At 71.1% G+C, this 55,733-nt stretch carries 44 protein-coding genes, 3 tRNA genes and 3 pseudogenes; 24 read left to right on the forward strand and 26 right to left on the reverse strand.

From position 1 onward, the window contains the following. A partial coding sequence (locus AC1DY2_RS00005; protein ID WP_476760533.1) for an arsenate reductase/protein-tyrosine-phosphatase family protein occupies positions 1–259 on the reverse strand: 259 nt, incomplete at its 3' end. Positions 260–460: 201 nt separating this feature from the next. Between AC1DY2_RS00005 and AC1DY2_RS00010 the strand changes: the two genes are divergently transcribed. The 7 genes from AC1DY2_RS00010 (at position 461) to AC1DY2_RS00040 (ending at position 11,539) form a co-directional block, all read left to right on the forward strand. Next, the gene (locus AC1DY2_RS00010; RefSeq protein WP_476760534.1) at positions 461–2,581 is read left to right on the forward strand and encodes a right-handed parallel beta-helix repeat-containing protein; all 2,121 of its coding nucleotides are present in this window, start codon (positions 461–463) and stop codon (positions 2,579–2,581) included. 421 nt (positions 2,582–3,002) lie between these two features. Further along, the gene (locus tag AC1DY2_RS00015) at positions 3,003–3,353 is read left to right on the forward strand and encodes a hypothetical protein (RefSeq protein ID WP_476760535.1); all 351 of its coding nucleotides are present in this window, start codon (positions 3,003–3,005) and stop codon (positions 3,351–3,353) included. Positions 3,354–3,491: 138 nt separating this feature from the next. Further along, entirely contained in the window at positions 3,492–6,983 is a 3,492-nt protein-coding gene (locus AC1DY2_RS00020; protein WP_476760536.1) for a PKD domain-containing protein, read from the forward strand. A gap of 28 nt (positions 6,984–7,011) precedes the next feature. Next, complete coding sequence (locus tag AC1DY2_RS00025; RefSeq protein ID WP_476760537.1) at positions 7,012–7,944, forward strand: glycosyltransferase family 2 protein; 933 nt, start codon at positions 7,012–7,014, stop codon at positions 7,942–7,944. 14 nt (positions 7,945–7,958) lie between these two features. Further along, positions 7,959–9,074 carry a glycosyltransferase gene (locus AC1DY2_RS00030; RefSeq protein WP_476760538.1) on the forward strand — a complete coding sequence of 372 codons (1,116 nt, stop codon included), beginning with the start codon at positions 7,959–7,961 and terminating at the stop codon, positions 9,072–9,074. Then, positions 9,058–10,524 (forward strand): lipopolysaccharide biosynthesis protein, encoded by a 1,467-nt coding sequence (locus tag AC1DY2_RS00035; protein WP_476760539.1) that lies wholly within the window; start codon positions 9,058–9,060, stop codon positions 10,522–10,524. Before AC1DY2_RS00030 ends, AC1DY2_RS00035 begins: the two co-directional genes overlap by 17 nt. Next, the gene (locus tag AC1DY2_RS00040) at positions 10,511–11,539 is read left to right on the forward strand and encodes a glycosyltransferase family 4 protein (RefSeq protein ID WP_476760540.1); all 1,029 of its coding nucleotides are present in this window, start codon (positions 10,511–10,513) and stop codon (positions 11,537–11,539) included. The genes AC1DY2_RS00035 and AC1DY2_RS00040 overlap by 14 nt, the downstream gene beginning before the upstream one ends. A gap of 15 nt (positions 11,540–11,554) precedes the next feature. Here the strand turns inward: AC1DY2_RS00040 and AC1DY2_RS00045 are convergent, their stop codons facing one another. The 7 genes from AC1DY2_RS00045 to AC1DY2_RS00075 all read right to left on the reverse strand — a co-directional run bounded on the left by AC1DY2_RS00045 (position 11,555) and on the right by AC1DY2_RS00075 (position 21,105). Then, positions 11,555–12,559 (reverse strand): glycosyltransferase, encoded by a 1,005-nt coding sequence (locus AC1DY2_RS00045; protein ID WP_476760541.1) that lies wholly within the window; start codon positions 12,557–12,559, stop codon positions 11,555–11,557. Continuing rightward, on the reverse strand, positions 12,559–14,052 hold the full coding sequence (locus AC1DY2_RS00050) for a tyrosine-protein kinase domain-containing protein (protein ID WP_476760542.1): 1,494 nt from the start codon (positions 14,050–14,052) through the stop codon (positions 12,559–12,561). Before AC1DY2_RS00050 ends, AC1DY2_RS00045 begins: the two co-directional genes overlap by 1 nt. Before the next feature lie 46 nt (positions 14,053–14,098). Next, positions 14,099–16,333, reverse strand: coding sequence for a glycosyltransferase (locus AC1DY2_RS00055; RefSeq protein WP_476760543.1), 2,235 nt, complete (start codon positions 16,331–16,333; stop codon positions 14,099–14,101). After that, positions 16,330–17,568, reverse strand: a complete 1,239-nt coding sequence (locus AC1DY2_RS00060) for a DUF1972 domain-containing protein (RefSeq protein WP_476760544.1) — start codon at positions 17,566–17,568, stop codon at positions 16,330–16,332. Before AC1DY2_RS00060 ends, AC1DY2_RS00055 begins: the two co-directional genes overlap by 4 nt. Further along, a complete protein-coding gene (locus AC1DY2_RS00065) occupies positions 17,568–19,025 on the reverse strand; it encodes a sugar transferase (protein ID WP_476760545.1) in 1,458 nt (485 codons plus the stop codon). The genes AC1DY2_RS00060 and AC1DY2_RS00065 overlap by 1 nt, the downstream gene beginning before the upstream one ends. Positions 19,026–19,450: 425 nt before the next feature. Beyond that, positions 19,451–20,155: an alpha/beta fold hydrolase gene (locus AC1DY2_RS00070; protein ID WP_476760546.1), complete on the reverse strand. Its 705-nt coding sequence runs from the start codon at positions 20,153–20,155 to the stop codon at positions 19,451–19,453. Then, on the reverse strand, positions 20,098–21,105 hold the full coding sequence (locus AC1DY2_RS00075) for an EamA family transporter (protein ID WP_476760547.1): 1,008 nt from the start codon (positions 21,103–21,105) through the stop codon (positions 20,098–20,100). Before AC1DY2_RS00075 ends, AC1DY2_RS00070 begins: the two co-directional genes overlap by 58 nt. 204 nt (positions 21,106–21,309) lie before the next feature. On the opposite strand from AC1DY2_RS00075, the gene AC1DY2_RS00080 reads away from it, so the two are divergent. Together AC1DY2_RS00080 and AC1DY2_RS00085 are read left to right on the forward strand one after the other, a co-directional pair. Beyond that, positions 21,310–22,353 (forward strand): zinc-dependent alcohol dehydrogenase family protein, encoded by a 1,044-nt coding sequence (locus tag AC1DY2_RS00080; protein WP_476760548.1) that lies wholly within the window; start codon positions 21,310–21,312, stop codon positions 22,351–22,353. Positions 22,354–22,512: 159 nt separating this feature from the next. Further along, entirely contained in the window at positions 22,513–24,405 is a 1,893-nt protein-coding gene (locus tag AC1DY2_RS00085; RefSeq protein WP_476760549.1) for an adenylyl cyclase, read from the forward strand. A 115-nt stretch (positions 24,406–24,520) separates the two neighbouring features. Here the strand turns inward: AC1DY2_RS00085 and AC1DY2_RS00090 are convergent, their stop codons facing one another. Beyond that, positions 24,521–25,495: a LacI family DNA-binding transcriptional regulator gene (locus tag AC1DY2_RS00090; RefSeq protein WP_476760550.1), complete on the reverse strand. Its 975-nt coding sequence runs from the start codon at positions 25,493–25,495 to the stop codon at positions 24,521–24,523. Between the two features lie 122 nt (positions 25,496–25,617). On the opposite strand from AC1DY2_RS00090, the gene AC1DY2_RS00095 reads away from it, so the two are divergent. Next, on the forward strand, positions 25,618–26,640 hold the full coding sequence (locus tag AC1DY2_RS00095; protein WP_476760551.1) for a PHP domain-containing protein: 1,023 nt from the start codon (positions 25,618–25,620) through the stop codon (positions 26,638–26,640). A 9-nt stretch (positions 26,641–26,649) separates the two neighbouring features. On the opposite strand, the gene AC1DY2_RS00100 is transcribed toward AC1DY2_RS00095, so the two are convergent. Further along, the gene (locus AC1DY2_RS00100) at positions 26,650–26,862 is read right to left on the reverse strand and encodes a hypothetical protein (RefSeq protein WP_476760552.1); all 213 of its coding nucleotides are present in this window, start codon (positions 26,860–26,862) and stop codon (positions 26,650–26,652) included. A gap of 51 nt (positions 26,863–26,913) precedes the next feature. Further along, positions 26,914–27,378, reverse strand: a complete 465-nt coding sequence (locus AC1DY2_RS00105) for a DUF7882 family protein (protein ID WP_476760574.1) — start codon at positions 27,376–27,378, stop codon at positions 26,914–26,916. A gap of 269 nt (positions 27,379–27,647) precedes the next feature. Between AC1DY2_RS00105 and AC1DY2_RS00110 the strand changes: the two genes are divergently transcribed. Then, positions 27,648–28,583 carry a helix-turn-helix transcriptional regulator gene (locus AC1DY2_RS00110; protein ID WP_476760553.1) on the forward strand — a complete coding sequence of 312 codons (936 nt, stop codon included), beginning with the start codon at positions 27,648–27,650 and terminating at the stop codon, positions 28,581–28,583. A 95-nt stretch (positions 28,584–28,678) separates the two neighbouring features. Next, positions 28,679–29,467, forward strand: coding sequence for a hypothetical protein (locus AC1DY2_RS00115; protein ID WP_476760554.1), 789 nt, complete (start codon positions 28,679–28,681; stop codon positions 29,465–29,467). Positions 29,468–29,481: 14 nt separating this feature from the next. On the opposite strand, the gene AC1DY2_RS00120 is transcribed toward AC1DY2_RS00115, so the two are convergent. Further along, a complete protein-coding gene (locus AC1DY2_RS00120; protein WP_476760555.1) occupies positions 29,482–29,997 on the reverse strand; it encodes a GNAT family N-acetyltransferase in 516 nt (171 codons plus the stop codon). 203 nt (positions 29,998–30,200) lie between these two features. Between AC1DY2_RS00120 and AC1DY2_RS00125 the strand changes: the two genes are divergently transcribed. Then, complete coding sequence (locus AC1DY2_RS00125; protein WP_476760556.1) at positions 30,201–32,153, forward strand: FAD-binding monooxygenase; 1,953 nt, start codon at positions 30,201–30,203, stop codon at positions 32,151–32,153. 13 nt (positions 32,154–32,166) lie between these two features. On the opposite strand, the gene AC1DY2_RS00130 is transcribed toward AC1DY2_RS00125, so the two are convergent. The 3 genes from AC1DY2_RS00130 to AC1DY2_RS00140 all read right to left on the reverse strand — a co-directional run bounded on the left by AC1DY2_RS00130 (position 32,167) and on the right by AC1DY2_RS00140 (position 35,365). After that, positions 32,167–32,880 carry an IclR family transcriptional regulator gene (locus tag AC1DY2_RS00130; RefSeq protein WP_476760557.1) on the reverse strand — a complete coding sequence of 238 codons (714 nt, stop codon included), beginning with the start codon at positions 32,878–32,880 and terminating at the stop codon, positions 32,167–32,169. Positions 32,881–33,029: 149 nt separating this feature from the next. After that, positions 33,030–33,698, reverse strand: coding sequence for a response regulator (locus AC1DY2_RS00135; protein ID WP_476760558.1), 669 nt, complete (start codon positions 33,696–33,698; stop codon positions 33,030–33,032). Continuing rightward, entirely contained in the window at positions 33,695–35,365 is a 1,671-nt protein-coding gene (locus tag AC1DY2_RS00140) for a sensor histidine kinase (protein WP_476760559.1), read from the reverse strand. Before AC1DY2_RS00140 ends, AC1DY2_RS00135 begins: the two co-directional genes overlap by 4 nt. A 209-nt stretch (positions 35,366–35,574) precedes the next feature. Here AC1DY2_RS00140 and AC1DY2_RS00145 point away from each other — a divergent pair, with 209 nt between their 5' ends. Further along, positions 35,575–37,080: a CitMHS family transporter gene (locus AC1DY2_RS00145; protein WP_476760560.1), complete on the forward strand. Its 1,506-nt coding sequence runs from the start codon at positions 35,575–35,577 to the stop codon at positions 37,078–37,080. Positions 37,081–37,086: 6 nt separating this feature from the next. Here the strand turns inward: AC1DY2_RS00145 and AC1DY2_RS00150 are convergent, their stop codons facing one another. Then, positions 37,087–38,532, reverse strand: coding sequence for a DUF1254 domain-containing protein (locus tag AC1DY2_RS00150; RefSeq protein WP_476760561.1), 1,446 nt, complete (start codon positions 38,530–38,532; stop codon positions 37,087–37,089). Between the two features lie 125 nt (positions 38,533–38,657). Then, positions 38,658–39,257 (reverse strand): dihydrofolate reductase family protein, encoded by a 600-nt coding sequence (locus tag AC1DY2_RS00155; protein ID WP_476760562.1) that lies wholly within the window; start codon positions 39,255–39,257, stop codon positions 38,658–38,660. A gap of 91 nt (positions 39,258–39,348) precedes the next feature. Between AC1DY2_RS00155 and AC1DY2_RS00160 the strand changes: the two genes are divergently transcribed. Together AC1DY2_RS00160 and AC1DY2_RS00165 are read left to right on the forward strand one after the other, a co-directional pair. Further along, the gene (locus AC1DY2_RS00160; RefSeq protein WP_476760563.1) at positions 39,349–39,891 is read left to right on the forward strand and encodes a winged helix-turn-helix transcriptional regulator; all 543 of its coding nucleotides are present in this window, start codon (positions 39,349–39,351) and stop codon (positions 39,889–39,891) included. Beyond that, on the forward strand, positions 39,872–40,447 hold the full coding sequence (locus AC1DY2_RS00165) for a mismatch-specific DNA-glycosylase (protein ID WP_476760564.1): 576 nt from the start codon (positions 39,872–39,874) through the stop codon (positions 40,445–40,447). The genes AC1DY2_RS00160 and AC1DY2_RS00165 overlap by 20 nt, the downstream gene beginning before the upstream one ends. Positions 40,448–40,467: 20 nt before the next feature. On the opposite strand, the gene AC1DY2_RS00170 is transcribed toward AC1DY2_RS00165, so the two are convergent. From AC1DY2_RS00170 to AC1DY2_RS00195, 6 genes and pseudogenes are all read right to left on the reverse strand, one after another. Beyond that, positions 40,468–40,812 carry a hypothetical protein gene (locus tag AC1DY2_RS00170; RefSeq protein ID WP_476760565.1) on the reverse strand — a complete coding sequence of 115 codons (345 nt, stop codon included), beginning with the start codon at positions 40,810–40,812 and terminating at the stop codon, positions 40,468–40,470. Between the two features lie 215 nt (positions 40,813–41,027). Then, a complete protein-coding gene (locus AC1DY2_RS00175; RefSeq protein WP_476760575.1) occupies positions 41,028–42,020 on the reverse strand; it encodes an ATP-binding cassette domain-containing protein in 993 nt (330 codons plus the stop codon). Positions 42,021–42,179: 159 nt separating this feature from the next. Further along, positions 42,180–42,635, reverse strand: a pseudogene (locus tag AC1DY2_RS00180) (ATP-binding cassette domain-containing protein); the annotation flags it as partial. A 179-nt stretch (positions 42,636–42,814) separates the two neighbouring features. Then, positions 42,815–44,023, reverse strand: a complete 1,209-nt coding sequence (locus tag AC1DY2_RS00185) for a low temperature requirement protein A (RefSeq protein WP_476760566.1) — start codon at positions 44,021–44,023, stop codon at positions 42,815–42,817. A 56-nt stretch (positions 44,024–44,079) separates the two neighbouring features. Next, the gene (locus tag AC1DY2_RS00190) at positions 44,080–44,937 is read right to left on the reverse strand and encodes an SDR family NAD(P)-dependent oxidoreductase (protein ID WP_476760567.1); all 858 of its coding nucleotides are present in this window, start codon (positions 44,935–44,937) and stop codon (positions 44,080–44,082) included. Beyond that, on the reverse strand, positions 44,934–45,845 hold the full coding sequence (locus tag AC1DY2_RS00195; protein ID WP_476760568.1) for an SDR family NAD(P)-dependent oxidoreductase: 912 nt from the start codon (positions 45,843–45,845) through the stop codon (positions 44,934–44,936). Before AC1DY2_RS00195 ends, AC1DY2_RS00190 begins: the two co-directional genes overlap by 4 nt. A gap of 354 nt (positions 45,846–46,199) precedes the next feature. On the opposite strand from AC1DY2_RS00195, the gene AC1DY2_RS00200 reads away from it, so the two are divergent. The 6 genes and pseudogenes from AC1DY2_RS00200 (at position 46,200) to AC1DY2_RS00225 (ending at position 52,705) form a co-directional block, all read left to right on the forward strand. Beyond that, entirely contained in the window at positions 46,200–46,592 is a 393-nt protein-coding gene (locus tag AC1DY2_RS00200; RefSeq protein WP_476760569.1) for a hypothetical protein, read from the forward strand. 233 nt (positions 46,593–46,825) lie between these two features. Then, a complete protein-coding gene (locus tag AC1DY2_RS00205; protein WP_476760570.1) occupies positions 46,826–47,500 on the forward strand; it encodes a VOC family protein in 675 nt (224 codons plus the stop codon). After that, positions 47,497–47,931 carry a nuclear transport factor 2 family protein gene (locus AC1DY2_RS00210; RefSeq protein WP_476760571.1) on the forward strand — a complete coding sequence of 145 codons (435 nt, stop codon included), beginning with the start codon at positions 47,497–47,499 and terminating at the stop codon, positions 47,929–47,931. Before AC1DY2_RS00205 ends, AC1DY2_RS00210 begins: the two co-directional genes overlap by 4 nt. A 46-nt stretch (positions 47,932–47,977) precedes the next feature. Further along, a pseudogene (locus tag AC1DY2_RS00215) lies at positions 47,978–48,394 on the forward strand (AAA family ATPase); the annotation flags it as partial. 285 nt (positions 48,395–48,679) lie between these two features. Next, positions 48,680–50,818, forward strand: a complete 2,139-nt coding sequence (locus tag AC1DY2_RS00220) for a LuxR C-terminal-related transcriptional regulator (RefSeq protein WP_476760576.1) — start codon at positions 48,680–48,682, stop codon at positions 50,816–50,818. A 9-nt stretch (positions 50,819–50,827) separates the two neighbouring features. Then, a complete protein-coding gene (locus AC1DY2_RS00225; protein WP_476760572.1) occupies positions 50,828–52,705 on the forward strand; it encodes a carboxylesterase/lipase family protein in 1,878 nt (625 codons plus the stop codon). Between the two features lie 304 nt (positions 52,706–53,009). On the opposite strand, the gene AC1DY2_RS00230 is transcribed toward AC1DY2_RS00225, so the two are convergent. The 3 genes from AC1DY2_RS00230 to AC1DY2_RS00240 form a co-directional block, all read right to left on the reverse strand. Next, positions 53,010–53,085 (reverse strand) — tRNA-Phe (locus tag AC1DY2_RS00230). 90 nt (positions 53,086–53,175) lie between these two features. After that, a tRNA-Asp gene (locus AC1DY2_RS00235) sits at positions 53,176–53,249 on the reverse strand. A 53-nt stretch (positions 53,250–53,302) separates the two neighbouring features. After that, positions 53,303–53,375 (reverse strand) — tRNA-Glu (locus tag AC1DY2_RS00240). A gap of 245 nt (positions 53,376–53,620) precedes the next feature. Between AC1DY2_RS00240 and AC1DY2_RS00245 the strand changes: the two genes are divergently transcribed. Continuing rightward, positions 53,621–54,955, forward strand: coding sequence for a peptidoglycan DD-metalloendopeptidase family protein (locus AC1DY2_RS00245; protein WP_476760573.1), 1,335 nt, complete (start codon positions 53,621–53,623; stop codon positions 54,953–54,955). After that, positions 54,948–55,733: pseudogene (locus AC1DY2_RS00250) on the forward strand (C40 family peptidase); the annotation flags it as partial. The gene AC1DY2_RS00245 and the pseudogene AC1DY2_RS00250, both read left to right, overlap by 8 nt.

A 55,733-nucleotide genomic window follows, 5' to 3' on the forward strand; every position in this document is an offset into this window, starting at 1 on the left:
CCGCGACCAGGATGAGATCCGCCGTCGCCACATCGCCGACCGTGAGGGCGCGGGCTCGGTGCGCCGAAGTCGCCTCGAGGTCGGGCAGTCGTTCAGCTGCCGCCCTGCACATCGGCAGCCCTGCGGTGACGTCGGTGCCCGCGCTCGCCAGCGCCACCCGCTGTGCGCCGGCCTCCCGCAGCACCGACTGCAGGACCGCCGCCGCGTACGGCGAGCGGCACTGGTTGGCGGTGCACACGAGCAGGATGTGGTCGGCCATCGTGGGCGAGCCTATGCCGTAACGTCTCGTCTGCAGCGCGAGGGAGCGGAGAGAATACTCCGAATGGGAGCGTTATCTCAGGAGATTTGACACTGCCCAAGGCCTTTGTAACACTTTCGTGACCTTGCCGGAGCCCCAGGGCACGTGGTCTCCATCCCTCGACTCGGAACACTGATACGTAACTCCATGACTTCATCACGCATGCCGATTTTCCGCTCCTCCACCCCCCGTCTCACACTCAACCGCCTCCTCTCCCTCTCCGTTGCGGCCATCGCCGCCGCCGCGTCGCTCGCCACCGTCGGGCTCGTCGCCTCACCCGCGCAGGCGGCGTCGACGGCCGTCGCGCCGACGTCGGCGGCATCCGTCGTGGAGGCCCAGGCCCCCGCGCTCTATCGCCCCACCGACCCGAAGCGACTGCTCGCCGGCGTCGAACTCGCCGCCGGTGAGTCGCGCGTCGTCGACGTCGCCGGCGGTCCCGCCGGCGCGACGGCCGTCTGGCTCAACGTCACCGGAACCCGCGCTCCGGCCGGCGCCACGCTCGCCGTGTGCGCGGCCGACGTGGGCGTCGCCGACTGCCTGGCGAAACCCACCCTGAAGAGCAAGGCGGGCGAGGCGGCATCCTCCCCGGCGCCGGTGGCCCTCGGCGCCGGCCGCCAGATCCTGGTCGTGGCGACCGCCGCGACGACCGTCTACGTCGACCAGAGCGGATTCCTCATCAAGGCCGACTCCGCGACGCCGACCGATTCGCGCTACCAGGCGGTGAGCCCGGCGAGTGCAGCGAACGACCTCCAGATCGCCGAACGGGAGAGCAAGACCGTGACCATCCCGGGCGTGCCCGCGGACGCCACGGCCGTCGCGGTGAACCTCACCTCCAACGGCTTCTCGAACTCCAGCTACGTCGCGGCCTGCCCCGCCGGTCAGAGCACCTCCGACTGCGCGAGCACCTCGGTGCTGAACCCCATCTCGGGCAGTGACCGCGCGAAGTTCGCGATCGTCAAGCTCGGCGGTGCCGACCGCAACCAGATCGCGCTCTACAACAACGTCGGCACGGGACGGCTGGATGTCGACGTGCTGGGCTTCTTCCGGCAGTCCGCCACGGCACAGGACGGCGGCATCATGCAGGGGACGACCGCGGCCGTGCCGACGGAGTCCGTCGTCGCGAAGTCAGGCGGGTCCGTCGCCCTCCCGCTGACCGGGGTGAAGGCCGGCACGCGGGCGGTGCTCGTGAAGTTCGACGTCGCGGGGCAGTGGCGTGACACGGCGATCGCCGCGGCCATCGGTTCGTCGGCGAAGACCGCCGTGATGAACGCCTCCCCCGACGTCACGTCCACCAATACGGTGCTGCTCCCCGTCTCCGCGGGAAGCGACGCCATCACGGTCTCGACGAGCGACGCCAGTGTTCGCGTGACGGCCCGGGTGCTCGGCGAGGTCGTCGATCCGACGGCGGCGGCCACCCCGGTGCCCACGCCCACGCCCACCCCGACGCCGACGCCCACCCCGACGCCCACGCCCACCCCGACGCCGACGCCGACGCCCACCCCGACGCCGGCCGTGCCGGATGCGGCGAGCACCGGAGTGCCCGCCGGCACGGCGCTCACGGTGCATGACGGCGACCTCGTGATCACCACGGCGGGCACGGTCATCGACGGCCTCGACATCCGCGGCACCGTCTCGGTGCGTGCAGACAACGTCACGATCAAGAACTCCATCGTGCGCGGCAAGCCGCTGACCTACACGACGGCGATGATCAGCAACAACAAGGGCAACACCGGCCTGAAGATCATCGACACCGAGATCTTCCCGAGCCAGGCATCGCCGTACGCGATGGGCATCATCGGCAAGAACTTCACCGCGACTCGACTGGACATCCACGGCGTGATCGACGGCATCCACCTCGTGGGCGGGAACGTGACGGTCGAGGGGTCGTGGCTCCACGACAACCTCCACTACGAGAGCGACCCCAACCACGGCGGGACGCCGAGCCACGACGACTCCGTGCAGATCCAGGCGGGCAGCAACATCCGGTTCGTGGGCAACAACATCAGCGGCGCCACCAACTCGGGCATCCAGATCACCCAGGACGCGGGCATCGTGTCGAACGTCACCTTCGAGCGCAACCTGCTCGACGGCGGCGGCTGCACGATCAACATCGCGGAGAAGGGCCAGGGCCCGATCGCGGGAGTGGTCATCAACGACAACACGTTCGGACGGACCACCAAGGTCGAGAACTGCGCGGTCATCTCACCCTCGACGACCGTCCCGTCCCTGGCGCGGAACTACTACACCCCGGACAACACCCTCGTCACCGTGCACCGCGGCTGACCGCGGGACTCCCCCTCGGGCGGGTCCTCGTGTTTAATGGCTGAACGATCGTCAGGCCTGACGATCCGTCCAGAGACACGAGGGCCCGCCCGATCGGTTTCCGCCCGGACGGGCAGTGGGGCGGTTTGCGATGGCTGCATCGACAGGTTCCGAACCCGACGGGACGAGACGCGGACGAGCCCGGTGGTGGTGGATCGCCGGCGCGACGGCGGTCATCGCTGCGGTGGTCGTCGCGGTCCTCGTCTGGCCGCGCGGCGGCACGACGGCCGAATCGGGGCCGACGGCGGGATCGGCGCGGCCAACCTCCTCGGACACCGCCTCACCGCAACCCACGACGACCGCGCCGGCCAGCGGTGATCCGACGCCTCCGGTGGAGGCTCCGCCGGTCGGGTTCGACGAAACGGCAGAGGTCGTTCCCGGGGTGACGTTCGCCATCTCGGGACTCGAGGCGGTCGAGGGTGAGGCAGCGGGTCGTGGTGAGGTCGCCGGACCGGCCATCCGCTTCCGCCTCGAGATCGTCAACGGAACCTCGGAGCCGGTGCCACTCGGAACGACCGTCGTCAACGTGTTCGCGGGTCCCGATCAGAACCCGGCACCCGAGCTGAGCGGTCCCGGAGCAGAGCCGTTCCCCGCGGAGGCCGGCGCCGGCGGCGAGGCATCCGGTGTCTTCGTCTTCAACGTGCCGCCCGACCAACGCGGAGACGTGACGATCTCGGTGGACTACGCCGTCGGGGTTCCCGTCGTCGTGTTCCACGGCGCTGCGCCGCGCTGAGCACAGATCCAGCGGCGACCCCGAACGGGGGCTGTCGATCCCCCGTTCGGGGGAGATGGAAATGAGGAATCGTCACTTAGACTTTGGCCAACGGCGCGTACCCGAATCGTGCCCTTGAAGCCAACCCGAGGCCTCCTGATGCGCACAGCCATTCGTACCCCCTTCCGTCTGGTGGCGCTGTCCACGGCTGCGGCCGTGGCGGCATCGCTGTTCCTGGCGGCCAGCCCCGCCACAGCCGACACCGCTCCGCCGGATCCCGGCACGCCGGTGACGATGGCGGCCGACGCCCTTCCGACGGTCCAGATCGACGGGGTCGTGTGGTCGCAGGCGATCGTCGGCAACACCGTCTACGTCGGCGGCGAGTTCACGACGGCGCAACCGGCGGGAGCTGCGGCGGGAGCGAACACCGTGCCGCGGGCGAACCTGCTCGCGTACAACCTGACGACCGGAGTCCTGGTCGACTCCTGGAACCCCGGGACCAACGGTGCCGTGCAAGCCGTCGTGGCATCGCCGGACGGCTCTCGCATCTACATCGGCGGCAACTTCACCACCGCGGGCGGGCAGAACCGGTACCGTGTCGCGGCATTCAACACCGCGACCGGCGCGCTCGTCTCCCCCTGGAACCCCGGCACGAACGCCCGGGTGACCTCGCTCGCCGCCACCAACTCCACCCTGTACGTGGGCGGCGCCTTCTCCAGCGCCAGCAACACCACGCGCACCAAGCTCGCCGCCTTCAACACCTCGACGGGTGCCCTGCTCCCGTGGACTGCGACCATCAACGACGGCGGCGTGGAGGCGCTCACCGTCAAGGCCGACGGCAGCCAGGTGGTCGTGGGCGGCTCATTCACCTCGGTCAACGGCTCCTCGAGCCCCGGGTACGGGCTCGCCTCGCTGAACGGCACGACCGGCGCTGTGCTGCCGTGGGCGATCAACTCCAAGGTGCGCAACGGGACGAGCCAGGGCGCGATCCTCAGCCTCAGCTCCGATGCGAACAGCGTCTACGGTACGGGCTACACGTTCGGCCGCGCGGGCGGAACACTCGAGGGAACCTTCAAGGCGAGCTGGAACGGCGGTGCCCTGGAATGGGTCGAGGACTGCCACGGCGACACCTACTCCGCGGTGCCCATCGGCGACGTCGTGTACACGACCGCGCACGCCCACTACTGCGGCAACGTCCCCGGCGGGTTCCCGCAGACGGATCCGTGGACCTTCTATCGCGGACTCGCCTTCACCAACTACCCCGACGGCGTCGCCGGCCGCGATCCCTACGGATACACGAACTGGCAGGGCACGCCGGCGCCCCGCATGCTGACGTGGTACCCCGAGATCAATTCGGGCAGCTTCACCGGGCAGAACCAAGGACCGTGGAACATCGCCACCAACGGCCAGTACCTCTCGTACGGCGGCGAGTTCACCATCGTGAACAACAAGCGCCAGCAGGGCCTCGTGCGGTTCGCCCTCAAGGAGATCGCGCCCAACAAGCAGCCACCGCGCATCACTGCTGCCGAGTTCGTGCCGCGGGGCCTGGGCATGGCGGCGGGCGCCGTCGGGGTCAGCTGGGTCTCCAACTTCGACCGCGACAACGAGGCCCTCGTGTACCGCGTGTACCGCGACGGCGACATGACGACGCCGGTGTACGAGACCACCTCGCGCTCGGTCGTGTGGAACCGGCAGCGCATCGGCTTCACCGACACGGGCTTGGCGCCCGGGAGCAGCCATACGTACCGACTGCGCGCCATCGACGCGTTCGGCAACATGAGCACCGGTGACTGGACCACGCTGGCCGCCGGCACGACGGGATCGCTGAGCTCGTACAACACGACGGTGCTCGCGGATGCCGCGAAGTACTGGCCGCTCGGTGAGGCGAGCGGGTCCACCGTCTCCGACTGGGAGTCGGGAGACCACGCCACCGCGAACACCGGGGTCACGCGTGGCGTGACCGGGGCGATCGCCGGGGATCCCGGCAAGGCGTCGCGCTTCAACGGCACCACGAGCGGGTACGTCTCGAGCAACACGCTGCAGGTGCCGCCGAACACGTTCACGATCGAAGCCTGGTTCAAGACGGCCTCGATCACCGGCGGGAAGATCATCGGCTTCGGCAGTTCGGTCTCGGGCAACTCGAGCAGGAACGACCGCCACATCTACATGGACAACGCGGGACGGATCAACTTCGGCGCGTTCCCCGGAACGGCGCAGATCGTCAGCTCTGGCGCGGGCCTCAACAACAACCAGTGGCACCACGTGGCCGGGACGCTCGGTCCGGCCGGCATGGCCCTCTACGTCGACGGGGTCCGCGTTGCACAGCGGACGGATGTCACCGTGGGTGACATGTACCTGGGGTACTGGCGCATCGGCGGCGACAACGTCAGCGGCTGGCCGAACCGCCCCACGAGCAACTACTTCGCCGGTGACATCGACGAGGCGGTCGTGTATTCCAAGGTGCTCTCCGCCAGTGCGATCGCGAACCACTACCAGCTCGGGAAGACCGGCGTCGGCAGCAACCAGCCGCCGGTTGCCGCCTTCACCTCGACGTCCGACGGGCTCACCGTCGCGGTCGATGGGCGCGGATCGACGGATTCGGATGGAACCGTCGCCTCGTACGCCTGGAACTTCGGCGACGGCTCGACCGGCAGTGGAGCGACGGCCACGCACCTGTACGGGACCGCCGGCACCTACACCGTCACCCTCACGGCGACCGACAACGGCGGAGCCGCTGGCTCGGTGAGCAAGCAGGTCACCGTGAAGGCGAACAACCAGGCGCCCGTCGCCGCGTTCACCGCCACGCCCAGCGGACTCTCGGTCGCGGTCGACGGTGGCGGGTCCTCCGATCCCGACGGCACGATCGCCTCGTACGCCTGGAACTTCGGCGACGGTGCGACCGATACCGGAGCGACGGCCTCGCATGCCTACGCGGCCGGCGGGACCTACACCGTGACGCTCACGGTGACCGACAACAGCGGAGCGACCGGCACCGACACCGAGTCGGTGACCGTCTCGGAGCCGGGGCAGCCGGTGCCGTTCGCTCGTGACGCCTTCGAGCGCGCGACGACGGGCAGCCTCGGCACCGCCGATCTCGGCGGCACGTGGAGCGGATCGAGCTCGAACCTCGCCGTGAACGGCGGGGCCGCCAGGATCACGGCGGGCGCGGGCGCGACGACGACGAGCCTGCTCAACGGCGCGACGTCGACTGACACTGACGTGACGGTCGAGCTGGCGCTGCAGCAGGCGGCTTCCGGCGGGGGCGCCTACGTGTCGGTGATCGGCCGTGCCGTCGGCGGCGACGACTACCGCGCGAGGGTGAAGGTCTCGTCGGCCAACGTGGTGCAACTGCAGCTCATGCGCGGCGGAACGACGCTGCAGGCGGTGAACATCGCGGGCATCACGTACGCGACGGGGCAGCAGCTGCAGGTGCGACTCCAGGTGACGGGCACGTCGCCCACGACGATCCGTGCGAAGGTCTGGACGGTCGGCTCGGCAGAGCCCGCGGCGTGGCAGCTCACGACCACGGATGCCACGGCAGCCCTCCAGGCACCGGGCGGGCTCGGTCTCTCGGTCTACGTGAGCGGCACGGCGACCGTCGTCCCGCTGACCGTGGCCCTCGACGATCTCGTGGCGCAGCCGGCCGGATGAGCACGGACCGAGGGCGAGGGAGGACCCGATGCCGGCTCTGGACCGCATCCGCGTCGTCATCGCCGTGCTCACATTCCGGCGGCCGCATGACCTCGCCGAGGTGATCCCGGAGCTCATCGAGCAGGCGGCCACGGTCGAGGCGGACGTCACGATCCTCGTGGTCGACAACGACCCCGAGGGCGGCGCGGCAGCACAGGTCCAGGCCTTCGCCGTCGGGCACCCCGTCCGCTATGTCCACGAGCCCGTGCCCGGCATCGCGTCGGCGCGCAACCGTGCCCTCGCGGAATCCGTCGCTGCCCGGCTCCTGGTCTTCATCGACGATGACGAGCGGCCGGCGCCCGGCTGGCTCGGACTGCTCCTCGAGACGTGGCGCGCCGAACGGTGCGCCGCGGTCGTCGGGCCCGTGATCTCCAGGTTCGACGAACCGCCGAACGACTGGATCGCCGCCGGGCGCTTCTTCGTGCGCCGGCGCATGCCCACCGGAACGCGGGTCGAGATCGCTGCCACGAACAACCTGCTCCTCGACCTCGAGGTCGTGCGACGCATCGGCGCCCGGTTCGATCCCCGATTCGGCATCAGCGGCGGATCGGACTCGGCATTCACGAGGCACGTCCGCACGCACGGCGGCGACATCGTCTGGTGCGACGAGGCCGTCGTCCACGACATCGTGCCGCCGGATCGAGTCAGCCGCGACTGGGTGCTGCGCCGCGCCTATCGGATCGGCAACGCCTGGAGCCGCATCCACCTGACCAGCGCGAGGACAGGTCGCCGCGCGATCGTACGCGGGGCACTGCTGGTCAGAGGGTCGGCCCGTGTGGTCATCGGAGCCCTCCGGTTCGCGTCGGGTCTCGTGACCCGGCGGGCGGTCGACAACGCTCGCGGCCTCCGTCTGGCTGCGCGAGGCGCCGGAATGCTCACCGGCGCCCTCGGCCTGGTGTACTCCGAGTACAAGCGGACCTGAGGCAGGGGGTCCAGGTGCGGCTGCGTCCCATTCGTACGGCGCGAGCCAGGGTCTACCAGACCCTGCGCACCGCCCACCTGGAACGCGCCCATGAGCTCGCCCCCGCTGCGATCCTGTTCACGTCGCGACGCTACGACTTCGACGAGCGGCTCCTCGCCGGACTCGACGTCGTGCAGGCAGGCCGCTGGCGTACGGCGGCGATGCTCGCCCGCTCACGCGTCCACGAGCTCGAGGTCAACGAACCGCTTATGCTCCCGGCCGTGCGTGGTGCCGCGCTCGCGGTCGCGGCGGTCCGGCTGAAGGCGGCGCTCACCGGCGAGACGGCGCGCGTCGTCTGCTACGCCATCGGGAACGAGGATCCGCGGGAGCCGGCTCGCCCGCGCTCATTGCGCCGCCGGCTGGGGCGGCGGCTGGACTTCGCGCTCGGGCGTGCCGTGTGGCGGCGCCTCGACCGCGTCGTCTACGGCTCGGCGGCGGCACGCGACGTCTACGACGCCCTCATGCCGCCGCGCCACGACCTGGAGGCGAGACTGATTCCGGCGCTGCCGAGCCCGTGCACGTGCGCGTCCGGCACCATGCGAACGCGCCGGCTCGTCTTCCTTGGCGCGTTCGCGGAACGCAAGGGCTTCCCGCTCGTCCTCGCGGCGTGGGTGTCGGTGCGGGCGGAGCTCCCCGACGCCGTCCTCGTTCTGCTCGGCAAGGGTGCTCTCGGTGACGAGGCTGAGGCGGCGGCATCCGGCGACCCCCGGATCGAACTGGTGGTCGACCCGAGCCGGGAACGGATCCATCGCGAGCTCAGAGGCGCCAGCGTGGTGGCGCTGCCCTCCCAGCCGGTCGCCGGGTGGCGCGAGCAGATCGGACTGCCGATCGTCGAGGGGCTCGCCCACGGCTGCACGGTCGTCACGACCACCGAGACCGGGCTGGCCGACTGGCTGGGCCGCACCGGACATCGGGTCGTCGGCGTGCCGACGAACGCGGGCGAGCTGGCGGAGGCACTCGTGGATGCGCTTCGACGTCCCATCCCGCCGGCCACCGTCCTCGCCGGCCTCCCCGACGTCGACGGGCGCCGCGCCGCTGACGCCTGGCTGTTCGACGGCGCTGAGGGGAGGCGCCATGCTGGGGTCGCGTAGCCGTGCTGCTCGCGCTGCCCGAGCGGGCGCCACGGCGGCCGGCTCCACCGGCTCGGACGGATCGACCGAGTCCGCCGGGTACACCGGTCGGCGGGAGCGCGGGCTCTGGGGAGTGGTGGGATCGACGGCGACCGCGAAGGTGCTCGTCATGGCACTGTCGGGGGTGCTGGGTCTCATCACCAGCCGGCTCATCATCGACCATTTCGGGACCGCCGCGTACGCGCAGTACGGGCTGCTCACCACCTTGCCGAACCTGGTCCCGTTCGCAGATCTGGGCATCGCCGCCGTCGTGATCAACGCCGTCGCGGGGTCATCAGATCCACGCCGCGATTCGTTCGTGCAGCGCACCATCGTCACCGCCGTCCGCATCCTCCTCGTCTCGGGCGCGGTCGTCGCCACCGGCGCAGTGCTCATCACCGCGCTCGGATGGTGGGAGCCCATACTCGGCGAGGGGCTCATCGCCGACGGCGGCAGCACCGCCGCCTTCCTCTGCACCGTGATCTTCGCCGTCGTCCTGCCGCTCACCGTGGGTCAGCGTATCCTCGTGGGTCTTCGTCGCACGAACCAGCAGGTCGCCACTCAGGGGATCGTGGCGCCGTTCATGCTGCTCTCCGTCGGCGCCATGGTGGTGCTGGCGGTGCCGGCGGGGAGCATGCTCGCGGTGTTCTCGTACATCGCGAGCGGCCTGGTCTCCATCGTGTGCCTCTGGCTCGCCGGACGGGCGCTGGGTTCCCAGGTCCGCACCGCGTTCCGAGCTGTGCCGAGGCTGCGCAGCGTGCCCTCCGTGCCCGTCATCGCGCTCGCGTGGCCGATGCTCGTGCAGATGGTCGCGCTGCCCCTGGCGATGCAGACGCAGCGCATCCTCATCAGCCACATGACGCGCGGCGATGAGCTCGCGCAGTTCAACCTCGCGTCGCAGCTCTTCGGGGTCATCCTGCAGACGATTGCCGCGGCCGGGCTTGCGCTCTGGCCGCTCTACGCCGCGGCACGGGCCCAGTCCCGCGTGGAGTCGCCGGTGGTGACCTCGCTGTGGTTCATGGCAGGGGGCCTGCTGCTCGCCGGCGCGCTCGCCGTCGTGTCCCCCTGGGTCGTCGCGTTCGTGACCGACGGCGCATTCCGGTTGGACGGATGGCTCGTCGCCGGGTTCGTCGTGTTCGTCGGGTTGCAGGCCGCCAAGTACCCGATCGGGATGTACATGACGGATGCACGTGGACTCAGGTTCCAGGTCGTCCCCGTCGTCATCATGGTGCCGCTGACGCTCGGCCTCAGCTGGTGGCTGATCGGCCTCCTCGGCGCGGCCGGCGCGGTGATCGCGTTGAGCGTCTCGGTCGCCCTCTGCCAGGTCATCCCCAACCTCTGGTACGTGCAGCGCGACCTGGCGCGCCGGCGCGCCGAGCCGCCGTCCGCCGACGCCGTGCAGCTCGGAGAGGGGCCGGATGCCGGTGCCTGAACGGGTGCACATCCTCTACCGGGCGGAGCGAGACCTTGCCGGGTGGGAGCAGCGCCACGCGGTCGGCGAGGTGCCGGGGCGCTGGCCCTACGGCCTCGACGCCTTGGGAGACTGCGGCCTCGACGTCGTCGCCGAGAGCATCGACCCCGTCGGGAGCGCACGATCCCGGCTCGCGCGGCTCACGCCGGCTCGAGTGCGGTCGCTGCTCATGAACGACGGAATCGGCGTGAGCTGGGACGAGTACGTCGCACAGCGGATGGTGGAGGGTCGGCCCTTCCGGCGCATGCTCACGGGCGTGATCTGGGCGACCGACGCGCTCAGTGACTCCAGCAGGCAACGACGACTGCAGGGCCTGCTCTCCGCGATGCACGGCGTCTGGGTCATCAGTCGCGCTCAGCTCGAACCCCTGCGTGCGCTCGTCGGTCCGGGCGGACCGCCGGTGGAGTTCTTCCCCTTCGGGGTCGACGCCGAGTTCTTCCCGCGATGCGCCTACCCGGAGCATCCGCTCGTGCTCAGCGTCGGCGGCGACCGCGACCGAGATCCCGAGACGCTGTTCGCCGCGCTCGCGCTGCTCAAGCGAGCCCGGCCGCAGACCGAGGTCGTCGTGCAGAGCGCATCGGATGCCACGCCGCCACCCGGCGTGACCAAGGTGCCGCGGCTCTCGCACGTGGAGCTCAGGGGCATGTACGCCCGTGCGAGCGTCGTCGTCATCGCCACCCGGCCGAACCTCCATGTCTCCGGCCTGACGGTCTCGCTCGAGGCGATGGCGACCGGACGTCCCGTCGTCATCACCGAGTCGCCGGGCATGGACGACTACCTGGACGAGGGCGACACAGCGCTCCTGGTGCCGCCGGGTCGTGCCGAGGCGCTGAGCGAACGGGTCATCCGGCTGCTCGATGATCCGCTGGCCGCCGAGCAGATGGGCGAACGCGGACGGGCCGCGGTCGAGCAGGGCCTGACCACCACCCACCTGGCGCGGAGCCTCGCCGACTTCGTGCGCACCAATGCCGGCTGACCGCGGCTCGAACGCTCAGGCGCGCACGAGCTGCACCGCCGTCGCGTAGGCCTCGCGATGCCGCTCGGCGATGACCGGCCACGTGCGTCGGGACAGGTCCGGCGACGGCGAGCGCGGGGTCTCTCGCACCGTTCGGACGGCGCGCGTCAGCACCTCGGCTGAGAGCGCCCCCGGGAAGGTGGCCACCCAGCCTGGCCCGACCTCCCGTGCGAGCCCGTCGGTGACCTCGTTCGCCGGCACCAGCACGGGCCGCTCGAGCGAGAGGGCGAGCAGTGCCGCGCCCGAGTTGTGCATCCTGCGGTACGGCAGCACGACCAGCTCGGCGCGTCCGATCTCCTCGGCCAGGTCGGCGTCCGCCAGGTAGGTCAGGGAATGGCTGATCCGGTCGTCGATGTCCGCCGACGCGCGGATGGCCACGGCGAGTTCCTGCGAGGTCGGCTCGCCGACGATGCGCAGGGTCAGCGATTCGTCGGGGAGCGCCGTGAACGCGTCGATGAGCGCCTCCACGCCCTTGTACGGACGGATCAGCCCTGCGAAGACGAGCCGCCCCCGAACGGAGGGCGGCCGGGGCATCCGTTCGAACCAGGCGCGGTACTCGCCATGGGGGATCACCACCAGGGGACTGCCCGGCCGTGCGGCCTGCGGCCTCGTCGTCGCGGGGTTGAGTGCGATCCACACGGCGGTGAGCGCATCGAGGCGGCGGAGGAGTGCGGCTTCGGCGCGGGTGACCTCCTCATGGGGCACCTCGTTGTGCAGCGTGCGCACCAGCGCGATCCGCCCGATGCGCAGGCGCACGATCAGCGCCCTGAGGAGCAGCCTCCGCGCGAGGCTGCGCGCCGGCGTCCTGCCTCGGCAGAGGCGTTCGGGCCAGTGCACGTGGACGACGTCGTACCGCGCGAACAGGGCATTGCGCCACGAGAAGCCGAGCACCTCGGTGCGCGGTCGAAGCGCCCGTACGAGTTGCACGAGGTACGGATTCGTCGTCGACCGTCCCTCGGCGAACGACTGGAGCACACGCATCAGCGTCGAGTCGACGGCTCCGCGGCTCCGCTGCCGGATGTCGGGGGCGCCGCAGCGGCTGTCGGTGCCTGGCCGTCGGGCGACCCGGATGGCCTCGATCGGTCGGCTCGGCGGGTGTCGGGTCGCTGCGAGGGCGCTTCGGCGAGCTCGCCGCGCGCACGATACTCGTACCCGCTCTCGGATCCGGAGGACGCCGGGACGCGATCGAGGATCACGCCGATGACCCGCGCGCGCACCGCGACGAGCGACTCGATCGCCCGGCCCAGCTGCCCCCTGCGCGTCCAGTTCCAACGGGCCACGACGATCGCCCCGTCGGTGAGGTGGGCGAGGCCGAGGGCGTCGCTCGCGGGCAGCAGCGGGGGCGAGTCGACGACGATGAAGTCGTACGAACGGCCGAGCGCGCCCATGAGCTCTGCCATCGCGACGGAACCGAGCAGCTGCCCGGGATTCGGCGGGGCGACCCCCGACGGGAGGATGTCGAGCATCCCGCCCCAGCGCTGCACCGCTTCTGCCACGTCGACCTCGCCGAGCAGCACGGTGGTGAGGCCGATCGAATCCTCGATGCCGCACTGGCGGCCGATCGCCGAGCGGCGCAGGTCGGCGTCGATGAGGAGCACGCGATCGGAGCTCTCGGCGAGCGCCAGCGCGAGGTTGATGGCCGTCGTCGACTTGCCCTCCCCGACGAGGGCGGACGTCACGACGAGGGCGCGAATCGGCTGGTCGACGTCGGCGAACTCGAGGTTCGCGCGGATGCGGCGGTAGGACTCGGCCTGCGGCCCGTGCGGCGCGGTGCGCATCACGAGGTTCGACGAGCGGCGTCCGGCGCGCCGGCTGACCGTGCCGAGGAGCGGGGCGTCGGTGACGCGGGCGAGGTCGGCGGCGTCCCGCAGGCGGGTGTCGAGCGCCTCGGACGCGATCGCGAACACCAGCGCGACGGCCAGTCCGCCGAGGACGCCCGTGAGGACGATGAACGAGGTGTTCGGGGAGTACGGGGCGGTGGGCACGTTCGCCGGCGCGACCGTGGTCATGGTGATCGCGGGCTGGCCGCCCGGGCCCTCTGGCGAGAGCCGGGCCACGGCGCTCGACAGCGACGCCGTCACGGCGTCGGCGATCTCGGCGGCCTCCTGCGGGTCGGCGCTCGAGGCGGTGATCTCGATGATCACCGTGTTGAGCGGCGTGTCCACGGTGATGGACTTGGCCAGCGACGCCGGCGTCCGGTCGAGCTGGAGCGTCTCGACGACGGGCTCGAGCACGATCGGCATGGTGACGAGGCGTGCATAGGACTCGACGTTCTCCTGCGTGAAGGTGGATCCCTGCACCAGCTCGCTGGTGGTCTCGCCTCGGGAGGTGGAGACGAAGACACTGCTCGTCGCCCGGTACAGCGTCGGCAGCGAGGATGCGTAGAGCAGCCCGACGAGACCGCCCAGCAGGCTGAGCGCCACGATCAGGATCCAACGGCGCCGGAGGGCGTCCAGGTAGTCGCGAGGTTCCATTGCACACCTCCTCGGTGTCTCGGGTTGACGGGTGCCAGGCGCGCGTTCACGGTGGGCCGTCGCTCTCCGACATGGCGGCGAGCAGCGGCCCGCGCGCGCCGCGCCAGGGCGACGACGCACGGGATGAGCGGCCGGCGGTCGTCCGCACCGTCGCGGCCGCCGTCGCGATGCTGGTGCGATAGCGTGCAGGATCGTGCCGGCCCGCCGCGACGATCCGATCGTCGGCGGCGAGCGCACGGAAGCCCGACCAGTCGTCGATGACGGCCCCGAGCGCGTCCCGCAGGGCTGCGGCATCCCCCGGCACGACGCGCTGCATCGAACGGAACCCGGCGGATGCCTCGCGCAGGCCCGACGTATCGCTCACCACGACGGGTCGGGCGGCGAGCGCTCCCTCCACGGCCGTGTTCCCGAAGCCCTCCTCCATCCGGGAGGGGACGACGAGCACATCGCAGTGGGCGAGCACCGGCCACACCGCATCGCGGTAGCCGAGGAAGCGGACCGCCCCCTGAAGCGCGGGATCGTCGGCGAGCTCGTGCAGCGCCCTGACCACCTCCTCGCCGCCGGGAGCAGGCGAGCCGGCGATCTCGAGCGTCGCGTCCACGCCTGCAGCGCGGAGGGCAGCCACCGCCGTGATGGCGGTGTCCACTCCCTTGCGTGCGGAGAGCCGTCCGACGTAGGCCACCCGGAAGGTTCCGTCCAGCCGCTCCCGCGAGGCTGCGGGCCGGTCGGGCCCCTGGATGCCGTTGGGGACCACCACGGTTCGATCGCGGAGCGCCGGATACACGCCGGACACGACCTCCACGCAGTAGGCGCTGTTGGCCAGGACCGCGTGCGCGAGCAGCAATGGCGTCGCCAGCGCCCGGCGAACCGCCGGGTGCGCAGATTGCTCGGCCTCATGCACGTGTGCGATGCTGGGCCGCCGCGTCAGGCGGGCGAGCACCAACCACAGCGGGAGCGTCACCGTGCTGACGTAGACGACATCGGGTCGTTCCTCGAGCATGAGCCGGAGCCCGGCGACGAGCCCTCTGAGGCTCTCGACGACGAGTGTGACCGATCCGAGCGGCCGCAGGAGGCTTCGGCGCAGCACCGGGGTCGGGCAGTACCGCACCCGAACCCCTCGGCGCTCGAGCTCGTCGACGAGCGGGCCGCCGCGTGGCAGGGTCACGATCACGTCGTTCCCCCCGGCGAGGAGCCCCTCGACGCTCTCGAGCACCATGCGATCCGACCCGAAGAGGTCTGCCGACGGGTGGGCGACGAGCACCTTCGGACTCGGTTCGGCCGGTCGCGATGGTTCGGCGTGGTCGGTGGACACCGCGTGGTCGGCAGCTCGGCGCTCTCCGGGACGGCGCGGTGCATGCCTGAGGGCGATGCCCGCGCCCGCGGCGGTACCCCGGAGTGCCGCCCAGATCAGGGGGAGCGGTCGTCGCAGCAGCGCCCGGCGGCCTCCACGTTGCACGACACGCCAGGCGTGGTTCGGTGCATGCGTGAGCCAGGCGAGCATGGTGCGTCGGGGAAGGTACGAGCCCGCGAAGATCATGCGATTGCGGCAGTTGTAGTAGACGTACGCCGAGGACTTGCCTGTTGCGTGCTGCGTCCCCCCGACGCTGTGGACGACCGAGACGTCGCTTCGGACGCCGAGCCGGCCGCCGACCTGGCGGCAACGCCACGAGAGCTCGATGTCCTCCCAATAGAGGAAGTAGGCCTCGTCGAACCCGCCCATCCGGTCCCACAGGTCGCGGTGCACGATGAGGCACGCACCCGTGAGCCAGCCGTTCGCCGCGGAACTGTCGGAGCCGGGTGCCGTGCTCGTGATGCCTCGGTCGACGCGCAGGACCGCGCCCTCGAACCAGGTCGTGCCGTCGTCTCGGACGATCCTCGGCGCGAGCATCCGCAGCGGATCGGCGACGCAATCGCGATGGAGCTCGGCGAGGACCTCGGGCTCGATGCGCGCATCGGGGTTCAGCAGCAGGAAGGAGGTGCACCCGAGCGCCTGCGCGCGGGCCACGCCCGCGTTCATCCCGGCACCGAAGCCCACGTTCTGGGGAAGCGCCACCAGGTGCCAGCCCATCCGGTGCGCGAGGTCGCGCACCGCCTCGGCCTCTGCCTCGGTGGTGTGGTTGTCGACCACGACGACGTGGTCGGCGACCGGGCGTGGGTCGTGCGCGGCGAGGTTGCGCCGCAGCAACTCGCTCGAGCCGTGGTTCACGACCACCACGGCCAGTGGGCCTTCTCGGGCAGCACTCCACGTGGCCCCCTCGTCGCCACGGATGCGCGCGCTCATGGGCTGGTCCTCCTGATGACCGCGGGAGTGGTCGCGGAGGTGGACGCCGGCAGCTGGAACGGGTGGCGCTGCGCTCGTCGCGCGACCGAGATGCGCGAGCTGGCACCGCCGTGCAGGTCCAGTGCCAGCGCCTCGTACGCAAGGGCGACGTCGTCCCACCGGTACCGCACCCGGACTGTCTCCCGCAGGGCCACGCCGTCGCGAACGGCGACGGCCGGCGCCTCCTCGGCGGCCTCGAGGAGGGCGCTGAGGGATGCTGCGTGGTCGAAGTACCGACCGTGATCGCCGGCGACCTCGCGATTGAACGTGACGTCCCACGCGATCACAGCCGAGCCGGCGCCCATGGCTCGGAGCAGCGAGGGGTTGGTCCCTCCGACGGAGTGGCCGTGCAGATAGCAGAGCGCTCCGGCATACAGCTGGTCGAGCAGGTCCTGGTCGTAGACGGCGCCGAGGAGGCGCACCCGGGGATCGTCGCGTACGTTCGCCCGCACTCGCGCCGTGTATGCGGCGGCATAGGGAGCGGAGCCCACCACGACCAGGGGGAGGGCGGCTCCCGAGCGCACGTAGCCGTCGACGATCACGTCGACGTGATTCTCGGGCTCGAATCGCGCGACCACCAGGTGGAATCCCTTCCAGGACAGCCCGAGTTCGCCGAGTCGGTCGCTGACGGGATCGGACTGCACGGGTGCGCCGTAGGAGATCAACCGGGTCGGAGCGCCGAACGCGTCGGCGAAGTGTTCCGCGATGCCGCGCGCATCGGCGATGAGGGCGTCGGCGTGCCGCACGGCCGACCGCTCGGCCCAGCGGTAGTACGCGCGCCCCGTCCGCCCCCACTTCCCGCGCTGCCATTCGAGCCCGTCGACGTGCACGGCGGTCGGCACTCCGCGCGCCCGGAGCAGGGGGACGAACGGCGCGTTCGCGGCATTGAACACGAACGCCACATCGGGGCGCCGGTGGGTGATGGCGTGCACGACCGACAGGGCGGTGTGGCTGAGCGTCTCCGCCGTCTTCAGCTTCAGCGCGGGCAGGTGCACGAGGCGCATCTCGGCGTACTCGTGGCGGGGCGCATCCGTCGACGCGCGGCAGTACACGGTGACCTCGTGGCCCCGTGCGGCGAGGCGTGAGCCGACCTCTTCCACCGCCGTCTCGAATCCGCCGTATGCCGCCGGAACGCCGCGCGTGCCGATCATCGCGATCCGAAGCGGCGAAGGAGGCGCGACCGGAAGCGTGGCCATCAGTACGCCCCCTCGCCCTTGGCGACGACCTTGGCGGTTCGCCACACGATCATGAGGTCGCCCGTGAGGGACCAGTTCTCGACGTAGTAGAGGTCGAGCCGCACGCTCTCCTCCCAGCTGAGGTCGGAGCGCCCGCTGATCTGCCACAGGCCCGTGAGGCCCGGCTTGATCATCAGCCGGCGCTTCACCTGCTCCTCGTAGCACTCCGCCTCGGCGACGAGGGGGGGCCTCGGCCCGACGACGCTCATGTCACCGACGAGGATGTTCCAGAACTGGGGCAGCTCGTCGAGTGAGTGCGCGCGGAGCTTCCGGCCGAGGCGGGTGACGCGCGGGTCGTTGCGGAGCTTGAAGAGCACGCCGGCGCCCTCGTTCTTGTCGAGCAATCCTTCCAGATCCCGTTCGGCGGTCGGCACCATGGACCGGAACTTGAGCATCTCGAACGTCTCGCCGTCGCGGCCGCACCGGGTCTGCCGGAACACCACCGGGCCGGGGCTGTCGAACCGCACCAGCAGAGCGATGACGAGCATGAGCGGGGCGAGCAGCACGAGCGCGGTGAAGGAGAAGGCGATGTCGAACGTTCGCTTCACCGCATGGCGCCACCCGGTGAACGTCGGGATCTCGACATGCAGCAGCGGCAGCCCCTCGACGGGTCGGAAGTGCACGCGGGGGCCGGCGACATCGGTGAGCCGCGATGACAGCACGAGCTCCGTGGCGGTTCCCTCGAGGTCCCAGCTCAGCTGGCGGATCGCGTCGCCACCGTTGCCGTACGGCCCCGTGACGATGACGGCGTCGGCATGTTGGGCCGCCGCTGCGGCTGCCGCGCCGGCGGTGCCCGAGACGACGGGGATGCTGGTGCCGGCCACGGTCAATTCCGACCGGTCGTCGTCGACGGCTGCACCGACCACGGCGAACCCGGCCCCCGCGTCGCGGGTGATCTGGCGGGCGACGTATTCGACGTCGTGGCGCGCGCCGACCACGATCGCCCGCGACAGGTACGCTCCGCGTCGGCGTTGGAGGAAGAGCCACCGACGCCACTTCCAGCGGCTGACGAGGAGTGCGATCGCCCCGATCGGCGCGGCGACGAGCAGGTGCCAGCGCGGGCCAGTGCTTGCGGGGAGCATGAGGAGCAGGATGGCGCCGAGCCCGAATGCGGTCGCCGTGGCGTTGAGCACGCGCTTGTACTCGGCTGCCCCGACCCCGATCACATGCGGATCGCGTGAGTGGAAGCCGCTGAGGGCCACCAGCCAGATGACCGCCGTGACGATCGGGATGCCCGCCGGTTGGAGGAGCTCCTCGGCTGCGACCCGTGGGTTCGGGTTCAGCACCATGAGCCGCACGGTGACGGCCGCGAGCGTGGCAGCGGCGATGACCGCGGCGTCGGTGAACCGCAGTCGATCCTGGTACCGGCGTGTCCAGCGCGGGCCGGAAGCCGGCACGTCGCCGGCTGCCGCGACCACCGGTCGGTCCCGGGCCGAGCGGCGGACCGTCGATGGGACGACGGGCGTGAGTCTCGACGGAAGGCCGCTCATGCTCGCGTCCGGATGCGACGTGAGGATGTTCGGGTATTCAGGGGCCGGCGAGGTCGCCGACGATATGCAGGCTTCATCGTGCTTCTTCGATTGGGGACTCGGGTTCGAAGAATGACCGGAGGGGACCGGTTGGAAGCGGCCTGCTGTCGTGCAGGTTACGGCAGCTGGTCGTGCGGAGTGCCATCTCAGGGGAGAGATATGTACATCTCACAGGGGAGAGATGTGTCACCCACGTTACGCCCGTACCTGCGCGGTTGCGTCACCCAGAAAGGGGGGCCGAGGGGGGGTTGACTGACCCTCGCCCATTAGTGAGTATTTATCGCCTTGCGTTGCGTCGCCGCGCGCAAGGCCATTCAGCCGGCCAGCGCCGCGACGATCGCCTGCCCGAGCTGCACGGGCTTGGTGAACTGGGGCCAGTGACCGGTGGGCAGGTCGACGTAGTCGACGTGCTTCACCTTGGCCAGCTCGGCCGTGAAGGGCGACCCTGCCGCGATCCACTCGACGAGGGCGGCGCTCGGGAACTCGCACGCGATGACGGTTATCGGCACGTCGTAGCGGCGCTCGTCGGCGAGCGTGATCGGGTCGTAGGCGGCGCCGACCGGCTCGGGGATCGCGCGCGCCCGGAACTCCTCGCGGAGCCCCTCGTCGAGGTCGACGAGGTCGGCGTCGTCGAACTCCGACCAGTCGGGCAGCGGGATCTCGCCGTCGACGATCGGGAGCCCGTCGTTCACGGCGCTGCCGCCGGCGAGCGGCCCCGCGTCGACGTAGACCACCCGGTGGATGCGGTCGGGTCGTGCGTCGGCGACGCCGTGCGCCACGGCCCCGCCTCCCGAGTGCCCCACGAGCACGAGCGGTGTGCCCTCGTCGAACGTGTCGACGAGCCGCACGACCGCGTCGATGTGCTCGAGCAGTCCGATGCCCGCGCGGTCGGCGGTGACGGACTCCAGGCCCGGCAGCGTGACCGGGTGCACCCGGTGCCCGGCCTCCTCGATCACCGGTGTCACGCGCTCCCACGAGGACGCGTCGAGCCAGAAGCCGGGAATGAGGATGAGGTCCATGGCTCGACGCTACTGGGGGCCGCCGACACCGGTGCCCTCCGCGCCCCGCCGGTGGCGAGCACCACGATGCCGGCGGCGAGCACCACGAGCCCGACCACGCCGCCCGCGGTCAGCGTCTCGCCGAGCACGGCGACCCCGAGGATTCCGGCGGTGAGCGGCTCGGCGAGCGTCAGCGTCGACACGGTGGCCGGGGCGAGCCCGCGCAGGCCCGCTCCGAACAGCACGTACGCGAGCGTCGTGGCGACGAGCCCGAGCCAGAGGGCCATGGCGAGTCCGGGCCCGGTGGCCAGCCATGCGGCATCCGTCATCGCGAGCATCGGGGCGCTCACCATCGCCGCCGTGCCGAAGAGGGCGCCCATGCTGCCCGTCGGCGTCCACCCGCGGTCGAGCAGCGCCTTGGCCGCGAGCGTGTAGACGGCGTACGAGGCGCCGGCGCCGAGCGACGCGAGCAGCCCGAGCGGGTCGGCCGCGGCGTGGCCCGCATCGGTCGCGGTGGCGAGGATCGCGACGCCCGCGGTGGCGATCGCGGTGGCGACGAGCCAGCGGTGTCCGGGATACCGCCGCCGCAGCATCCAGTCGACGGCCCCGGTGATGACCGGAGCCGAGCCGAGCGCGACGACGGTGCCGACCGCGACGCCGTTCGTCGCGGTGCCCGCGAAGAAGGCGGGCTGGTAGGCGAGCACGCCGGCGGCCCCGATGGCCACGATGACCCACGAGGGCAGCGGATGCCGCGTGCCGACGCCGGGCGTCGATGCGGTGGATGTCCCCGTCGCGCCGCGTCGGCGCCCGGCGAAGTGGAGGGCGAGGGCGAGGAGTCCGAGCGCACCGCCGCCGATGAGGATGCGCGCGGCGCCCACGGATGCCGCGCTCGCGTCGGGCCCGAGGGCCTGCGCGGTCCCCGTCGTGCCGAAGCACACCGAGGCGAGCAGCACGGCCACCACGAATCGCATCCCATATTGTTACACAATCCGTGACGAGGCGGGGGAAGTCGCTGACTGGCGCCGCTCCGCCCGTGCCTCGCACCCCGTCGCGGGCCGGTAGGCTCGCGGATGTCGCGGGCGACCGGCTGCGACGGGTGCCCGCCCCGCGGCATCCGCCGGGCCACCCGAACCCGAGCCGCCGCGACATCCGTCGACCCGAATCGGAGGAGCCCTGTGCGCGCCGTGCTCGTGAACGCCTTCGGTGAGCAGCCCACCCTCGCGGACGTTCCCGAACCCGCGTGCCCGCCGCGCGGTGCCGTGATCCGCGTGCGCGCCACCGGCGTCTGCCGCAGCGACTGGCACGCCTGGATGGGTCACGACGACACCGTCGTGCTGCCCCACGTGCCCGGCCACGAGTTCGCCGGCGAGATCGCCGAGCTCGGCTCCGAGGTCGACCCCGGGGCCGGCTGGAAGGTCGGCGACCGCGTCACCGCACCCTTCATCTGCGCCTGCGGCCGCTGCCCCGAATGCCTCGCCGGCAACGAGCAGGTGTGCGACGCGCAGTCCCAGCCGGGGTTCACGCACTGGGGCTCGTTCGCCGAGCTCGTGGCGGTCGACGAGGCCGCGCTCAACCTCATCCGGCTGCCCGACTCGCTCGGCTTCGTCGAGGCGGCGTCGCTCGGCTGCCGGTTCGCCACCGCCTACCGCGCCATCGTGTCGCGCAGCCGGCTCGCTCCGGGCGAGCAGATCGCGGTGCACGGATGCGGCGGCGTCGGCCTCTCGGCGATCATGATCGCCGTCGCGGCGGGCGTGAAGGTCTTCGGGGTGGATGTCTCCGACGCTGCCCTCGACGCCGCCGAGAAGCTGGGCGCGGTGCCGGTGCGCGGCGGCGACGGCGCGGCCGAACGCATCCTGGAGGCATCCGGCGGCGGGGTCGACGTGTCGGTCGACGCGTTCGGCAGCGGCGCGACGTCCTTCGCCTCGGTGCGCAGCCTGAAGAAGCGCGGCCGGCACGTGCAGATCGGCCTCATGTTCGGCGACAGCGCGCTCGCCGCGATGCCGATGGACGCGGTCATCGCCGGCGAGCTCGAGATCCTCGGCAGCCACGGCATGGCGGCCCACGAGTACCCGTCGATGCTCGGCGCGGTCGCGTCGGGCGACTTCCGCCCCATCGAGCTCGTCGGTCGCCGCATCACGCTCGACGAGGTGCCCGCGGCGCTCGACGCGATGGGCACGGCCGGCGCATCCGGGTCGGGCATGACCGTCGTCGAGCTGTAGCTCGCACCCCCTTGTGGGAACGCCCGGCGTTCCCTAGCCTGAGCGGTACGCCATCAGGTGACACGAGTCACTCACCGCGTCACGTGCCACGACGACGTCAGCGACGACGCCCGGCCGTGCGTGGTGCGCGCTCACCCTCGACGAGGAGGACACGACCGAATGAGCACCACATCACGACGCGCGCGCCGGTCGCGACGCATCGCCACGGCACTCGCCGTCACGGCGGTGATCACCGTCGCCGGCGCCGCGGGCGCCGCCAACGCCGCGCCCGGCCAGCAGATCGATCCCTTCGCACCCGACTTCGGGCCGAATGTGGCGATCGTCTCGCCCGGCACCCCGCAGGACGAGGTGCAGGCCATGCTCGACGACCTCGCCGACGCACAGGTCGACGCCGAGATGTCGACCGCCCGGCACAGCGTGCTCTTCCTGCCCGGCGCCTACGGCACCGCCGCCGACCCGCTGCAGGCTCGCGTCGGCTACTACACCGAGATCGCCGGGCTCGGCGCCTCGCCCGACGACGTCGACGTCACCGGCAAGATCGAGGTCTACAACCGCTGCCTCGCCGACGGCGGCACGTCGAACTGCCTCGCGCTCGTCAACTTCTGGCGCACGATCTCGAATCTGTCGCTCCAGGTGAACGGCACCGGACAGGACGGATGCCGCGGGTCGGCGAACTTCTGGGCCGTGTCGCAGGCGGTGTCGATGCGGCGCCTCGACATCTCGGGCGGGAACCTCTCGCTCATGGACTACTGCACCGCGGGCCCCCAGTACGCGAGCGGCGGCTTCATCGCCGACTCGCGCCTGCCGTTTGTGATCAGCGGCTCCCAGCAGCAGTGGCTCACCCGCGACAGCGCGGTGGCGGGCTGGTCGAACGCAGTCTGGAACCAGGTCTTCTCGGGCGTCGAGGGCGCACCGGATGACGCGGCCTTCCCGAACCCGCCGTACACGACGCTCGACGAGACGCCCGTGAGCCGCGAGAAGCCCTACCTCTTCGTCGACGAGAGCGGACGCTACGCCGTGCGCGTGCCCTCGGCGAGCACCGGAACCCGGGGCGTCACCTGGGCCGACGGCGAGACGCCCGGACGCACCATCCCGATCACCGACTTCCACATCGCCAAGCCGGGCGACTCGGTCGGCTCGATCAACTCCGCCCTCGCGAAGGGCAAGCACCTGCTGCTCACCCCCGGCGTGTACGACATCGCGAGCAGCATCAACGTGAAGCGCGCCGATACCGTCGTGCTCGGCATGGGCCACGCGACGCTCACGGCGGTCGACGGCGCCGTGCCGCTCAAGGTGCACGACGCGCCAGGCATCGTCGTCGCGGGCGTCACGATCGACGCCGGCACGGTCGAGTCGCCCGTGCTGCTGCAGGTCGGCCAGCCCGGCAAGGGCCACGCGAAGCAGCTCGACCCGGCCAACCCGATCACGCTCTCCGACGTGTACTTCCGCGTCGGCGGCCCGCACATCGGCAAGGCCGACACCGCGCTCGTCGTGAACAGCGACCACGTGCTCATCGACCACACCTGGGTGTGGCGCGGCGACCACGGCGTCGAGGGCTTCACGAACGGCATGAACGGCGACACCGACCGCTGGAACACGAACACCGGGCGTGTCGGCGTGGTCGTGAACGGCGACGACGTCACCGCGACCGGCCTGTTCGTCGAGCACTTCCAGACGTACAACACGGTCTGGAACGGCGAGCGCGGCACGACGGTGCTCTACCAGAACGAGCTGCCCTACGACCCGCCCACCCAGGCGGACTGGACCCAGCCCGACGGCACGCTCGGCTACCCCGGCTACAAGGTGGCCGACGACGTGACCGAGCATGCGCTCTACGGCGCCGGCGTCTACGTGTTCAACCAGAACAACCCGTCGATCGTCACCGCGAACGGGTTCGAGACGCCCGAGGGCGAGGGCATCTCGCTGCACCACATCATGACGGTGAACCTCAGCGCCGGGGTCATCGAGCACGTCGTGAACGGGTACGGCGGCACGGCCGACACCTCGGTGATCGGCACGCCCCAGTACGTCACGGACTACCCGCTGCCGTGAGGCAGTGGCGTTGACGCACTGATGCGCTGACGCGCTGCGCGTCGAGTCGCCGGCGATGACCGCTCCGGATGCCCCGGGGCCGGCCGTCGCCGGCGATTCGCGTCGTGCGGAGCCGCTACGCGGACTCGCGCGCGACGAGCGTCGGCGGGTCATGCGGCCGGGTCGGGGGAGCCGCGCCGTCGAGTGCGGCGAGCACGCACGCCGCCAGGTACGACGCCTCGTGCTCGATCGACTGGGTCACGGTCGTGAGTGGCGGCGACGCGAGCGCGGCGAGCGGCACGTCGTCGACGCCGATGACGGCGAGGTCGGCGGGCACCGCCAGCGCGGCATCCCTCGCGCCCGCGAGCACGGCGAACGCGACCTCATCGTTGTATGCGGCGACCCCGTCGACGTCGGCCTGCGTCCAGGCGGCGACGGCTGAGGCCGCCGACCCGGGGTCGACGCGCACCGGAATCACGAGCGGCTCGGCGAGCCCGTGCTCGACGCACGCCGCACGCACGCCGGCGAGCCGCCGCTCCGCGAAGTCAGAGACCCGCCGGTCGTCGGTCGTGGCGTAGCCGAGGCGGCGGCAGCCGCGGGCGATGAGCCGCTCGGCCTGCATCCGTCCGATGCGCGGCTGCGGATCCTCGAGCGCCGCCGCCTCGGTCGCATCGACGTCGTCGCCCACGACCTGGATGCCCGCCTGCCGCATCGCCCGCACGTCCTCGGGGTCGAACGGCGCGAGCCCGACCACCGTGCGCGGGGTGACGGCCCGCCACAGGTGGGCGAGGGGACGATCGCCGCGCACGTGGTGCACGAGTACCGAGAGGTCGCGCTTGGCGAGCTCGTCGGCGAGGTGGTCGAGCATCGTCTCCACGACGGGGCCGACCGGCCAGTCGGGCAGCACGCAGAGCACGAGGTCGCTGCGTCCGCTGCGCAGGGCCCGGGCGGCCGCCGAGGGCGCGTAGCCGAGCCGTGCCGCGGTCTCGAGCACTCGCCGTCGGGTCGACGGCGACACCGAGACGCCCGCCTTGTCGTTGAGCACGTAGCTCACCGTCGTCCGGGACACCCCGCTCTCGCGTGCGACATCCGCACTCGTCACTCCACCCACGGCACCTCCGGATCCTCGCCTGCCTGCACCCTAGTCGCGCGCGCGGCGATGCGTCGGCGCGAGGCATCCGGAACCGTCGTCGCAGGGTGTCGCCGCGCACGCCCCCGGGCCAGAATGGGCAGATGGATCCCGTGGCCGCACTCGAGGAGATCGCCTTCCTGCTGGAGCGCGACCGCGCATCGTCGTTCAAGTCCAAGGCGTTCCGGCGGGCGGCCGATGTGATCGGCGCCTACTCCGCCGAGGAGCTCGCCGCCCGGGTGCACGACGGTCGCCTGAAGCGCACGAAGGGCATCGGCGACACCACCTACGCGGTGATCGCCGAGGCCGTCGAGGGCGACGTGCCGTCCTACCTCGCCGACCTCCGCGAGAAGCACGGCCCGGCGGTCCCCGCGGCCGGGCTGCGCGCCCAGCTCAAGGGCGACCTGCACAGCCACACCGAGTGGTCCGACGGCACCACGCCGATCGGCACGATGGCCCGCGCCGCGCAGCTCGTGGGTCTCGAGTACCTCGTGATCAGCGATCACTCGCCGAACCTGACGATCGCCAACGGGCTCAGCGCCGAGCGGCTGGCGCAGCAGCTCGAGGTGCTCGACGAGCTCGACGCGGCGAACGAGGCGAGCGGCGGCATCCGGCTGCTCTCGGGCATCGAGACCGACATCCTGCTCGACGGCACGCTCGACCAGTCGCCCGAGATGCTCGACCGGCTCGACGTGGTGGTCGCGAGCGTGCACTCGAAGCTGCGCACCGAGTCCCGCGAGATGACCCAGCGGATGCTGGGCGCCATCGCCGATCCGCGCATGAACGTGCTGGGCCACTGCACGGGCCGCCTCGTCGAGGGCTCGCGCGGCACGCGGCCGCAGTCGACGTTCGACGCGAAGGCCGTGTTCGCGGCGTGCGCCGAGCACGACGTGGCGGTCGAGATCAACTCCCGGCCCGAGCGTCAGGACCCGCCCGACGACCTGATCCAGCTCGCACTCGAGGCCGGATGCCTCTTCAGCATCGACACCGACGCGCACGCGCCGGGCCACTTCTCGTTCCTCGACCTCGGCGCCGTCCGGGCGGAGGCCAACGGCGTGCCCGCCGAGCGCATCGTCACGACGTGGCCGGCCGATCGCCTGCTGGAGTGGGCGGCGGCGAAGCGCTAGGGCGTCCTGCTAGGGGCGCCTGACGGCGTCCACCACGGCGTCGATGGTCGCGTCGTCGACCGGCAGGCCCGCCTCGGCCAGGCGCTGCCTCGCCATCGAGCGCAGGTCGTCGACGTGGCCGAGCTGGTCGTCGCCCCGCATCTGCTGCGCGACCCCGTCGATCTTCTCGTCGCTGGTGGCCTCGTCGTGGCCGTCTTCGATGGGTGCGTCCTGGGTGTCCATGCCTGCAGCGTGACATGGGCGGGCGCTCGCCGCCGCCCCTTGACAGCGGTCTCACACGTCAGGGAGCTCTGGAGTCAGCGGTGCCGACACGGGAACGCGTTCCGGTCGCGTCGGCTTCCGCGCCGTCGGCGCCGGCGTCGGCACCGGTGGGGTCGGTGTCGGCGTCGGTGTCGGCTCCAGTGGGACGGCCTTCGAGGGCGTGCGCGGCTGGATGGGCTGGTCGATCCGAGTCGTCGGAGCGGGCTCGGGCATGACCATGAGCCCCGCGTTCGAGTTGGCTGAGCCCGCGAGCAGTTCGAGCCACTCGCGGTTGAGCAGCGGATGCCGGTTGCCCGAGTAGACGAACTCCAGCCCGATGGCCGGGCCGATCCAGCACACCGAATCGTGGCCGCCCTCATCACGCCAGGTGAAGGTGAACGACTCGCGGCGACGAAGCTTGTTGATGATGACGACCTGGAGGTGCGCGAGGATGCGGTCGTCGATCATGAGGGTCGTGGTGCTGTGGTAGACCAGCATGCCCAAGGGGGCCTCCGAACTCGTTCTGCCTCCGTGTCGTCGGGTCGCCGACGCGGATGCGGTGCGGGTCGCTCGTGCAACGGTTCCCCCCGACCGTCGGTTCGGCCCGACCACGCGTCCAAGGTACGATCTGTGAGACTGAGGATCCCTCGGCACAGGCTCGCTGTTCCGTGTTCGGACGTGGTTGTACCGATTGCGGACGATCGGCGTCGACGGAGTCATGTCCGGTCGTCCGAATGGGACCGGCCGGGTGGGGAGGAGGACCGCGCGTGGTCGCACTGGAGCACCAGTCCCGGTCGTTCGACGACCTCGACTCCGCGCATGACTGGTTCGCTGCGTACTTCCCCGAGCGCCGGTTCGGGGTGGACGACGCCGGGCGATTCCACGTGCGGGTCCGCTTGTCGACGGCCGGCCGGTTCTCCTTCATCGACTCGGCATGGACGGCCCCGGGAACGGCGACCGGCGGCACCGAGGACCTGACCGTGATCAGCGGTGAGGGTCGCGACTACCACCTGACGCACGGCCCGACCGACCTCGACCCCTGCCAGCCGCTGCTGGCGCCGGTGGAGGGCCTCTCCGTGCGATGGGACGAGCGGCGCAGCTCCGTGGTCGCGCTGGAGTTCGCCGCGGTCGAGCGGATCGCCCGCGTCGCGACCGGGAACGACGGGCTCCGCCTGCGGCGCACCGGCCTCGTGGCCAACTCGCCCGAGACCCTCGAGGAGTGGTCGACGGTGCTCGGCGCCGTCCGGTCGTCGCTCGACCGCGAGCCCGACCTCCTCGATGCGCCGCTGGTCGCGAACGCGACGTTCCACCGCCTGGCCACCGCGTTCCTCCACGCGTTCCCCACGAACTGGCTCGACTCGGCCGACGCGGGCAGGGGTGGCTCCGCGGTGGTGCGTCGAGCGGTCGAGTACATGCACGCGCACGCCGGTGAGCCCATCACGATCACGGATGTCGCGAGCGCGGTGTTCATCTCCACCCGCGGCCTGCACTTCGCCTTCACGCGGGAACTGGGGGAGTCGCCGGCCCAGGTGCTGCGGCGGATCCGGCTGGAGGGCGCGCGCGCGGACCTCCGCGCGGCCGGGCCCGATGCGACGGTCGCGAAGGTCGCCCGGGCGTGGGGGTTCGCGCATCACCAGCGGTTCGCCGACTCCTACCGGCGGGCATTCGGCGAGCGTCCCTCCGAGACCCTGCGCTCCCGCTGACGCGCTTCGGCGGGCTGACCAACCGGCGTCCAGCCCCTTGCCGCCCGACCGATGCGGATGCATGCTTGGCTCCGAAGCCGTGAAGGGGGCCGGGCGTGAACGCCACCGAGCGCCGCATCCGCGAGTTGCAGCGGATCGCCTACGGCGCGGATGCCACGGACGAGGAGCGGGCCGAGGCCATGGCGGAGCTCGAGGACCTGTCCCGGCGCGTCGAGCCGGTCGAGCGCGTCGAACCGGTCGAACGCGTCGAACCGGTCGAGCCCGGCCAGCCGATCGAGGCCGCGGAGGCGGTCGAACCCGGCGATCGGGGCGTGACGACGACGGATGCCGCGCCGGCGGGCGGTGGCCCCCCGCCCGCCCGCCCGACGACGGCGCCGACGGCGGATGGCGCGCGACGCCGACTCGTGCGCTGGACGGCGGTCGCGGCATCCGTCGGGCTGCTCGTGGGAGGGGCGCTCGGCTGGTCGACCGCGCAGCGGGTCCCCGCCACGTCGAGTTCGTCGTCGCGGTTCGGCATCGTGTCGACGCCCGAGCCGGGAGTTCCCGTCGAGGACACGAGGATCCCGCAGTTGTTCGATCGCCTTCCGGTCGCCGACGAGGCCGCTCGCATCGCGGGGATCGACGACTCGGTCGACCCGGCGTCGGTTCGGCTGGTCGCCTCGCGCACCGACGGTCCGTCGGCCTTCGTCGTGCGCGCGTTCGACGGCGCCGACGTCTGCCTCGTGCTTGCGTTTCCGACGGGGCCGTTCCGGCGGGAATGCACGACCCAGGGCATCTTCCCGCTCGACGGGCTCAGCGTGGAGTACGGCCCCGACGGCTACGGGCTCGCGGTGGCCCGGCTGAGCACGGCGGGCACCGTCTCGCTCGGCCTCATCGTGCCCTGACGGGTGGCCTGCCGCTACTCGTGGGCGTCCTCGTCCTCGTACGCCTCGAACGCGTCGGCGAACCGCAGTTCGCCGTGCACCGGCTCGCCCTCGAGCACAACGCGCTGCACGAGCCCCTCGCCGAGTCCGCGGTAGGTGAGGCCGTCGTCGCCGACGAAGCCCATCGGGGCGTAGACCGCGGGGTTGCCGATCAGCGCGCATCCGCGCGCGCCCCGTTCGCGGAGCTCGTCGAGGCCGGCCGCGACGAGCCGGCTGCCGATGCCCTGACGCTGGCGGCCGGGGTGCACGGAGATCGGGCCGAGGCCGTACCACCCCACGTCGGCCCCGCCGACGGTGACCGGCGAGAACGCCACGTGGCCGACGACCTCGCCGTCCTCCTCGTCGACGAGCGAGACCGTGAGCTCGCCCGCTGCGCGCAGGGCGCGGATGATGGGCGCCTCGGTCCCGTCGCTGAACGGCATCGGGTCGAAGGCGATGACGGTGAGCTCGTGGATGGCGTCGGCGTCGTCGGGGCGCTCGGGTCGGATCACCGCAGCAGTGTATGCGGGCGGGCGGCCCGGCGCACAGCCGGACGGACCTGCGAGGCATCGCGGCGTCTGCGGACCCGGCTTGCCACCCCGCACCGGCCCGCCTACCATCGTGTATGCGCGATATGTGAATTGCGAGTTCGATTATCGAACACGCATCGGCCGTGATCGGTCGAGACCACCGCACGATGATGTGAGGAGAACCCGTGCAGTTCCACCACCACGGCTACGTGTCGGGCGACCCGCGGGTGCTGCCCGCCGCCGGCGTCGGCCTCGACCGACCCGCCGAGCTGCCCGACGAGGTCGACGTGCTCATCGTCGGCGCCGGCCCGGCGGGCATGATCGCCGCCGCGCAGCTCGCGATGTTCCCGAATGTCACGACGCGCATCGTCGACCGGCGCCCCGGGCGGCTCGAGATCGGCCAGGCCGACGGCATCCAGGCGCGCAGCGTCGAGACGTTCCAGGCCTTCGGCTTCGCCGAGCGCATCGTCGCCGAGGCGTACTGGCAGACCGAGATGGTCTTCTGGAAGCCCGACCCGGCCGACCCGTCCCGCATCGTGCGGGCCAAGCGCACGCCCGACGACCCGGCCGGCGTCAGCGAGTTCCCGCACCTGCTCGTCAACCAGGCGCGCGTGCTCGACTACTTCGCGGAGTTCGCCGCCAACGCCCCGACGCGCCTGGCCCCCGACTTCGGCTACGAGTTCGAGGGCCTCGAGGTCGCCCATGGCGAGCAGGGCGGCGCGCCGGACGACGCGCAGGACGCCGAGCCGCACGGCGCGCACCCGGTCACGGTCACGCTCCGTCACACGTCGGGCGAGCACGAGGGCGAGCGGCGCATCGTGCGGGCGAAGTACGTGATGGGCGCCGACGGCGCGCGCAGCCGCGTGCGCGCCGCGATCGGATGCCACATGGCCGGCGACCAGGCCAACCACGCGTGGGGCGTGATGGACGTGCTCGCGGTCACCGACTTCCCCGACATCCGCACGAAGTGCTCGATCCAGTCGGAGGCGGGCTCGATCCTCCTCATCCCGCGCGAGGGCGGTTACCTCTTCCGCATGTACGTCGACCTCGGCGAGGTGCCGGCCGACGACCACCACCACGTGCGCCAGACCGGCATCGAGCAGGTCATCGCCCGGGCGAACGAGATCCTGCACCCCTACACGCTCGACGTGCGGCACGTGGCGTGGCACAGCGTCTACGAGGTCGGGCACCGCCTCACCGACCGGTTCGACGACGTGCCGACGGATGCCGCGGGCTCGCGCACCGCGCGGGTCTTCATCGCCGGCGACGCCTGCCACACCCACAGCGCCAAGGCCGGCCAGGGCATGAACGTCTCGATCCAGGACGGCTGGAACCTCGGCTGGAAGCTCGGACACGTGCTCGAGGGGCGCGCCCCCGAAGCCCTGCTCGCCACGTACTCGGCCGAACGGCAGGTCGTCGCGCAGAACCTCATCGACTTCGACAAGCAGTGGTCGACGATGATGGCGAAGAAGCCCGAGGAGTTCGCCTCGCCGTCGGAGCTCGAGGAGTTCTACGCGCAGACGTTCGAGTTCCCCGCGGGCTTCATGACCCAGTACGCGCCGTCGCTCGTCGTCGCCGAGGCCTCGCACCAGGCGCTCGCCGAGGGCTTCCCGATCGGCAAGCGGTTCAGGTCGGCGCCGGTCGTTCGGGTGTGCGACGCGAACCCGGTGCACCTCGGCCACCACGCGACCGCCGACGGGCGGTGGCGCATCTACGTCTTCGCCGATGCCGCACGCGCCGGCGCCGCATCCGGAGTCGCGACCCTCGCCGAGTGGCTCGACACCGCGGCGGACTCGCCGTTGGCGGCGACCCCCGACGGCGCCGACCGCGACGCCTGGTTCGACGTCAAGGTGGTTCACCAGCAGCCGTACACCGAGGTGGACCTCGGGGCCGTGCCCGGGGCGTTCCTGCCGCGCTCGGGCCCGTTCGAGCTCGTCGACTACGAAAAGGTGTACGCGGCCGACCCCGAACACGACATCTTCGAGGAGCGCACGCTCGATCGGGGCGGCGTCATCATCGTCGTGCGTCCCGACCAGTACGTGGCGAACGTGCTGCCGCTGAGTGCGACCGACGAGCTCGCGGCGTTCTTCGCGCCCATCCTGCGGGCGGACCGGCCGGTGACGGCGTCAGGGGTGTGAGGGCGCCGACGGGTCAGGCGGCGCCGAGCGCACCGCGGATCGACCGCGAGGCCTCGCCCAGCCGCGCCGCGATCTCGGCGTCGGTTCGCGCGCTCGACACGTAGACCACGGCCAGGGCGGCCGGCTGGCCGCTCGGCAGCACGAGCGGCACGGCGGTCGATCGGAGTCCGGGGATGACCTCGTCGTGGCTCGTCGCGTAGCCGCGCACCCGGGCTTCGTCGAGCTCGGCCCGCCGCGAGGCATCCGCGTCGCTCGGCCAGTCGGCGTTCGGCAGGCCGGCGAGGATGACCTTGCCGGGTGCGCCGATGCCGATCGCATGTCGCGTGCCCGGCCGCTGTGCGACCGATGCGATCGCATGCCGCGGTTCGATGCTCGTCAGCGTGACGATCTCGTCGCCGTCGAGTACGGCGAGGAAGCACGTCATGCCGAGCTCGTTCGCCGCGCTCGTGAGCTCGGGCAGCGCCTCCGCCTGCAGGTCGTGGGCGACCCCTGCCGCGAGCGCCGCGAGGCGGGCGCCGAGCACGATGCGGCCGCGGGCGTCACGGACGGTGAGCCGGTGGTGCTCGAGGGTGCGCAGCAGGCGGTAGGCGACCGAGCGGTGCACCCCCAGGCGGCTCGCGAGCTCGTCGATCGTGAGCGGCTCGCGCGCGTCGGCGAGGATCTCGAGCACACGGATGCCGCGGGACAGCGTCTGCGACTGCGGCGCGGCAGCGGTCTCGTCGGCCATGTCGGTCTCCTCGAGCGTCGGTCAGGTGAGCGGCGGCGTCCCGCTCGATCACAGTATGAACGATGTGTTCGATGATCGAACGATGGTGCCGACGACGAAGCCCGCATCGACGTCCATGCCCGAGTCCGACGTCCCGTGCGGGCCCGGGATCAGCCGGCCGGGCCGGAGCCGGAGCGACGCCGGTAGCGGTGCTCGGGACGTCCCGTAGTGCCGTAGCGGAGCGAGACCTCGACGAGCCCGCGGTCGACGAGCGCCGAGAGGTGGCGCTGGGCGGTCGCCCGCGAGATGCCCGCGCGTTCGGCGGCCTCTGCGGCAGAGCACTCGCCATCGCCGAGCCGCTCGAGGAGCAGCTGCTCGGTGGGGGATCGCGACGCGGTCGGCGAGGCGCTGCCGTGCAGGATGCGGACGGCCCGGTCCACGGCCTCCTGGTCGAGCGTCCGGTCGGCGCCGAGCACGTTGCGGAAGCGCACGAACGCGTCGATGCGTTCCGCCAGGAGTGCTGGCGGGAACGGCTTGATCAGCACGGCGTGGGCGCCGGCCCGCAGCGCGCGGCGCACCGTCGCGGCATCCGACGCCGCCGTGATGACGAACGCATCGACGTCGAGCTCCCGGACGAGCGAGATGCCGTCGCCGTCGGGCAGGTAGACGTCGGCGAGCAGGAGGTCGGGGGCATGGTCGCGCACCGCCGCGCGTGCGGCGGCCGCGGTGTACACGGGGTCGAGCACCTGCACGCCCGATCGGCCGGCGACGATCTCGCGGTGGAGCCCGGCCACCCGGAAGTCATCGTCGACGATGAGCACGCGCACGGGTTCGGTCACGCTTCCTCCCGAGGGGACATCACGCCGGGCAGGCGCGCGCAGAAGACGGCTCCGCCCTGCCCGCCGCCGGCGTCGGCCAGCCACACGTCCCCGCCGCGCCGGCGTGCGAGGTCGCGGATGAGCGGCAAGCCGATGCCGTGGCCGTGCACCGCGTCAGCCGGTGCCCGGCCCGCCCCAGCCCCCGCCTGCGCCCCGGCCACCGTTGCGTCGTCGCCCCCCGAGAACAGCCGTGCCGGGTCGGCCACCCCGGCCCCCGAGTCGGCGACGGTGATCGCCAGCACGTCGGCGTCGTCGAGCAGCTCGACCTCCACCTGCCTCGGAGTGCGCTCGGCGGAGAGCGCGGCCCGCACCGCGTTGTCGATGAGGTTCCCGAGCACCGCGCCGACATCCTCGGGCGCCGAGAGCGTGCCGCGTACGAAGGAGCCCTCGGCGACCGTCACCTGCACGCCCCGCTCGGCCGCCTCGATCGCCTTCGCCCCCACGATGGCCTGCAGCAGGGGTTCCTCGATGCGCTCGAGCCGGCCGCCGGGGGCCGCGATCGGGCCGCGGCCGCGGAGCTCGTCGAGGAACGAGCGCGCCTCATCGACCCGGCCGGCGTCGATGAGGCCCGCCGCGACGTGCACCCGGTTCGCGAACTCGTGCCGCTGGGCTCGCAGGGCGTTCGTCATCGAGCCCACGGCGTCGAGGCGTTCCGACAGCGCCATCAGGTCGGTGCGGTCGCGGAGCACGAACACCACGCCGAGGTCCCGGCCGAGCCGGCGCACCGGGCGACGGTCGACGTAGAGGATGCGTTCCCCCGACGGGAAGGCCGAGGTCGGGTCGGGCGGAGGTGCCGCGGGATCGAGCGCGGCGGCGAGCGCCGGCGCGAGGCCCAGCGCGTCGACCCGGGCGCCCACCGGATCGTTGAGCCCGAGCATCCGCTCGGCGACCGCGTTGCACACCCGGATGATCCCGTCGGGTGCGACGGCCACCACGCCGTCGCCCACGCCGTCGAGCACGGCCGCCTGCTGCTGCACGAGCGCGGTGAGCTCCTCGGGCTGGAGGCCGAGCGTCAGTCGCTCGAGCCGGCGCCGCAGCAGTACCGCGACGAGCACGCCGATCGAGAGTGCGGCCAGGGCGGCGACGGCGACGCCCGCGAGCAGGGTGGGCAGGTCGTCGAAGACGCTCGCGGGCGCGAAGCCCACGCTGACCTCGCCCACGGGCCGCGCCGTGCCGGGCGCGTAGACGGGCACCTTCGCCCGAGCCGACTCGCCGAGCGTGCCGCGCTCCCACGACACGGTCTCCTCGCCGGCCAGCGCCGCGGCGAAGCTCGTGCTGACCTCCTCGCCGATGCGGTCGGGGTCGGGGTGCGCGAGCCGGATTCCGCGGTCGTCGGTCACGACCACGAACAGCGCGCCCGTGCGCGCCTGCACGGCCCCCGCCGCCGCGGCGACCGGCCCGCCCCGCAGCTCGTCGACCGCGGGAGCCGCGGCCCGTGCGGAGTAGCCGGCGACGGCAGCCCGCAGGTCCGGATCCTCCGAGAGGGTGCGGGCGATGCTCAGCGCCTCGCCCTCGGTCTGCGTGCGCAGCTGCTGCACGCCGAGCCACGCGAAGACCGCCAGGCACACCGCGACGACCGCCACGACGCATCCGAGCACCAGCAGCAGCATCGAGTCGGCGAACCGCACGTCGACCTCCGTCGGTCACCCCGCGGTGTTCGCGGGTCTGCCCCAACGCTACGCCCGGATGCCGCGTCTCCTTCGGCCGCGACCCGCCGCGCACAATGCGCAGAACCCGGTCAATGCGCACAACGGCGGGCAATGCGCGATACCCGCCGCACGGGGCATCCGGTGCGTAGCGTGCCCGTACCCGTAACCAGCCCGACAAAGGAGTCGACATGCTCGTCATACTCGGATTCGCCATGATCCTCGCCTTCATGGCGCTGATCATGACCAAGCGGCTCACGCCCATGGTCGCCCTCATCGTCGTTCCCACGATCTTCGGCCTGTTCGCCGGCGCGGGGCTCGGCATCGGCGACATGGTGCTCGAGTCCATCGGCGCCCTCGCGCCCACCGCGGCGCTGCTGATGTTCGCCATCATGTTCTTCGGCATCATGATCGACGTCGGCCTGTTCGATCCGCTCATCCGCTTCATCACGAGGCTGCTCGGCAACGACCCGGCGAAGGTCGTGCTCGGCACGGCGCTGCTGGCGGGGGCGGTCTCGCTCGACGGCGACGGCTCGACGACGTTCATCATCACGACCTCGGCGATGCTGCCGATCTACCTGCGCCTCGGCATGAGCCCGGTGGTGCTCACCTGCGTGGCCGGCCTCATGAACGGCACGCTCAACATCCTCCCGTGGGGCGGTCCCACCGTGCGGGCCGCGTCGGCGCTGCAGGTCTCGCCGACCGACATCTTCGTGCCCATGCTGCCCTCACTCGCAGTCGGCCTGGCCGTCTCGCTCGCGTTCGCCTGGATGCTCGGCCTCGGCGAGCGCAAGCGGCTCGGCACCCTCGCCGCGGGCGACCTCATGGTCAGCGAGTGGGCGGGGGAGCGGGCGACGGATGCCGCGTCCGGGCTTCGCGGCGCCGCCGGCGGCATCCGGAACCGACTGGGTCTCCTGCGCGGGGCGCAGGCGTCGGTCGGGGCCCGGGCGACCCTGTCGACGACGAACGTGATGACGATCAACCCGGTGGGCGGATCGACCGGGACGATGACCGTCGGCGAGGACGAGCGCGACACCGTCATGGCCGACACGGTGCTCGACCCCGCCCGTGCGACCCTGCGGCCGAAGCTGATCTGGTTCAACCTGGCGCTGACGCTCGCGGTGATGGTGCTGCTCGTCATCGACGTCGTGCCGCTGCCGTTCGTCTTCATGATCGGCGCCGCCGTGGCGCTCATCGTGAACTTCCCGAAGGTGCGGGCGCAGGCCGACGAGATCGTCGCGCACGCACCGAGCATCGTCGGCGTCGTCTCGATGGTGCTCGCCGCCGGGGTGCTCGTCGGCGTGCTCAACGGCACGGGCATGGTGACCGCGATGGCCGACTGGGTCGTCGACGTCGTGCCCCAGGCGCTCGGGCCGTACCTCGCCGTCATCACCGGCATCCTCTCGATCCCGATGACGTTCTTCATGTCGAACGACGCGTTCTACTTCGGCATCCTGCCGATCCTGTCCGAGAGCGCGGCGACCTACGGCATCGACCCCGTCGAGATGGCCCGCGCGTCGATCACCGGCCAGCCGGTGCACCTGCAGAGCCCCCTCGTGCCGGCGATCCTCCTGCTCGTGTCGCTCGCGGGCGTGAACCTCGGCGACCACCACAAGAAGGTGCTGTGGCGAGCCGTCATCGTCTCGCTGGTGATGCTGACGGTCGGGGTGGTCGTCGGGGCGATCCCGTTCGGATGACGCGGGTCAGTCGCGCTCGCGGACGATCTCGGGCAGCTGCCAGGTGAGGTCGAACCACGGCTCGAGCGGGCCGTAGAGGCGCAGCACCGGCCACCAGGACTTGCCGGGGAGGGTGGGGATCCAGTTGGACTCCCTGCCCTCCGGCGCGGTGGGGCCGAACCACAGGACGCACGAACCGTCGTCCTCCACCTCGAGGTCGCCGGTGAGGCTCGACACCGCCGGGTAGGCGGTGGACTGCAGCAGTGACCGGGTCTGCGTGTCGTACACGTCGACCGACCAGAAGTTCTTCGCAGGGGGGTTCGCGGGAACCCTGAGCGAGTAGGTGGCGGCTCCGTCGAGGAGCGCGCCGTCCGCGTCCTCGGCGGTGTAGAGGTACGCGGAGCCGGCTCCGACCTGCGCGTGGGCCATCGCCGGCGTGATCACCGTCGCCGCGTAGTGGAACAGGGTACGGGCGTCGAGATTCCGGGCGCCGTCGGTGAGGAACTCGTAGCTGCCGCCGATGAACGGGTTCTTCCACGAGCGCCCCTTCCAGCGGTATGCCTCGGGGTCGCGGGTCTTGTAGAGGATCGCGCGCGACATCGCCGCCCCGATGCGCGCCGCCTCGTCGAGGATGCCGCGCAGGCGGTCGTCGGGTGCGAACGGCCGGCCGTGGGCGATGCCGATGGACGCGAGGGTGCCGGCCCGCTCGGGGTCGAGCGCCGCCGTCGGTTCCTCGGCGACGAGCTCCGCGATCTCCTCGAAGAAGGAGACGTCGTTCGCGTGGACGGTGTTGAACACCTCGTCGGCGATGTTCACGAACGTGTTCTCGGGTGCGGCGTCGGCGTCGGCCAGTCGATAGATCCTGGACTGCTTGATGGAGGGCACTCCGCCGAGCGCTCGGAGCACGATCCAGTTCGTGTACGTCGGGCTCTCGTAGGTGAAGTAGCCGTCGGGACGCTCGCCGTCGTAGCCCGGTGGCAGGAACAGGTACTTCCCGCCCGCTCCCTGGTCGGGACCCGGGATGCCCATGTCCGCGACGTAGCGGAACCAGAAGTCGTCGACGACACAGAGCGACTGTGCGGGCACCTCGACGACGGTGGGTCCCCACGCCCGCAGGTCGAGGAAGGTGGTGCCGTAGGTGGTCTCGGTGTTCGGTGTGAGGAAGATGGCCCCCGAATTCGCTCGCGGATCGGTGTAGCCGATCGTGTCGGGCGAGTCGACGCCCGCGTTGCGCAGGCCTCGCCGCATCGCGACGAGGGACGCGCCGGGCACCGCCGTCAGGAACGCGTCGATGCCGCGCACGAGGTCGAGCCCGTCGAAGATCGACTGGACCGACTCGGCCTTGGGCACCCCGTCGAAGAACTCGAGGTCTCCGAAGGGCGTGGCCAGCCGGTCGGGCGTCGAGACATGCGCCACCTCCTCGGCCAGCTGCTCCGCCGTCGTCTCCACGCTGTCGGTTCGTTCGATCGCCACGCTCATCCCCTCGTCGGTCGACCATCCCCTCGTCGGTCGACACCTCGAGGTTGCGTCATGGCGCCCGCGGCGGCATCATCCACATGACGTGATTGCCCGGCTGGGATGAGCGTGCGACAATCCGCCTACGGTCGCGCGGCTCGATAGGTGAGGTGGGTCACGCGTGACGCCGGCCGCACGGACACCAGCTCGAGCTGCTGCGCGGGCACGCCGTCGAGGACGCGCTCGCCGGCGCCGAGGATGCAGGGCGTCACGTGCAGCCGAAGCTCGTCGAGGAGCCCGGCCGCCAGGTACTGGTTCACCGTCGATGCGCCGCCGGCGATCGAGATGTCGCGGTCGCCGGCCGCGTCGCGCGCCTGCTCCATGGCCGACTCGATGCCGTCGGTGACGAAGTGGAAGGTGGTGCCGCCCTCCATCTCGATCGGGTCGTGCCCGAAGTGGGTCAGCACGAAGACCGGCCCGTGGTACGGCGGGTTCGGGCCCCACCAGCCCCGCCAGTCGCGGTCCCACTCGCCGCGCACCGGTCCGAACATGTTGCGGCCCATGATGGTCGCGCCCGAGTCGACGATCGCGTCGATCTCCGCCCGGTTCTCGTCGGGCGTCTCGAACATCCACCCGTGCAGCCAGTTCTCGTCGATCTCGCCGAGCGGCTTCTCCTCGCGCTGGTTCACGCCCGCGGCGAAGCCGTCGAGCGAGACGGCGATGTCGCTGTACACCTTGCCCACGATCGAACTCCTCAACTGGTTGTGATCTGCAATTGGTTGGCAGGCTACCGCAGACCAGTTGTAGACTGCAAGCGGAAATCGGAGGTCGAACATGGAACAGCGGTCGGGATGTCCGATCAACCTGTCGCTCGAGGTGTTCGGCGACAAGTGGTCGCTCATCGTCATCCGCGACATGATGTTCGGCAACCGGCGGCACTTCAACGAACTGCTCGCCGAATCCGACGAGGGCATCGCGTCGAACATCCTCGCCGACCGGCTTCGCCGTCTCACCGAGCTCGGCATGGTCACCCGTGCGCCCGACCCGAGCCACAAGCAGAAGGTCGTCTACAGCCTGACCGAGCCGGCCATCCAGCTCGTGCCCGTGCTGGCGCAGCTCGGGGCCTGGGGGCGCCGTCACCTGCCGGCGAGCCGTGAGCTCTCCGTGCGCGCCGAACTGCTCGAGCGCGGCGGCTCCGAGTTCTGGGATCGGTTCATGGACGAGCTCCGCGAGCAGCACCTCGGCGTGCCGCGACCGCCGGGCGAGCCGTCGCCGTTCGGGGAACTCCGTGCCGCCTACGAGGCCGAGCTCGCCCGCAACGACAGTGAGACGGACGACAGCCAGATGACGACGCGGCATGCCCTTCAGCCGGGCTGAGCTCGCCGCGTTCACCGGCCGAACGCTTCCCGACCTCATCCCGCAGCCGACGCGGCTCTTGGTCGTCGGCATCAACCCGGGGCTGCTCACCGTGGCGGTGCAGGCGCACTTCGCGCGGCGAGGCAACCGCTTCTGGCCCGCCATGTATCGAGCCGGCGTCATCGATCGGCTCATCGACGCATCGAACGGATTCGATCCCGATGACGTGCGTCATCTCGAGCAACGGGGCATCGGCTTCACCTGCATCGTTCCGCAGGCCACCGCCCGCGCCGCCGAGCTGACGCCATCGCAGCTGCGAGCGGGAGCCGTCGCGCTGCGGGAACGCGTGGCGACCGTGCGACCCCGGGTGGTCGCCGTCCTCGGGATCAGTGCGTACCGGGTGGCGTTCGAGGAACCGCACGCCCGGGTCGGACGGCAGCCGCGCGACTGGGACGACGCCCAGGTGTGGGTCGTGCCGAACCCGAGCGGCCTCAACGCCCACGCCTCGCTCGATGACCTGACGTCGGCCTACCGCGAGGTCGCGATCGCGGCCGGCATCGAGCCGTACCCCGCCTGAATCGGCCCTGCCCGTGGAACCTAGAGCTCGTCCATCCACTCGGGGTCGGACGTGTCGTTCGCGCGTGCCGGGTACGCGTGCTGCGTCAGCTTCGCCGTCTCCGCCTGGAAGTATCCGACCAACTCGTCATCGACGATCTCCTCGCCGTCTGCGGCGCCCTCGGGCGGCTCGACGTCGGCGATCAGCTGGCTGGCGGGACCGATGAGCAGTGTCGACCTGCTGATGGTCCCGTCGGGCGCCAGTGTGGGGATCTCCACGGTCTCGGATTGATTCGCCTTCGCCAAGGCCTTCGCGTACTCCAGTACTGCTCGAGCGATCGCCGAACCAGTGACGACGGAGTCGCCCGCGTAATGTATCCGGTCCATTCATCCATCGTGGTCCGGCGCGACCGTCGCACGACAGGGCTTGACCTCAGCGGGCCGACGCGGCAGGCGCAGCGCGTGCGTGTGCGATCGGATGCCGCGAGCGGGCGACGACACCGGATGCCGCGAGCGGGCGAGACGACCGGATCAGGTCGCGTGTCTCGCCGCGGTGCTCCCGGAGATTGGTGCCTCACGTTCATCAGGAGACGCGCCCACCATCAGTTGTCTCGCTCGCCGCCTTGACGAATCCGCCCGGCTCCGTCGAGCTCGATGACCATGTCGATCCCGAGCCGGTCGAGGAATGACTGGTCGTGGCTGACGATGAGCAAGGCGCCCCGGTAGCCGTCGAGCGCTTCGGCCAGATGTTCCACACTTGCGACGTCGAGGTTGTTCGTCGGCTCGTCGAGGATCAGCAGCTGCGCGGGCGGGTCGGCGAGCAGGAGCCGAGCCAGGGACACGCGGAAGCGCTCACCGCCGGACAGTGTAGCGACCGGACGGTCGACGCCATCGCCGCGCAGCAGGAGCCTTGCCAGTTGGTTGCGGATGGCCCCGGGCGTGCTGCCGGGCGCGACGGTCTTCACGTTCTCCAATGCACTCGCGGTTTCGTCGAGGCTGTCGAGGCGTTGCGGGAGATATCCGACCCGATCGGTGAGCAGCGTTCCGCGCGGTCGCCCGTCGGTCGGTTCGCCGCCGGTGAGCAGCTGACCGATGAGCGTCGACTTGCCGGACCCGTTCGGGCCCACCAGCGCGACGCGTTCGGGGCCCTGGATGACGACCGTGCGGTTCCGGTCGTGGATCTCGGCGATGCGACGGCTGCGGGGCACATCGGAGTCGGGGAGCGTGAGGTGGATGTGCTCCTCGTTGCGGACGCGCGAGTCCGCCGCGTCGACGGCAGCCTGCGCGGCCCGGACCTTGTCGTCGAGGGTCGAGCGCATCGATCCGGCAGCGCCCTGAGCCTTGCTGGCGCGGGCGCCCGCGAGGATCTTCGGGATGCCCCCGTCCTTCTGTGTCTTCTTCGCGGTGCGTTCCCGTCGAGCGAGCTTTGTCTCGGCTTCGACGCGCTGGCGCTTCTCGACCTTCAGCGCTTGCTGCGCGGCCCGCGCCGCCTGCGTCGCGGCATCCTGCTCCTGGTCCCGGTATGCCCGCCAGACGCTGTAGGGGCCGCCGAACACCTCGAGCCGGCCGGCGTGCAATTCCGCGGTGTCGTCCATGTGTTCGAGCAGCTGGAGGTCGTGGCTCACGACCACCAGCGTGCCCGGCCAGGCATCGACGATGCGCGCGAGTTGTGCGCGGGTGGGCCGATCAAGGTTGTTCGTCGGTTCGTCGAGCAGGGTGATCGCGGTGCGCCGGAGGCGCAGGCCGGTGATGGCGATGAGCATCGCCTCACCGCCGGAGATCTCCTCGACGCGGCGGCCGAGGTCGGCGGCTGTGAAGCCGATCTCGGTGAGTGCCTCGTCAGCGCGGGACTCGATGTCCCAGTCGTCGCCGACGGCCTCGAAATGGCGCTCGTGGACGTCACCCGCCTCGATGGCCCGCAGGGCCGTGAGTGCACGCTCGATGCCCAGGAGCTCGGCGATGGTCGTGGAGGTGGTGAGCGTCAGCTTCTGCGGCAGGTAGCCGATGTCGCCGACCGCATCGACTTGTCCCGACGTCGGCCGGAGTTCTCCGGCGATCAGCCGCAGCAGGGTGGACTTGCCGGCGCCGTTGCGGCCGACGAGGCCGGTGCGACCTGATGAGAGGGTGCCGTTGAGATGGTCGAGTGCGGCGGTTCCGTCTGGCCATTCGAACGACAGGTCGCGGAGGATGATGGCGGATTTCGCGGACATGGATGGTGCTCCTTCTGCGTGCTGCCGGCAGTGAGGGTGAACGAGGTGTGCGGCGCCGAGCTGAGTGCTGCGGACGCTGCTGGAAGATATCGGCGGGAGTGCCAGATGTCTGAGGCCGCGCTCGTATGACGCGCGACACCTTGCCGTCGCCGGGAAAGGTGACGAGGCAGTGGAAGAGGTCAGTCACGCGGGAGCGTGCAGCGATCCCGCATATCGTGAAGGGCCACCGCAGTAGTGAGGGCTGCGGCAACGACGAGGACCGCGACGAGGAACAGCACCGCCAGGGAGGGAAGCCCCACGGCAACCACGCCGAGCACGATCGAACCACCCGCGGCGATCAGAGGCGGGGCGCTCCAACGGCCGACCATCACTCGGGCGAACAAGCCGAGGCCGAGGAGAAAGCACGCGAGACCACCGGTGAGTGCGATCACCGCAACCCAGTGTGCCGGAGCGCCGGGCGCGACGACGACGTCCTGGAGGATGAGCCGGATGCCGAGCGCGACGTACACGACGCCGGCGACCAGTGGAAGGTGCCCGAGGGTGTAGCCGTCGCGGGCGAGTGCGGGGCGACGTTTCGGTGCCGCACGCAGCAGGGCATGCTGTGCGGCTGCTGACGGACCACGGAAGTAGGCCCACCAGAGGCTGACGACGACGACGAATGCGAGCGCCGCCGCGAGAATCGACAGACCCTGGACCGTGCCCTCGTTCAGGGTCGAGCCCAGCCCGGCTCCCGAGGAGAGGACCGTCTCGCCGAGCGCGATGATCAAGACCAGGCCGTGTCGCTCGACGAAATGCGCCGGACTGGCGACCCGCCATCCGTTGTACCGGGAGACGAGCCATCCCACTCCGAAGTCCAGCCCGAACGCCACGGCCCAGCACGCGCTCTGCAGGTCCCCGCCGAGCATGGCGCCGACGATCAGCAGCACGCTGGACAGCGTCTGCGGGATCGCATCGATCAGCACCTGCGTGCGGAGGCGCCGGTCGCCGCGCGACGTCCAGAGGAACGTCGAGACGTAGTTGGTCCGCACGATGGTGAACGCCAATGCGAGTACAAGGGCCGGGCTCAGCCATCCGGAGCGCGGCTCCCAGGCGTACGGGATCACCAGCGCAGCGACGAACAGCGCCGCCATGGACACGAGGATCGCGGCGACGACGTGGCCGCGGTCGAGGCGCACCCGGTTGCCGAGCCAGATGAACGCGCACCACGCCCACCAGAGCAGGAGCAGCAACAGCAGCCCTCGCCCGAGGCCGGCCCATCCCGGCTGCGTCTCCATGAGCTCGATCACGCGCATGAGGGCGAACACGAAGACGAGGTCGAAGAAGATCTCGAACATCGTGACGCGATCACCCTCGGGCAGCACGGAGGCGGCCCCAGCGGTTTCGGTCACTCGGCGCGGTGGGCCGGCCACGCGGAGTGGCCTCACGGTGTCGTGGCGGTTCGCGTTCACAGCACCGCTGGCCCGCTGCCGGGGAAATCGGTGGATCCGGCAAGCTCACGACCGGCGTCGAACTCGGCGTGGAAGCGGCTCAGCTTCTCGTCGATACGACGGTACGCATCGCTGCCGAGGACCAGCCAACGCCTCGGCTCGGGAGCGCGAACGTTGTGGACGATCGCCTCCGCGGCGCGGTCGGGATCGCCGGGGAACTGCTCCGGCCGCACGGCCGACACCGCGCGAATGAACGCTCCGGAGGTCGCGTCGTAGTCCGAGATCGTCTGCCCGGACACGTGCGTGCGCTGCTCGATACCGGTGCGGAACGATCCGGGCTCGACGAGGAAGGCCCGCAGTCCGATCGGTTCGATCTCCTGCCAGAGCGACTCGGTGAGGCCCTCCAGTGCGAACTTCGTCGCCGAGTAGTACCCGTTGGCGGGCAGGCTCGAGATGCCGTCCATCGACGAGATGTTGACGATGATGCCGCTGCGGCGGGCCCGCATGCCCGGGAGCACCAGCCGGATCAGTTCGATCGGTGCGAACACGTTCACTTCGAACTGGGCACGGATGTCGCGTTCGTCCTGCTCCTCGAGCGCCCCGAGGAAATCGATCGCGGCGTTGTTGACGAGGACGTCGACCCCGCCCGCCCACGCCTCGGCGGCCGCGATTGCCTGCCGCCGCTGCTCCGCGTCGACGACGTCGAGCTCCACGGGCAGCGCGGTCTCGGGGTACCGGTCACGGACCGCGGAGAGATCGTGACCGCTGCGTGCGGCCAGGACCACCCGATCACCGACATCGAGTGCGTGCTCGGCGAGGGCAGCGCCGAGGCCGCTGCCGGCGCCGGTGATGAACCAGGTCAGGGTGTCGCTCATGCGGCGGCTCCTTCCGCTGCCTCGTCGCCGTCCGAGCGGAAGTCGGCGGAACGGCTGACCGGGGCCCATGCCTGCGCTTCGTTGAGACGACGTTGTTCGCCGTCCAGCACACGGGCGACCGCGTCGCTGCCGAGCGGGAGCCGGAGGGGCAGGTCGGCGCCGGCTCGGCCGAGATCCCCGTGGGCGAGGCCGACGAGCACACGTGCGCCGCGTGCCGGGTCGCCCGGCTGCTTGCCGTCGCCCTGATCGCGCAGCGCGTGGATCGCGCCGACGGTCGCCTCGTAGTCCGGTCCGGCCGGGTGCTTGGTCATCGAGTCGCCCTGCCAGTCGGTGCGGAATGCGCCCGGCTCGACGATCACCACCCGCACACCGAACGGGGCGGACTCGGCGGCCAGCACCTCGGAGAAGCCCTCGACGGCGAACTTGGCGGCCTGGTAGGCGCCGAGGCCCGGCGTTCCGCCGATGCGGCCGCCCACAGAGGAGAACTGCAGGAACAGACCCGCCCGCTGGGACCGCATGACCGGCAGTGCTGCGCGGGTGACGTTGACCACGCCGAAGAAGTTGGTCTCGACTTGAGCACGGAAGTCCTCCACCGGAGTCTCCTCGATCGACCCGCTGTTGGCGTACCCTGCGTTGTCGACCACGACGTCCAGCCGGCCGAACCGGTCAACGGCGCGGCCGACGACCTGTCGCGCAGCCTCGGCGTCGGTGACGTCGAGCTCCGCGATCAGAACGCGATCCGGGCCGTACTGCGCCGCGATGTCGTCGAGTGCCGATGCCCGCCGGGCCGTGGCCACGACGAGGTCGCCTCGTTCCAGCGCGGCTTCGACGATCCGCTTGCCGAAGCCGCGGGAGCTTCCCGTGATCAGCCAGACCAGGTTGTCTGCGCCCCCCTGTTGCTCGTTCATGAGTCTTCCCTTCTGCGCCTGCCGTGCGCCGACGCTCTACCTGTTTCAGCGTGCTGCCCGGCTGCGTGGCGTCGCGCCCGGGCAACTGCCCGGAAGGGACCCGGGTTTCGCGGATCCGGTGACCCAGGGGTTGGTAGCCGGGGGCGCAGCTGATGCGGTGACCACCGGTCGACGGTCGGCACCAGCACGGGGGTCGACCGGTTGCCCACCCGGGCGCGGCAGTGCGCACCTCCACGAGAACGTGGCTCCGTGCCGATTGATCGGCACCACCGATCAGCACGTCGGAGAAGGAAGGGAACCCCCATGCCGACCGTCAGATTTCACCTCATTTCCACGCTGACTGCGCCTGAACTCATGGCCGTGCTCACCGACTTCAGCCCGTCCCGTGCCGAGCGCTGGCCCACGATCGACGCGGAGCACTTCCAGGTCCATGCCCTCGGCGACCACTGGGCCGACGTGACCGAGGGGACTGCCTCCGCGTGGGAGCACGCCCACTACGACTGGGATGACGACGCGAGCCGCGTCACCATCACCACCATCGACTCGAAGGTGTTCGGGCCCGGTGGCGGCTGGGTCTTCCAGCTCACGCCGCTCGACCACGGCACCCGAGTCGACGTGGAACTCACCCGGCAGCCCGTCACGCTCAAGGCCAAGCTGCTCGCGACGCTGCTCCCGCTCGTCGCCCCGAGCTCGCTGCGCAAGTCGTTCAGCGGACCGCTCCAAGCGGCGCAGGTTGCGGCTGAGTAATCACCCCACACGCAGACCGGCGGATGCTCCGCACCGCACCGGCTGGGAGCGTCGATCCTCGACGCGGTCGTCTGGTACTCGATCGCGTCAGTCGCGTGGAGCGCCTGGAGCGCATCGGAGGAGCGGGCACCCGAAACGTCGTCCCGCGTGGCCACCAGTGTGTCGCACGGGCGCCTGTGCCCACCGGGCGGAGGCATCCTCGAATCATCCGAACAAAGGAAAGGGATCTTCCCATGGGCACCGAAACGAAGAACTTCGCCGCGACCGTACCCGGAACCGCGACGCATGACCCGACCATCGCCATGAAGCTCGAGGTTGTCGTCATTCCCGTGACCGACGTCGACCGGGCGAAGGCGTTCTATGAGGGCCTCGGGTGGACACTCGACGTCGACCTCGACATCTCGCCCGGCTACCGGGTGGTCGAGTTCACACCTCCCGGCTCGCCGACGTCGATCATCTTCGGCTCCGGAGTGACCGACGCCGAGCCGGGGTCGGTTCGTGGACTGCAGCTCGTGGCATCCGACATCGAGGCGACGCGCGCGGCCTTGAAGGGCGCCGGCGCGCCGGTCAGCGACGTCTTCCACGACGCGACCGGCGTCTTCCACCACGGCGGCACGACGGCTCGTGTGTCCGGCCTCGCGCCCGAGCGTCGTTCATACGGCTCATGGGTCGCGTTCAATGACCCCGATGGCAACGAATGGCTCGTCCAGGAGGTCACCGAGCGGATCCCGGGCCGAATCGTGCAGACGAGGTACGACTCGCCCGCCGAGCTGGCGGCGGCACTGCGCGCGGCCGCGGAGGCGCACGGCGCGCACGAGGCCAGGATCGGACACGAGGATGCCGGATGGCCCGAATGGTACGCGGAGTACATGGTGCGTGCGGCGGCGGGCCAGGAGCTTCCTGAATGATCGACCATTCTGCACCGCTCTTCCGTCTGCTCGTCTTCGAGGAGCTTCGATCCCTGCAAGGCCGGCTCTGCCGTTCCGCCGGCGACCGGGCCTGGGACGAGTTCGAGCGATGCTTCGCCGACGGAGGGCAACTGCGGGTGTTCGACCCAGACGGCTCCCTGGCGTGGTTCGCGCTCAGCCCGCACATCGGAGCGACGATCGACCTCGAAGCGGGCGACGGACCACTCGTCGTGCACTCCTTCGGCGCAGAGCTGACACTCCGATCCGAGACGCGCGCCGAAGGTGTGTGGGCGGCGGAGTACCTCGTCGGTCGGGACGGCTCACCGGCTCGCGCGCGGAACGGATACTGCCGGCTCCACCAGACCTACATCCGGGACGGCGACCGATGGTTCATCCGATCGATCGATCTCATCCGGCGACTGCGGAGCTGAACCCGGCGGTGCGACCATGTCGGCGGAGCACATAGGATCGGCCATCATGGAGCACCGCACGCCGAGCCCGCCACTGCTGGGCCGGCGGCGTGAGTGCGAGGCGGTCAGCCGGGTGATCGCAAGCCTCGGCGGTGGCCAGAGTCGCGCCCTCGTGCTGCGCGCCGAGGCGGGCGCCGGCAAGTCGGCGCTGCTCGATTACGCAGCCGAGCAGGCTACGGCCTACCAGGTGCTGCGCGCGACCGGCGTGCAGTCGGAGATGGAACTCGCCTACGCCGGTCTGCACCAACTGTGCTCGCCGGTGCTCGACCGGCTCGATGCGCTGCCCGCACCCCAGGGGGCAGCGCTGGGCGTCGCGTTCGGCCTGCGAGGCGGAGACGCGCCGGATCGATTCCTCGTCGGACTCGCGGTTCTCGGCTTGCTCGCGGAGGCCGCGGGTGCTCGACCGGTGCTCTGCCTGATCGATGATGCACAGTGGCTGGACCGCGCCTCCGCTCAAGTGCTCACGTTCGTCGCACGCCGGCTCGTCGCCGAGTCGGTCGGCATCCTCTTCGCGGTACGCGAGCCGGTCGGCGACGACTTCACCGGTATCGAGGACCTCATCGTCGAGGGGCTCGAGCCCGCGGATGCGCGGCTGCTGCTCGAGTCGGTGATCTCCGGTCCGCTCGATCCTGAGGTCCGCGATCGGCTGATCGGCGAGGCTCGCGGCAACCCGTTGGCGCTCCTGGTCCTGTCGCGCGGGAGGGGCACGGTGGAGATCGCCGGCGGGTACGGCATGACGTCCCCGCCGAGCCTGACGAGTCGCATCGAGGACAGCTTCGTCAACCAGATTCGGACCCTGCCGCCCGAGACGCGGTCGGCGCTGCTGGTGGCTGCTGTGGAACCCGTCGGCGATCCCGAAATGATCCGGCGGGCGGCAGAGGCGCTCGGCATCGAATCGCAAGCGATCACCGCCGCGATCGAGGACGAACTGATCGAGTTCGGCGCCCGCGTGAGATTCCGGCACCCGCTCGTCCGGTCCGCTGCGGTACGCGCGAGCCCGGTCGGCGCGCGAAGAGCCGCCCACCGGGCGCTCGCGGCCGCGACCGATCCGTCCTCCGACCCCGACCGGCGTGCCTGGCACCTGGCCGAGGCCGCCATCGGCTTCGACGAGGATGTCGCCGCCGAGCTCGTTCGCTCCGCGCGGCGCGCCCAAGCACGAGGCGGGGTTGCCGCCGGGGCCACGTTCCACGCACGCGGTGCCGAGCTCACGCCGGATCCGACGATGCGTTCCAGGCGTGCCCTCATGGCAGCCGAGGATACGTATCGGGCCGGCGCGATGAGCGAGGCGCTGCGGCTACTCGACCTCGCGAATCCTGCCCTACTCGACGAGCACCAGCGGGCCCGCATCGAATTGGTACGCGCGCACGTGGCTTCGAGTACAACCCGCGGACGTGGAGCCGCTGCAGGCCTGGTGGCGGCAGCTCGCCTGCTCGAACGACACGACGGAGAGACCGCCCTGGCGACCTACGCCGACGCGATGATCGCCGCGATCTCGGCCGGAACCCATGCCCAAGCCGTCGGGCTTCAGGAGGTCTCGGCGGCGGTACTCGCCGCCGAGCCGGCGCCACCCCTCAGCGCCCCCGCCCTCGCGGCCGCCGACGCCCTTCGCGGACTTGCCATGCTGACCACCCACGGATATGCAGCCGCCGCGCCGGTGCTCCGGGACGCGCTCGCCAGGCTCGTGACGCTGGCTGCCTCCGACGAGCCGCCGCTGCCGACGGCCGAACCCGACCCGCGCCGGGGTCTGGGCGAGGATGCCGCGCCGCCCGGCAGCCTGCTGCAGTGGCTCCCCATCGCCTGCACCGTCGCGCGCGTCCTGCTCGACGACGACGCCTACGACGTGCTCGCGATGCGTGCCGTTCGCATCAGCCGCAATCAAGGCGCGTTCTCGCAGCTGCCCCTGGTCATGGCCGAGCGCACGTCGGTCCTGCTGCTCAGTGGCAGAACCGACGAGGCCATGTCGCTTGCACAGGAACTCCAGCCGATCATTGAAGCGACAGGAATGCCGACGTCGATGACTCGCAGCGGCTGGCTCGCCACCTTCCGCGGCGACGAGTCGGTGAAAGCGGAGGTGACCGAGCGGCTGCGTCCAGAGATCCTGGAGCGCGGCGAGGGCCAGTGGTTCATCACCGTAGCCTGGCAGGACGCGCTGCTGTACAACTCACTCGGGCGCTACCCCGAAGCGCTCGCGGCGACTGAGCCCGCGGCCGGTCACCCGTACGACATCGGGCTCGCCGGCTGGATTCTGCCCGAGCGCGTCGAGGCGGCCGTACGCGCCGGCGCCCCGGAACGAGCAGCCGAGCCACTCGCCCGGCTCGAGGAACTGGCAACGGCATCCGGCACCGACTGGGCCAGGGGTCTCGCCGCTCGCACGGCGGCGCTCGTCGCCGACGACAACACAGCTGAAGGCCGATACCTCGAGGCGATCGAACGCCTCAGACGCACTCGGATCCGCACCGCGCTCGGCCGGGCACACCTGCTCTACGGCGAGTGGCTTCGACGTCAGAACCGCCGCGTCGAATCCCGCGAGCACCTGCGCCTCGCACACGACCTCTTCGTGGATACCGGAAGCGATGGGTTTGCGGAGCGCGCTCGACGTGAACTTGCAGCCACGGGCGAGGTGGTGCACAAGCCGGCCGCCGGGCGAGTCGACGAGCTCACCGCGCAGGAACGTCAGATCGCCGTCCTCGCCGCGGGCGGCAGCACGAACCCCGAGATCGGCGAGCAGCTCTTCCTCAGCCCGCGCACCGTCGAATGGCATCTACGAAAGGTGTTCGTGAAACTCGGTGTCTCATCTCGACGGCAGCTCGCGCGAGCACTTCGCATTGCGCAGCCGGCGTCGGTGTAGCCGCCGGCTTTGACCCGGACCTGGACCGGCGATCTTCGCGGCGAGCCGGGAGATCAACGCGCTTGGCGTCCGGCGACCATGGAATTTCATGCACCCGGGTCTGCGGTGTCTGGGACACCCGGGTGCTCACCCGTCACCGGCACGGGTGCCCGTGGCGAGCAACTCCGGGACGGTGGTCCCATGAATACCAACTCGCCAACTCAAGTCGCACGCACTTCGGCACGTACTGTCGATGTGAAGCGCATCGCCCTCTCGATCGCGGCGGTCGCCGCCGCGATCGTCGTCCTTCTCGCCTGCTGGGCGTCGATCGTTCCGGCTGCGCACGCCGAGGCCCTCACAACTGCTGCGTCGGGTACCGCCACCGGCGATGCACCGATCGTGCAGACCGCGGATGGACCCGTCCGGGGCCTTGCGACGCCCGCCGGTGTCGAGTTCCGTGGCATTCCCTATGCCGCGCCACCCGTCGGGGAGCTGCGGTGGACCGCGCCGCATCCCGTCACCCCTTGGTCGGGTACCCGTGAAGCCACCGTCTTCTCACCAGTCTGCCCGCAGGGCCCGCCGAGCCCGTGGGGACAGAGCGAGGACTGCCTCTACCTGAACGTCACGGCTCCGACGCACGATTCCTCCTCCTCCGGCGCGCTGCCGGTGATCGTGTACATCCACGGTGGCGGATTCTCCTACGGGGAGGGCGCCGACTACGACCCGACGAAGCTCGCAAGCGCGGGCGCGGGCGCCGTCGTCGTCACCCTGAACTACCGACTCGGTCTGCTCGGCTTCCTCGCACACCCGGCCTTCGCTGAGAGCGCCGACGGGTCCACCGGCAACTTCGGCTACCAGGACCAGCAGGCAGCGTTGCGGTGGGTGCAGCAGAACATCGGGCAGTTCGGCGGCGACGCACAGAACGTCACGATCGTCGGTCACTCGGCCGGAGGGCTCTCGGTGCTCGCGCAGCTGGCCTCCCCGGGCGCGAAGGGGCTGTTCCAGCGTGCAGTGGTTCAAGCCGGCGCGTTTGCGCTGGAGCAGCAGTCGCTGGCAATGGCGGAGCAGGCAGGCCAGGCCAGTGCGGTCGCGCTCGGCTGCGCTGACCAGTCTGCGGAGTGCCTGCGAAACGTGCCGGTGGAGACGTTGGTCGCCAACCCCCAGGCGTCGTTCACGCCGGGATACGTCGACGGCGAGGTGCTCCAGGAGTCGGTCGGCTCGGCGATCAGCAGCGGCCGGTTCAACCGGGTGCCGATCATCAACGGCACGAACACGCAGGAGGAGCGGATCTTCACCACGATCGGACTCAGCGTGACCAAGGGAGCCACCATTCCACTGCAGAGCCTGAACATCGACGCGTCGAGTTACGTGTCAACGATCGCGACGAACTTCGGCATCAGCACCGCGAAGGCGACCCTCATCGCTGCTGCATACCCGCTGTCGAAGTACGCCACTCCGGCTCACGCGTTCGCCACATTGAACTCCGATGCGAACTTCTCCTGCCCCGCGTACGGGCTGGACATCGCCGCGTCCCGGTTCGTGCCGACCTTCGCGTACGAGTTCAACGACGCCCTGGCACCTCAGCGGGACGTGCCCGACGGGCTCGGCGCGCCGTTCGCGGCCACCCACCAGTCGGAGCTGCAGTACCTGTTCGACCTGCCCAACGCGTCATTCCCCGGTACGCTTTCGGCCGATCAGGAGAAGCTCGCTTCGAACATGCGCGCCGCGTGGGTGCAGTTCGCGGCTAGCGGGTCGCCGTCGACGGAGGCGGTCTCGTGGCCGAAGTTCAAGACGTTGAACCCGCGCATGCTTTCCCTCGAAACACCTGCGTCCAACGTGGAGAAGGATTTCGCCGCCACGCACAAGTGCGCGTTCTGGGCTGCCGCGGCCCTGTTCGGGAACCGCTGAGTCCATCCGGCCGCCCATCCTGCTGGGGGTGCCATCGGCACCCCCAGCATGGAGGCGCGCCAGCCGTCGGGCAGGCCGCCAAGGTCCACGCGCGTTCGAGACATCCGCATCGCGAAGCGGTACGAGCAGCGGCATCGCCTCAGCCGATCCCTACTCGCGTGCCCGCGAGGGCGTCGAACCACCGAAACGAACCAGGCAGCAGGCTCTCGCCGACGTTCATTGGCACATTGGCACAGCCTCGCGAGCACCCCGGCGGAATCGCCTACTGAAACAAGAAACCCCCCGGTCTCCCGGGGGGTTTCGATGGTGGCTCCGACCGGCATCGATCCGGTGACCTTTCGATTTTCAGTCGAACGCTCTACCAACTGAGCTACAGAGCCTCGGGGCATCCGACCGATCGAAACCGGAGGCATTGCCTCGAATAAGGAGAAAGCCCCTTCTCTCGTAAGGGAAAGGGCTTGTCGCCTGAGCGACCCTGACGGGACTTGAACCCGCGACCTCCGCCGTGACAGGGCGGCACGCTAACCAACTGCGCTACAGGGCCTCGATGTGGTGTCTTGCAACACCGGCTATTGAATTGTACTGGACCTCGTCGTGTGACCCCAACGGGATTCGAACCCGTGCTGCCGCCGTGAAAGGGCGGTGTCCTAGGCCACTAAACGATGGGGCCGGGTGGCTTTGCCCAGGGGCTCGGCCGCCGACAGCCAAGCATACGTGCCAACGCGCGCAAGCGCAAAACGAGGGCCGACGGTGGGCAGAACGAGGGCTGCGGATGCCGCGAGCGGGCCCCCGCGGCATCCGCCACACGCGCCCGAAATGCCCGGAAAGCGCGAGGCCCGCACCTATCGTGAAGGCTGCCACTGCCCGCACGAGAGCGAGGAGCGCGGGGCGCAGAGCCCGCGTGGACGGGGAACCATGGACCGAACAAGCCAGCGCACGCCGATCGCCGGCGCCCGGATGTTCGGCGCCCGCGCGCGTCGCATCGGCGCTCGCGTACCCCGCCGCGTCACGCTGCGCGGCCGCGCCCGGCACCTCGTGGCCGGCCTCTCCATCGCGACCATGGCGCTCGTCGGCGCCGTCGCCGTTCCCGCGAGCGCGCAGGCGGCCACCTATCCGAGCTGGGACGAGCTGCAGGCCGCGAAGGCGAACACCGCTGCGGGCGCCGCGGCGGTCGACCAGGTCACGTCGCTCATCGCCCAGCTCGAGACCAACGTGCAGGTGACGCGCGCCGAGGCCGAGCTGCGCACCGACGAGCTCATGGTGGCCCAGCAGAAGTTCGACGACGCGGTCGCCCGCGCCGACCAGATCCAGGCGCAGGCCGATGCCGCCGCAGCCGAGGCCGCCGCCGCCGAGCGGAACGCGGGCCAGGTCGCCGCGCAGCTCTACCGCGCGGGCACGGGCGACGTGGGCGTGAACCTCTTCCTCGACGCCGGCAACGCCGAGGCGACCGAGAAGCTCCTCGCGAAGCTCGGCAGCATGGAGAAGATGGTCGAGCGCACCTCGGGCATCTACAACCGGGCGCAGGAGAAGCAGAACTCCGCGACGTCGCTCGCCGGGCAGGCCGAGGTCGCGCGCGCCGAACGCGAGAAGCTCCGCATCGCGGCGGAGGAGGCGCTCGCCGTGGCGCAGGCCGCGCAGGCCGCGGCCGAGGCCGCGCTCGCCGAGTCGCAGGCGAAGAAGATCGAACTCGAGCAGCAGCTGAAGTTCCTGCAGGACACCGAGGCGCAGACCGCGGCGGCCTACCAGGAGGGTGAGCGCATCCGCAAGGAAGAGGAGGAGCGCCGCCGCCAGGAGGCCCTTCGCAGCGGCTCGCCGGGCACGGTCGCCTCCTCGGGATGGGCGAAGCCCGCCGGCGGCGCCATCACGGGCGACTTCGGCCCCCGGTCGCCGATCTGCGCGGGCGACGGATGCTCCGGATCGTTCCACTACGCCGTCGACCTCGGCACCGGATGCTCTGCGCCGATCTATGCGGCCAACAGCGGCGTCGTGACGTTCTCGGGGTGGTCGGGCACCTACGGCAACTTCATCAAGATCGACCACGGCGGCGGGATCTCCACGGGCTACGCCCACATCCGCGACGGCGGCCGGTTCGTCGGCGTCGGGGCGTGGGTCGAGGCCGGCCAGAACATCGCGTCGAGCGGCACCACGGGTGCGTCCACCGGATGCCACCTGCACTTCGAGGTCTACTCCGGCGGCAGCCGCATCGATCCGGTGCCGTTCATGGCCGATCGGGGGATCCGCCTTGGCTGACCACCGCACGCGTCCCGTCTCCCGGGTGAAGCCCGCGACCGTGTTCTCCACGGTGGCGGTCGGCGCGGTCACCGCGTCGGTCGTTGCGGCGGGCGGGCCCGCGATGGCCGAGCCCGACTATCCGTCGTGGAGTGAGATCGAGCAGGCCAAGCAGAACGAGCAGACCAAGCAGGCCGAGATCGACCGCGTCGGGGCGCTGCTCGTCGGGCTGCAGCAGGCAGCGGATGCCGCGGCGCAGGCCTCGATGATGGCCGACGAGGCGTGGCGCATCGCCATCGACCAGCGCGACCGGGCGGCCGAGCGGGAGCGCACGCTCGGCACGCAGGCCGACGAGGCCGACGCCGTCGCCGAGATCTCCAAGATGCGCGCGGGACTGCTCGCCGCGCACCTCGCGAAGACCGCGGGCGCCGACCTCACGGCCGAGCTCGTGTTCTCGGGCGACGACTCGACGAAGCTCCTGCAGCAGCTCGGCATGGCGTCGAAGCTCGGAGAGCAGTCGAACGAGGTATACGAGCAGGCGGTCGCCGACCGCAACACCGCCGACTCGCTGCGCGACCAGGCAGCGGATGCCGCAGCCGAGCGCCAGCGCCTGGCCGCGTTGGCCGGGCAGCGCGCCGACGAGGCCCGAGCCGCCGCCGATGCGGCCGCCGCCGCCGTGGCCGAGCAGGAGCAGAAGTCGACCGAGCTCTACGCGCAGCTCGCGAGCCTCAAGGACACGACGGCCGACCTGGAGCGGCGACGCGTCGAGGGACAGGCGCAGGAGGCCGCGGAGGCGGCC

Source organism: Agromyces sp. P1_H4 (assembly GCF_056405255.1).

What these genes read in the sequence shown, in the direction of transcription:
- AC1DY2_RS00205 (WP_476760570.1), top strand. Translation starts at nt 46,826, where the DNA reads ATGGGCACCGAAACGAAGAACTTCGCCGCGACCGTACCCGGAACCGCG.
- AC1DY2_RS00100 (WP_476760552.1), bottom strand. Translation starts at nt 26,862, where the DNA reads ATGGACACCCAGGACGCACCCATCGAAGACGGCCACGACGAGGCCACC.
- AC1DY2_RS00055 (WP_476760543.1), bottom strand. Translation starts at nt 16,333, where the DNA reads ATGAGCGCGCGCATCCGTGGCGACGAGGGGGCCACGTGGAGTGCTGCC.
- AC1DY2_RS00070 (WP_476760546.1), bottom strand. Translation starts at nt 20,155, where the DNA reads ATGGACCTCATCCTCATTCCCGGCTTCTGGCTCGACGCGTCCTCGTGG.
- AC1DY2_RS00020 (WP_476760536.1), top strand. Translation starts at nt 3,492, where the DNA reads ATGCGCACAGCCATTCGTACCCCCTTCCGTCTGGTGGCGCTGTCCACG.
- AC1DY2_RS00175 (WP_476760575.1), bottom strand. Translation starts at nt 42,020, where the DNA reads ATGGACGACACCGCGGAATTGCACGCCGGCCGGCTCGAGGTGTTCGGC.
- AC1DY2_RS00040 (WP_476760540.1), top strand. Translation starts at nt 10,511, where the DNA reads ATGCCGGTGCCTGAACGGGTGCACATCCTCTACCGGGCGGAGCGAGAC.
- AC1DY2_RS00010 (WP_476760534.1), top strand. Translation starts at nt 461, where the DNA reads ATGCCGATTTTCCGCTCCTCCACCCCCCGTCTCACACTCAACCGCCTC.
- AC1DY2_RS00045 (WP_476760541.1), bottom strand. Translation starts at nt 12,559, where the DNA reads ATGCGTGTGCTCCAGTCGTTCGCCGAGGGACGGTCGACGACGAATCCG.
- AC1DY2_RS00085 (WP_476760549.1), top strand. Translation starts at nt 22,513, where the DNA reads ATGAGCACCACATCACGACGCGCGCGCCGGTCGCGACGCATCGCCACG.
- AC1DY2_RS00195 (WP_476760568.1), bottom strand. Translation starts at nt 45,845, where the DNA reads ATGAACGAGCAACAGGGGGGCGCAGACAACCTGGTCTGGCTGATCACG.
- AC1DY2_RS00105 (WP_476760574.1), bottom strand. Translation starts at nt 27,378, where the DNA reads ATGCTGGTCTACCACAGCACCACGACCCTCATGATCGACGACCGCATC.
- AC1DY2_RS00060 (WP_476760544.1), bottom strand. Translation starts at nt 17,568, where the DNA reads ATGGCCACGCTTCCGGTCGCGCCTCCTTCGCCGCTTCGGATCGCGATG.
- AC1DY2_RS00075 (WP_476760547.1), bottom strand. Translation starts at nt 21,105, where the DNA reads ATGCGATTCGTGGTGGCCGTGCTGCTCGCCTCGGTGTGCTTCGGCACG.
- AC1DY2_RS00165 (WP_476760564.1), top strand. Translation starts at nt 39,872, where the DNA reads ATGCCCTTCAGCCGGGCTGAGCTCGCCGCGTTCACCGGCCGAACGCTT.
- AC1DY2_RS00095 (WP_476760551.1), top strand. Translation starts at nt 25,618, where the DNA reads ATGGATCCCGTGGCCGCACTCGAGGAGATCGCCTTCCTGCTGGAGCGC.
- AC1DY2_RS00200 (WP_476760569.1), top strand. Translation starts at nt 46,200, where the DNA reads ATGGCCGTGCTCACCGACTTCAGCCCGTCCCGTGCCGAGCGCTGGCCC.
- AC1DY2_RS00245 (WP_476760573.1), top strand. Translation starts at nt 53,621, where the DNA reads ATGGACCGAACAAGCCAGCGCACGCCGATCGCCGGCGCCCGGATGTTC.
- AC1DY2_RS00210 (WP_476760571.1), top strand. Translation starts at nt 47,497, where the DNA reads ATGATCGACCATTCTGCACCGCTCTTCCGTCTGCTCGTCTTCGAGGAG.
- AC1DY2_RS00050 (WP_476760542.1), bottom strand. Translation starts at nt 14,052, where the DNA reads ATGGAACCTCGCGACTACCTGGACGCCCTCCGGCGCCGTTGGATCCTG.
- AC1DY2_RS00190 (WP_476760567.1), bottom strand. Translation starts at nt 44,937, where the DNA reads ATGAGCGACACCCTGACCTGGTTCATCACCGGCGCCGGCAGCGGCCTC.
- AC1DY2_RS00170 (WP_476760565.1), bottom strand. Translation starts at nt 40,812, where the DNA reads ATGGACCGGATACATTACGCGGGCGACTCCGTCGTCACTGGTTCGGCG.
- AC1DY2_RS00025 (WP_476760537.1), top strand. Translation starts at nt 7,012, where the DNA reads ATGCCGGCTCTGGACCGCATCCGCGTCGTCATCGCCGTGCTCACATTC.
- AC1DY2_RS00160 (WP_476760563.1), top strand. Translation starts at nt 39,349, where the DNA reads ATGGAACAGCGGTCGGGATGTCCGATCAACCTGTCGCTCGAGGTGTTC.
- AC1DY2_RS00145 (WP_476760560.1), top strand. Translation starts at nt 35,575, where the DNA reads ATGCTCGTCATACTCGGATTCGCCATGATCCTCGCCTTCATGGCGCTG.
- AC1DY2_RS00035 (WP_476760539.1), top strand. Translation starts at nt 9,058, where the DNA reads ATGCTGGGGTCGCGTAGCCGTGCTGCTCGCGCTGCCCGAGCGGGCGCC.
- AC1DY2_RS00130 (WP_476760557.1), bottom strand. Translation starts at nt 32,880, where the DNA reads ATGGCCGACGAGACCGCTGCCGCGCCGCAGTCGCAGACGCTGTCCCGC.